Origin of the sequence: Pseudomonas kielensis (genome assembly GCF_030505375.1) — a bacterium.
GTDB lineage: Bacteria > Pseudomonadota > Gammaproteobacteria > Pseudomonadales > Pseudomonadaceae > Aquipseudomonas > Aquipseudomonas kielensis.
This window is the reverse complement of sequence record NZ_CP130043.1, coordinates 5686921-5744591: the sequence shown is the minus strand read 5'-3', so window position 1 is coordinate 5744591 and position 57671 is coordinate 5686921. Positions and strand designations below refer to the sequence as shown.

Sequence of the window (57671 nt, the reverse complement as noted above, 5' to 3'; positions counted from 1 at the left end):
ATGACGCGGTGTGGTATTGGCGCGGATCACGTGGCGAATCTGTTGCTCCAGGGCCTCGTCCAGCACTGCGCCGTCGGCCAGGCGCACGAACAGCACCACGCGCACGTCGTCCTGCCACTGTTGGCCGATGGCGACGCAATCCTGTACCTGGGCAACCTTTTCCACCTGGCGATAGATTTCCGCCGTGCCAATGCGCACGCCGCCCGGGTTGAGCACGGCGTCGGAGCGGCCATGGATCATCCAGCTGCCATGCGTCAGTTCTTCGGCGTAGTCGCCCTGGGCCCAGACGCCGGGGAACTGGCTGAAGTAGGAGTCGTGGAGTTTTTCCTGCTGGGGGTCGTTCCACAGGCCGATGAGCATGGCCGGGAAGTGGCGGGTGCAGACCAGTTCGCCTTTCTCGCCAATCACCCGCTGGCCCGCGTCGTTCCACACTTCGATGGACATGCCCAGGCCTTTGCCTTGCATCTCGCTGCGACGCACGGGCAGCAACGGGTTGCCGGCGACAAAGCAGGAGATGATGTCGGTACCGCCGGACATCGAGGCCAGGCACAGGTCGGGCTTGATCTGCCGGTAAACGTAGTCGTAGCTGTGGGGCGACAGCGCCGAGCCGGTCGAGAGCAGGGTCTTTAGGCTGCTCAGGTCATGGCTCAGGCGCGGTTGCAGGCCGTTGCTTTCCAGGGTGGCCAGGTACTTGGGGCTGGTGCCGAAGACGGTGATGCGTTCGTGCTCGATCAAGTCGAGCAGGCGTTGCGGCCCCGGGTGGAAGGGCGAGCCGTCGTACAACACGATGCTGCTGCCCACGGCCAGTGCCGAGACCAGCCAGTTCCACATCATCCAGCCGCAGGTGGTGTAGTAGAACAATCGGTCGGCGGGCCCGAGGTCGACGTGTAGGCCGTGTTCCTTGACGTGTTGCAGGAGCACGCCACCGGTGCTGTGGATGATGCATTTGGGCACGCCGGTGGTGCCGCTGGAATAGAGGATGTACAGCGGGTGGGCAAAGGGCACGGCGACAAATTCAGGCTCGCCGCCGGCCTGATAAAAGTCCTGCCACAGGCTGATGCGGGCCTGGCTGGCGTAGTCCTCGGTACGTGCCTGGGGACGGGCGTACGGCACGATGATCAAGTGTTCCAGGGATGGCAGGCGCTGGAGGATTTCGTTGAGCTTGAGGGTTTGGTCGATGGCCTTGCCAGCATAGTGATAGCCGGCACAGGTTATCAGCACTTTGGGTTCGATCTGGCCGAACCGGTCAATCACGCCCTGGGTGCCGAAGTCCGGCGAAGAACAGGACCAGACCGCCCCCAGGCTGGTGGTGGCGAGCATGCCGACCAGGGTTTGCCAGGTGTTGGGCATGCACGCCGCGACCCGGTCGCCAAGGCCGACGCCGGCTGCTTGCAGGCTCTTTTGCAGGCCGGCTACGTGGCTGGCCAGTTCGGCAAAACTCAGTTGTTCGCGCTGGCCATCCTCGCCGATGGCGATCACCGCCACCGCGTCATCGCGCCGGCGCAACAGGTGTTCGGCAAAATTCAGGGTGGCCCCGGGAAACCACTGGGCGCTGGGCATCTGCCGGCCTTCACGCAGCACCGTCTCGGGGGGCTGGTGGAAGGTGATGCCGAAGTAGTCGACGATGGCCTGCCAGAAGTCTTCGCGCTGGTCGATGCTCCACTGGTGCAGGGCCGGGTAGTCGGTGATTGCCAGGGCGTGGCGCTGGTTGCACAGGTGCCGGAAGGCTTCCATGCGGGTCTGGGCGATGCGTTCGGGGCTGGGTTGCCAGAGAATTTCGGACATGACTTGCCTCTTGTTTTTAGGTTGGGGCAGGTGGTGCTGGGTGTAATTTTTATTGTTTGGGGGGTGGGTGTGGGGCGAGCCCACAATCCCACCGACCCACCCACCAAGGCAGTGCGTTACTGCGCCAGCCACCCGCCATCGATATTCCAGGCCGCGCCACGTACCTGGCTGCCCGCATCGCTGCACAGGAACAGCACCAGTTCGCCCAGTTGCGGCGGGGTGACGAATTCCAGCGACGGTTGTTTCTCGGCCAGCAGGTCATGCTGGGCCTGCTGCGGCTCGACGCCAGCGGCGGCGCGGTCATCGATCTGCTTCTGCACCAGCGGCGTCAGCACCCAGCCGGGGCAAATGGCGTTGCAGGTGACGTTGCTGGTGGCGGTTTCCAGGCCGACCACCTTGGTCAGGCCGATCACCCCATGCTTGGCGGCGACGTACGCGGCCTTGCCCACCGAACCGACCTGGCCGTGCACCGAGGCGATGTTGATGATCCGCCCCCAGCCCTTGGTGCGCATGCCCGGCAGGCTCAGGCGGGTGCTGTGGAACACCGACGACAGGTTGATCGCGATGATTGCGTCCCAGCGTTCCACCGGGAAGTCTTCCACGGCCGATACGTGCTGGATCCCGGCGTTGTTGACCAGGATGTCGACGCCACCGAACTCGCGCTCGGCGTAGGCCAGCATCTCGGCGATTTGCGCCGGGTCGCTGACGTCGGCCGGGTGATGGCCGACCTTGCCGCCCAATTGCGCGACGTCGGCGATGACCTGCGAGGCGTCGCCAAACCCATTGAGGATCAGGTTGGCGCCGGCCTTGGCCAGGCTCAGGGCGATGCCCAGGCCGATGCCGCTGGTGGAACCGGTGACCAGTGCGGTCTTGCCCGAAAGAGATGTCATGAATGCCTCACACAATGCCGGTGGCGTAGAAGGTAGCGATGACGACGAAGACCGCCAGGGTCTTGATCAGCGTAATACAGAAAATGTCTTTGTAGGCTTCGCGGTGGGTCAGGCCCGTGACCGCCAGCAGGGTAATCACCGCGCCGTTGTGGGGCAGGGTGTCCATGCCGCCACTGGCCATGGCCGCCACCCGGTGCAGCACTTCCAGGGGGATGTTGGCGGCGTGGGCGGCGGCGATGAAGTCGTTGGCCATGGCCGCCAGCGCGATGCTCATGCCGCCCGAGGCGGAACCGGTGATACCGGCCAGCAGGGTCACGGTGATCGCTTCATTGACCAGCGGATTGGGGATGGTTTTGAGCCAGTCGGCCAGCACCAGGAAACCCGGCAGGGAGGCGATGACCGCACCGAAGCCGTATTCCGAGGCCGTGTTCATGGCCGCCAGCAGGGCGCCGCTGACCGCACTTTTGCTGCCTTCGGCAAGCTTGCTGCGAATGGCCTGGAAGCCGAATACCAGCACCATCAGGATGCCCACCAGCAAGGCTGCCTGCACGGCCCAGATGGCGGTGAGCTTGGCGATTTCGGTGGTCACCGGCGCGGTCATGCCGGGCAGGCTGAGGCTGTGGGTCTTGCCGTACCACTGGGGAATCCAGTGGGTGAACAGCAGGTTCATGATGCCCACCGCCAGCAGCGGCGACAGGGCCAGCCAGGGGTTGGGCAGCTTGAGGTCCTCGGCGGTTTCCGGCTCGTTGCGCAGCTCGCTGCCATAACCTTCACCGCTGCGCTGGGCCTTGTTGCGCTGGCGCTGGAGAAACAGCATGCCGGCGCAGAACACGAATATCGTGCCGATCACCCCCAGCCACGGCGCAGCCCAGGCGGTGGTGTTGAAGAAGGTGCTGGGGATGATGTTCTGGATTTGCGGGGTACCTGGCAGGGCATCCATGGTGAACGAGAACGCGCCAAGGGCGATGGTGGCCGGGATCAGTCGCTTGGGAATGTTGCTTTGCTTGAACATCTCGGCCGCAAAGGGGTACACGGCGAACACCACCACGAACAGCGAGACGCCGCCGTAGGTGAGCAGGGCGCAGACCAGCACGATCACCAGCATTGCCTGGCGAGTGCCCAGCAGGCGGATCGCGGCGGCCACGATCGAGCGCGAGAAACCCGACAGCTCGATCAGCTTGCCGAACACCGCACCGAGCAGGAAGACCGGGAAATACAGTTTGATGAAGCCGACCATTTTCTCCATGAACACCCCGGTAAAGGCGGGAGCAACGGCGGAGGGGTCGGTCAGCAGGACGGCGCCAAGGGCGGCAATCGGGGCAAAGAGGATAACGCTATAGCCACGGTAGGCTGCGAGCATCAGCAGCGCGAGGGCTGCCAAGGCAATGATCACACTCATGGTGTGTCTCCTTCGATTGTTATTTTTTTAGGGGTGAAGCGGGTGTGAGAGGGGCTATAGCGGGTTTTGTGCCAGGTTTGTAAGTGGTTGATATAAAACAATAAATTCTATTATTGGTAATATTTTTTAATGTTTTGTCTCGGTTTTGAGAGCTGTGATGATGGAAAGGGCGCGTTCGCTGGCAAGCCAATTCCTACAAGGGATGGGTATTTCCCTGTAGGCGCTGACTTGTCAGCGACCCATGGCGACCCTGTCTCTCTATAAAGACCGATGTCTCAATAAGGAGACTCGGCAATCCCCAGCGCCGCCATTTTCTTGTATAAGGTCGAGCGGCCCAACCCCAGCCTGACCGCGGCTTCCGGCACTTTGCCGGCGCACTGGGCCAGGGTGCTCTGGATCAACTGCCGGTCGAAACGCTCACGGGCGGCGCTGAAGGTTTCGTTCGCCAGCGGCTCTGTCGGCACTGCTGCCGCGCGTTGCACGGGCACCAGGCTGCCGATGGCTGCGCGAATTTCGCCGGCGTCGAGGATCAGGTCGTCGCTGAGCAAGGCGGCCCGCTCCAGCACGTTGCGCAGTTCGCGGATGTTGCCCGGCCAGGCGTGCTGGCCCAGCAGTTCCAGGGCTGGCGGGTCGAGTTCGTGCTGGCTGCGCAGTTCTTCGAGAATCGCTTCGCTCAAGGCGGGCAGGTCGTCGAGGCGCTCGCGCAGGGGTGGCACCTGGATCGGCAGGACGTTGAGGCGGTAATACAGGTCGGCGCGAAACTCGCCGCGCTTGATCGCCGCCTCAAGGTCGGTGGAGGTCGCGGCGATGACGCGCACGTCACTCTGGATCATTTCATTGGAGCCCACTGGCTCGAATTCCTTTTCCTGCAGGACCCGCAGTAACTTGCTTTGCAGCGGCAGGGGCATGTCGCCGATCTCATCGAGAAACAGGGTGCCGCCCTGGGCGATTTGCAGCTTGCCGGCGCGCCCCTTGCGATCGGCACCGGTGAAGGCGCCGGGGGCGGTGCCGAAGAACTCGGCTTCCAGCAGCGCTTCGGGGATCGCCGCGCTGTTGATGCTGACAAAGGCTTTGTGTGCCCGGGGCGAGGCGCTGTGAATGGCCTGGGCCAACAGTTCCTTGCCGGTACCGGTTTCCCCCAGCAGCAACACCGGCGAGTCGGTGCTGGCGCTGCGTCGGGCACGGCGTTTGACCTCCAGGCTGGCGGTGCTGGTGCCGATGAAGTGAGCAAAGGTGTACTTGGCCTGGCGGGCCCGCAGCAAGGAGCGGGTGGAGGCCAGTTCCTCCTGCATGCTCAGGTAGCGCTTGAGCATCGGCGACAGGCTGCGCAGTTCATCGAACAGGGCAAAGCCGATGGCGCCGATCACGGCCCCGGCATCGTCGTGGATCGGCAGGCGCATCACCACCAGCGGTTCCTTGGAGGTGTCCTGCATGTCCAGCAGGATCGGCCGGCCGCTGCGCACCACCTCGCGCAACAGGCTGCCGGGGATCACGCTTTCGCAGGCCTTGCCGATGGCCACGGCGGCCGACTCCAGGCCAAAGCGCCGGGCATAACGCTCGTTCATCCAGACGATATTGGCATCGCGGTCGACAATCACCGTGCCTTCGCTCGATTGCTCGATGATCTCGAACAAGGAGCGGATCGCCAGCGTGCGTACGCGTTGGTAGTCCTTGAGGTTTTCGCCGGTGTTCATCGGTTCATTTCCGAAGGGTGGGTGATGGGGGCAATACGGTCCGGCGGCAGGCGCGCAATCATGCCCACCCCGGATGGGCGGCGGCCAACAGTTCTCTGGTGTAGGGATGTTGCGGTGCGTCGAACACATCATGGCTGGCGCCGCGTTCGACCACCTTGCCGTCCTTGATCACGATCATGTCGTGGGCCAGGGCGCGGACCACCGACAGGTCGTGGCTGATGAACAGGTAGGTCAGGCCGTGTTTTTCCTGGAGCTGGCGGAGCAGGGCGACCACCTGTTTTTGCACGGTGCGGTCCAGCGCCGAGGTCGGTTCGTCGAGCAGGATCAGCGCCGGCTTGAGCACCAGGGCGCGGGCGATGGCGATGCGTTGGCGCTGGCCACCGGAAAACTCGTGGGGGTAACGATGGCGGCTCTGTGGGTCCAGGCCGACTTCCTTGAGCACCTGGATCACCTGGGCTTCGCACTCCTGGGCGGTGCACTGGCTGTGGACCTCCAGGCCCTCGCTGATGATTTGCGCCACGGACATCCGCGGACTCAGGCTGCCAAAGGGGTCCTGGAACACCACCTGCATCTGTTTGCGCCAGGGCCGCAGTTGCTTCTGGTTGAGACCGTCCAGCGCCTCGCCCTGGAAGCGGATGCTGCCCGCGGAGTCCAGCAGGCGCAGGATCGCCTGGCCGAGGGTCGACTTGCCCGAGCCGGACTCACCGACGATGCCCAGGGTCTTGCCCCGTTGAATGCTCAGGCTGATGCCGTCCACGGCGTGCAGCCAGGTCTTGCGCTGGAACAACCCACCGCCGAGGGGGAAACGCACGCTCAGGTCGGTGACTTCCAGCACGGCTTCGCGTTCATCCCGGGGCAGGGCTTCACCTTCCGGCTCGGCGTTGAGCAGCTCGCAGCTATAAGGGTGCTGCGGTGCGGTGAACAGGGTTTCACAGGCGGCCTGTTCGACGATCTCGCCGCCGCGCATCACGCAGACGCGCTGGGCGATGCTGCGCACCAGGTTGAGGTCGTGGCTGATCAGCAGCAGCGACATGCCCAGGCGTTGTTGCAGTGACTTGAGCAGCAGCAGGATCTTGCGTTGCACCGTCACGTCCAGGGCGGTGGTGGGTTCGTCGGCGATCAGCAGTTCCGGCTCGCAGGCCAGTGCCATGGCAATCATCACCCGTTGCCGCTGGCCGCCGGAGAGTTGGTGCGGGTAGGCCTTGAGACGCTCCCTGGGGTTGGCAATGCCCACCAGTTCGAGCAGTTCCAGTATCCGCAGTTGCGCGGCCTTGCCGCCCAGGCCTTTGTGCACCAGCAGGGTTTCGCCGATCTGTTTTTCGATGCTGTGCAGGGGGTTGAGGGAGGTCATCGGCTCCTGGAAGATCATCGCGATGCGGTTGCCGCGCAGGGCGCGCAAGGTGCTGGCCTCGGCACCGAGCAACTGCTGGCCACGGTAGCGAATGCTGCCCGAGGACTGAGTGCCACACTCGGGCAGCAGTTGCAGGATCGAGTGGGCGGTCACTGACTTGCCCGAGCCGGATTCACCGACCAGCGCCAGGCACTCGCCGGCACGGATGTCCAGGCACAGGTCGCGCACCGCCACCTGGCCGTTGAAGGCCACGTTGAGGTTACGGATTTCGATCAGGTTGTCGCTCATGGCAATAGTGCCCTCAAGACCTTGGATCAAGATCGCGGATCAAGATCGTGGATCAAGATCGTGGATCAAGATCGTGGATCAAACGCGTCGCGCAAGGCTTCGCCGATAAATACCAGCAGCGACAGAATCAGTGCCAGGGTGAAAAACGCCGTCAGCCCGAGCCACGGCGCTTGCAGGTTCTGTTTGCCCTGGCCGATCAGTTCGCCCAGCGACGCACTACCGGCCGGCATGCCAAAACCGAGGAAGTCCAGGGCGGTCAGGGTCGAGATGGCGCCGGTGAGAATGAACGGCAGGTAGCTCAGGGTTGCGTTCATGGCGTTGGGCAGGATGTGCCGCACGATCACCTTGCGGTCGTTCAGGCCCAGGGCCCGGGCGGCCTTGACGTATTCCAGGTTGCGTCCGCGCAGGAATTCGGCGCGCACCACGTCCACCAGGGCCAGCCAGGAAAACAGCGCCATGATCCCCAGCAGCCACCAGAAATTCGGTTCGACGAAGCCAGACAGGATGATCAGCAGGTACAGCACCGGCAACCCCGACCAGACTTCCAGCAAGCGCTGGCCCAGCAGGTCGACCCAGCCACCGTAGTAACCCTGCAGGGCGCCGGCGGCGATGCCGATCAACGCGCTGATGACGGTCAGCGCCAGGGCGAACAGGATCGACACCCGGGCGCCGAAGATCACCCGTGCCAGCACATCCCGGGCCTGGTCGTCGGTGCCCAACCAGTTGACCTTCGAGGGTGGGCTCGGTGCGGGTTGGTTGAGGTCGTAGTTGGGCGTGTCATCGCTGAACGGAATCGGCGGGAACAGCATCCAGCCGCCGTCCTTGTGGATCAGCTTCTGCACATAGTCGCTGCGGTAGTCGGCCTGGAATGGCAGTTGACCGCCGAATTCCTGCTCGGTGTACCGCTTGAACGCCGGGAAATACAGGCTGTTCTGGTAGCTGAGGACCAGCGGTTTGTCGTTGGCGATCAGCTCACCGCCCAGGGTCAGCAGGAACAGACCGATGAACAGCCACAGTGACCACCAGCCACGGCGGTTTTTCTTGAAGCGCTCGAAGCGTCGGCGCGCGAGGGGCGACAGATTGAGCATCAGGCGTTCCTCGCGGCAAAGTCGATGCGCGGGTCGACCAGGGTGTAGCACAGGTCGCCAATCAGTTTTATCAGCAGGCCGAACAGGGTGAAGATGAACAACGAGCCGAACACCACCGGATAGTCCCGGGACACCGCGGCTTCATAGCTCATGCGCCCCAGGCCATCGAGGGAGAAGATCACCTCGATCAGCAGTGAGCCGGCGAAGAACACGCTGATGAACGCCTGGGGAATCCCCGACACCACCAGCAGCATGGCGTTGCGGAACACGTGGCCGTACAGCACCCGGCGCTCGCTCAAGCCCTTGGCACGGGCGGTGACCACGTACTGGCGGGTGATTTCGTTGAGGAAGGAGTTTTTGGTGAGGATGGTCAGGGTCGCGAAACCGCCGACCACCAGCGCTGTCACCGGCAGCACCAGGTGCCAGAAGTAGTCGGCGATTTTACCCAGGGTCGACAACTGTTCGAAGTTTTCCGAGACCAGGCCGCGCACCGGAAACCAGTTGAGCGAGGTGCCGCCGGCGAAGATCACGATCAGGAACATGGCGAACAGAAAGGCCGGCATGGCGTAGCCGATGATGATCGCGGTGCTGCTCCAGATGTCGAACTGGCTGCCGTGGTGCACAGCCTTGCGGATGCCCAGCGGGATCGATACCAGGTAGGTGATCAGGGTGGCCCAGAGCCCGAGGGAAATGGTCACCGGCATTTTTTCCAGGATCAGCTCGGTGACCGTGGCCCCGCGAAAGAAGCTCTTGCCGAAATCCAGTTGGGCGTAGCTCTTGAGCATCAGCCACAGGCGCTCATGGGCCGGCTTGTCGAAACCGTACTGCTTTTCGATGTCCTTGATCAGCTGTGGATCGAGGCCGCGACTGGCGCGCGAGCCGTGGCTCAGGCCGTCGCCGGACGCGCCGAGGCTGCCACCCCCGCCAATCCCCTGCAAATGCGCGATGGCCTGTTCCACCGGGCCCCCGGGCGCGGCCTGGACGATCACGAAATTGACCAGCAGGATGATCACCAGGGTCGGGATGATCAGCAACAAGCGGCGCAAGACATAAGCCAGCATCAGCGCGGTCCTCCGGGCTGGCCACGCTTGATGCGTTCGGCGGCCATCTGTTCATTGGTCAGGGGCGTGGTGCTCACTTGCCACCAGCTCTCGATGGCTTCGTCATTGCTGGCCGGTACCGCCGGCATGCCAAAGCGGTTCCACCACACCGTGGAGCTGCCCGGCGGGTAGTAGTTGGGAATCCAGTAGTAGTTCCATTGCAGGACCCGGTCCAGGGCGTGGGCATGGCGCAGCATGTCGGCCTGGGTGGTGGCCTTGACCAGGCCGTCGAGCAGGCGGTCGACGGCGGGGTTCTGCAAGGCCATGTAGTTGTTGGCGCCGGGATCGTTGGCCGCGGCCGAGCCGAAATAGTTGAACAGCTCACCGCCCGGCGAGGTGCTGACCGGGTAGCCGGTGACGATCATGTCGTAGTCGCGGCTCATCAGCCGATTGACGTACTGCGAGGAGTCGATCAGGCGGATATTGAGGCGGATGCCGATCTGCGCCAGGGTGCGTTTATAGGGGAGTAACAGGCGATCCATGCCGTTCTGGCTGATCAGGAACGTGAACGCCAGCGGCTCCCCCTGGGCATTGACCAGTTGGTCGCCGTCGGGTTTCCAGCCGGCCTGTTCCAGCAGGTCCAGGGCTTGCAGTTGCTTGTCGCGAATCAAGCCGCTGCCATCGGTTTTCGGCGCTTCGAAGACCTGGGTGAAGACCTCGTCGGGAATCTGCCCGCGCAGGGGCTCGAGAATCGCCAGTTCAGCGGCATCCGGCAGTTGGCGCGCGGCCAGTTCGGTGTTGGAGAAGAAGCTCTGTTGGCGGATGTACAGGTCACGCATCATCTGCCGGTTGCTCCACTCGAAATCCCAGAGCATGGCCAGGGCCTGGCGCACGCGGCGGTCCTTGAAGATCGGGTTCTGCAGGTTGAACACAAACCCCTGGGACGGTTGTGGAGCCTGCTTGGCCAGATGGGCTTTCTGCAGGCGGCCGTCGTTCAGGGCCGGGCCGTCGTAGCCGATGGAAAAACCGGTGGCGGAGAACTCGCGGTTGTAGTCGTAGGCACCGCCACGCAGGACCTGGCGCGCCACGTCGGTGTCGCCAAAGTACTCGATGCTGAAGCGGTCGAAGTTGTACAGGCCGCGGCTGACGGGCAAGTCCTTGCCCCACCAGTCGGGGTTGCGCTCGAAGGTGATGCTGCGCCCGGAGTCGACCTTGCTGACCCGGTACGGCCCGCTGCCCAGGGGCGCCTCGTAGCCGCCACCGTTGGCGAAGTCGCGGGTTTTCCACCAGTGCTCGGGGAACACCGGCAAGGTCGCGATATCCAAGGCCAGGGTGCGATTCTGGTTGTGCTTGAAGTCGAAGCGAATGGTCCGGGGCGACTCGACCTCGACCCCTTTGACGTCGGCGAACTGGGTGCGATAGCGCAGGCTGCCCTGGGTCATCAGCAGGTCGAAGGTGTAGTGCACGTCCTCGGCGGTGATGGCGCTGCCGTCGGCAAAGCGGGCTTTGGGATTGAGGTAGAAGCGCAACCACAGACCGTCCTCGGCGCGCTCCATTTTTTCCGCCACCAGCCCGTAGACCGTGTAGGGCTCGTCCAGCGAGCGTTGGGCCAGGGGCGAATACACCATGCCATCGAGCTGGCTGACGCCAATGCCTTTGTCGATGTAGGGCGAGACGTGGTCAAAGCGCCCGATTTCAATGGCCGAACGACGCATGCTGCCGCCCTTGGGGGCTTGCGGGTTGGCATAGGCAAAGTGGCTGAAGCCGGCAGGGTACTTGGCCGGTTCGCCGTAGACGGTGAGGGCGTGCTGGGGGGCTGCGTTCACGGTGGTCGCGCTCAGCAGCAGGGCCAGGACCGTGGAGATCAATAAGGAGAAAGCCAGTCGCATTGTCAGCCTTAAGAGCCGGGTGATCGATGGTTCGATTTGTACGCTAGCGGCGCAGGCCTGGCCAGCCAAAAACGTTCGGCACAAACACAACGGCCCACCAGAAGGCGGGCCGTTGTTCAGGCAATTGGCGGTGGATCAGTCCTGACGGCTGGTCACTTCCAGCAGGTGGTAGCCGAACTGGGTCTTGACCGGGCCTTGTACGGTGTTGACTGGCGCGCTGAAGACCACGGTGTCGAATTCCTTGACCATCTGACCAGGACCGAACGAACCCAGGTCGCCGCCTTGACGGCTGGACGGGCAGGTGGAGTTGGCTTTGGCAACTTCGGCGAAATCAGCGCCGCCTTCGATCTGGGCTTTCAGTTCGTTGCACTTGGCTTCGCTGGCAACCAGGATGTGACGGGCAGTGGCTTTGGCCATGGGAAGAATCTCCATTCAATGTTCAATAAAGTGCTGAGCCTACCGGATTCAGAGGGCTATTTCTCGTCATTCTGCTGCCTGGTCCTGCGTCAAAGCGCCGTCGGTCGAAAATTCGGCACCGCCCCACGATTCAGATGCCGGCCTGCTTCAGGCGCTCGGCGTGCTCCAGGTACAGGGCCACAGGATCGATGCCCGGGCGTACCAGGCCCGTGGTCTGGTTGATGCTGTCCATGTGATCCAGCGGATAGTCGGAGCGCAGGACCGTGCCCAGGTGCGAACTGAAGCGCCCGACCATGCCATCGTTCTGCTTGGCCTCACGGATGAAAAAGCGCGAGAAGTTGCGGCAGAACAGGTGCAGTGGATCGAGGGCATTAGGGCCCTCGTCCAGCAGTCGACCTTGCAGGATGCCACTCCAGGAGTAGTAACGAACGCCGTTGACCTGTTCTTCGCCGTTGCCGCCCCAGGTGTCGGGCAAGCCTTGCGGGTATTTGTGATTGAAGGCGGCGACGCCCTCGGTGGTCAGGGCATTGAGGGCGGCGATGGCGTTCTGGGGGATTTTTGGACTGCCGCTGATGAACCTGAGGAACTCGACAAACAGCGTCGAGACCGCCGCCGCGACCTGTTCCGGCAGGTGCCCGGGAGTCAGGGCCTGGCGCAGGCAGTCAGCCAGCTCGGAGCCATGGTTCGGCCCGCTGACCGAGCTCACCGAGGCCACATGCTGGGGGGCCACTGCCGCGGCATAACGCGCCGCCAGGGCGCCTTGGCTATGGCCGATCAGGTTGACCTTGGCGGCGCCGGTTCCCGCCCGGACCAGTTCGACCTGAGCCAGCAATTGCTGGCCACGCAGTTCGTTGCTGTGGGTGGCGGAGAGGTAGGGGATGAACACGTGGGCGCCGGCGTTGCGCAGGGCCTGCTTGACGCCGTGGAAGAGATCGAGATTGCCGATACTGTCGAAACCGAAGAGGCCGTGGACCAGCATGATCGGGTATTGGGTGCTTGCATTCCTTTGCATAAGCGTGCCTGTATTCCGTGAGGTCGGGAATTGTGTCGCGTTCTCACTCTAATGCAGGCCACGCCGGGGCGATGTGCGAAAAAGACGCTGTCCGTTGTTGAAGGCGGAATAGAAGTGGCAGGAGGAATCGGTGGTGAACCTGGCCGTTGCGCGCCAGACCGGCGCAACGGCGTATTCAGTCAAACGCCAGGGGGCTTCAGGTGTTGCGCAGTTTGCGGCTGGCCTGGCGCAGCAGTTGTTCGGTTGCCTCCCAGCCCAGGCAACCGTCAGTCACCGACACCCCGTAGCGCAGGGTCGGCCCCAGCGCCTGGCACCCTTCGAACAGGTGGCTCTCAAGCATCATGCCGATCAGCGCGCGATTGCCATTCAGGCGTTGTTCCAGCACGTCGTTGAACACCGCCGGCTGGCGCAATGGGTCCTTGCCGCTGTTGGCATGGCTGCAATCGACCATGATCCGCGACGCGATGTTCAGCCGCTGCAGGTCGTCCTCGATCCGGGCCACGTGGTGCTGGTCGTAGTTGGGGCCGCGATGGCCGCCGCGCAACACCAGGTGGGTGTCCGGGTTGCCCGGGGTCTGGATGATCGCCGGATGGCCCTGGCTGTCGACGCCAAAGTGGCGGTGCGGGTGGGCGGCCGAGCGCATGGCGTCGGTGGCCACGCCCACGCCGCCGTCGGTGCCGTTCTTGAAACCGACCGGCATGCCCAGGCCGCTGGCCATTTCCCGGTGGATCTGCGATTCGGTGGTACGTGCACCGATGGCCACCCAACTGAGCAGGTCGTCGAAGTAGCTGGCGGCCATGGGTTGCAGCAACTCGGTGGCAACCGGCAGGCCGAGGCGCAGCATCTCGCGCATCAAGTCCCGGGACAGGTTCAGACCGCCGACCATGTCGTCGCTGCCGTCCAGGTGCGGGTCGTAGGCCAGGCCTTTCCAGCCCACTGTGGTGCGCGGTTTTTCGACGTAGGCACGCATCACCAGGAGCATCTTGTCGCTGACTTCGTGGGCCAGTCGGGCGAGTTTGCCGGCGTACTCGAGAGCCGATTGCGGGTCGTGGATCGAGCAGGGGCCGACGACGACCAGCAGGCGCGAGTCTTCACCTTCGAGGATGGCGCGGATGGCTTGGCGATGGGCGGCGACCTGTTGGCTCAGGGCGAGGCTCAGGGGCAGTTGTTGCTTGAGCTGCAATGAGCTGGGCAGACGCTGGGTCAGTGCTTCATTGGCGGAGGTGTGGGTAGACAGCGGCAGAGCGGATACGCGGGAGTTCATATTCAGGCTTCCTTGGGCTGGCGGCGGGTTCGTGCCCGCGCGCTCGGCCCTACTGGGGTGTTCGACAGTTGGCCGTGTTGGCTGAGTGTGTGCGCTTGCCACCTGTGGGTGACCGATCGGAGGCGGCAGGCTGTCCCGAGCGGAGGCTGGTAAATCGCCAGGCGGTAAAACTGTCGTGACGGTAATAAGTGGCGTAGTTCATGTCGTAATTCCTTGAAGTCAGTGATGTGGCTAAAAAGTGTGGGGCCTGAAAAAACAAAACCCCCGGTCGGGGAGCCGACCGGGGGTTGAGAATTCTCTGGCAGGCGACCCCTTGAGTAGTGGCCGCCGTGCAGGTATCAGGCGCGCCAGTGGCTAAACCAATACCCAAAATAAAAGTTTGCCGGAGCACAGGTGTCGTTCGCCCGCGCAGCCGCGACCGAGCGCAGGGCGCTAGGGGTGCAAGGCTGGGAAGGGGTAGGCAACATGCTGTTCTGTCTCCGATGAATGCGCCGAGCTTACTAGAGGCCGGGACGCAGTTTCAATCAGAAAATGCTATCGGGGTGAAGGTTGCTCGCTATGGCTTAAGTCGTGACGCGCTTTATGCCAGACTCGGCGATTGCGTCCGCACCCTCATCAAGGAAAGCCGGGATGACCACACTGACTGTTGCAGCGGCTCAATCGATCTCTATTGCCGGCGATGTGCACGCCAATATCGCCCGTCACCAGCGTTTCATCATGGCTGCGGCGGAGCAGGGCGTGCAGGTGCTGGTGTTTCCCGAGCTATCCCTGAGCGGTTATGAGCGTGGCCTGGCGGCGCAACTGGCGATTGCCCCGGATGCCGCGCTGTTGCAGCCATTGCGGGACCTGACGCGGGAAGTCGGCGTGACGGCTGTCGTTGGTATGCCAATTCGCCTGTCGGACGATTCCCCGGTGTTGATCGGCGCGCTGGTACTGGCGGCCGATGGATCACTGGCCGTATACAGCAAGCAGCACCTGCACCCCGGCGAAGAAGTGGCGTTCGCTCCTGGGGCAGGGGGCGCTCCCTTGACCCTGGGTGACGACACCCTCGCGCTGGCGGTCTGTGCCGATTTTTGCCACGCCAGCCATGCCGCTGCGGCGGCTGAAGTGGGGGCGGGTATCTATGCTGCCGGGGTGTTGATCACCGAAGGCGGCTATGCCGCCGACAGCGCCTTGCTGCAAGGTTACGCGCGCGAACACGGGATGCTGGTGCTGATGGCCAACCATGGTGGCGCGACCGGCGGCTGGGAGTCGGCGGGACGCAGTGCGATCTGGGCGGCGGACGGCAGGCTGCTCGCCGCCGCCCCCGGGGTGGGCGATGCGCTGGTGATCGCCCGTCGCCAGGCGGCGCACTGGCGCGGTGACGTGGTGCCGGTGAAGCATGTCTGAGCCCGGATTGGCACTGCGCCTGGCCACCGCGCAGGATTTGCCGTTCGCCCGGACACTGACCCGACGCGGCATGCTCACCTATTACCTGCGCCACGACTTGTTATGGCTCGACGAGGCATTCGATGTGGCCTGGGCCGGGCGGGAAAACTGGTTGATTTGCCGGGACGCGGCGGTACTCGGCTTCATCAGCCTGAGTCGCGACGCCAATGCCCTGTACATTCGCGAACTGCACGTGAGCGAGGCCGCACGGGGGCAGGGCATCGGCAGTTGGACGATCGATCAGGTTTTTGCCCTGGCCTGCCAGGAGCGGCGTCCGGCCCTGCGCCTGACGGTGTTCACCGACAACCCGGCGCAAGCCCTGTACCTGCGCATGGGATTGCAGATTGTCGGGCAGGATGATTGCTTCTTGCGAATGCAGCGCCCGTGTCCGCGCTGAAAGGTCTGTAAGGCGCGTAGTACAAGCGCTGCAAGATGTATTGAAACCATTTTAAATCTTGGGTTCTGCTAGGTCTGCCGGATGCTTTTTGCTAAGGTGGCGGGCAACCAACAAGACCATATCGCGGGGTGTCTGCTTGATTAGGGTGCTAGTAGTCGATGACCATGATCTCGTTCGTACAGGTATTACACGAATGCTGGCTGACATCGATGGCCTGCAAGTGGTCGGCCAGGCCGAGTCGGGAGAGGAATCCCTGCTCAAGGCGCGCGAACTGAAACCCGATGTGGTGCTGATGGACGTCAAGATGCCCGGCATCGGCGGCCTGGAAGCCACGCGCAAGTTGTTGCGCAGCCATCCGGACATCAAGGTCGTAGCCGTCACCGTGTGCGAGGAAGACCCATTCCCGACGCGGCTGCTCCAAGCGGGCGCGGCGGGCTACCTGACCAAGGGCGCCGGCCTCAACGAAATGGTCCAGGCGATTCGCCTGGTGTTTGCCGGCCAGCGCTACATCAGCCCGCAAATTGCCCAGCAACTGGCAATCAAGTCGTTCCAGCCGAGCAACGATTCGCCGTTCGATGCCCTTTCGGAGCGCGAGATCCAGATCGCCCTGATGATTGTCGGCTGCCAGAAGGTGCAGATCATTTCCGACAAGCTCTGCCTGTCACCCAAGACCGTGAACACCTATCGCTATCGGATTTTCGAGAAGCTTTCGATCAGCAGTGACGTCGAGTTGACCCTGTTGGCGGTGCGTCACGGCATGGTCGATGCCAGCCTCTGACAATGACTCAAGCCTTTGATCCAAGTGCCTTTCTCGCCACCTGCAGTGGGCGCCCCGGTGTGTATCGGATGTTCGACAGCGATGCGCGCCTGCTCTACGTGGGCAAAGCCAAGAACCTGAAAAAACGCCTGGCCAGTTACTTTCGCAAGACCGGCCTGGCGCCCAAGACGGCGGCGCTGGTGGGCCGTATCGCCCAGGTCGAGACCACTATCACCGCCAACGAGACCGAGGCGCTGCTGCTGGAGCAGACGCTGATCAAGGAGTGGCGCCCGCCCTACAACATCCTGCTGCGCGACGATAAGTCCTACCCCTACGTGTTTCTTTCCGACGGCCAGTTTCCGCGCCTGAGCATTCATCGCGGGGCAAAAAAGGCCAAGGGCAAGTATTTTGGTCCTTATCCCAGCGCCGGGGCGATTCGCGAAAGCCTCAGCCTGCTGCAAAAGACCTTTTTCGTTCGCCAGTGTGAAGACAGTTACTACAAGAACCGCACCCGGCCGTGCCTGCAATACCAGATCAAGCGCTGCAAGGCACCCTGTGTCGGCCTGGTGGAGCCTGAGGTGTACGCCGAGGATGTGCGGCACTCGGTGATGTTCCTCGAGGGGCGCAGCAATGCCCTGACCGACGAGCTGTCGGCGGGCATGGAGCAGGCCGCCAGCACCCTCGATTTCGAACGCGCCGCCGAACTGCGCGATCAGATATCCCTGCTGCGCCGGGTCCAGGACCAGCAGAGCATGGAGGGCGGTACGGGCGACGTCGATGTGGTCGCGGCGTTCATCAACCCGGGTGGTGCCTGTGTGCACTTGATCAGTGTGCGTGGCGGGCGAGTGCTGGGCAGCAAGAACTTTTTCCCGCAGGTGGGTATTGAAGAGGACGTTGCCGAGGTCATGGCGGCGTTTCTCGGACAGTATTTCATCAGCAGTCCTGAGCGCGACTTGCCGAGCGAGCTGATCGTCAATGTGGTCCACGAGGACTTCCCCGCGCTTATCGAAGCCATTCATGAGCTGCGCGGTCGCGAGCTGACCATCAGTCACAGGGTCCGTGGCACCCGCGCGCGCTGGCAACAATTGGCGGTGACTAACGCCGAGCAGGCGCTGGGCGCGCGCCTGGTCAACCGTCAGCACGTTGCCGCGCGTTTTGACGCCCTGGCTGAAGTCCTGAATCTGGATGAACCGCCCCAGCGCCTGGAGTGCTATGACATCAGTCACTCCAGCGGCGAAGCGACCGTGGCGTCCTGCGTGGTGTTTGGCCCGGAAGGGCCGTTGAAATCCGACTACCGGCGCTACAACATCGAAGGGGTCACCCCCGGCGATGACTACGCGGCGATGCACCAGGCGCTGACCCGGCGCTTCAGCAAACTCAAGGACGGCGAGGGCAAACTGCCGGACATCCTGCTGGTGGACGGCGGCAAGGGTCAGTTGTCGATGGCCCGTGACGTGCTCAATGAACTGGCGGTGCCCGACCTGATTCTGCTGGGCGTGGCCAAGGGCGCGACCCGCAAGGCGGGCTTCGAAACCCTTTACCTGAATGATGCAGCCCATGAGTTCACCCTGCGCGGCGACTCCCCGGCGTTGCACCTGATCCAGCAGATCCGTGACGAGGCCCACCGTTTTGCGATTACCGGGCACCGTGCGCGACGTGGTAAAACCCGCCGCACCTCAACCCTGGAAGGGGTTGCCGGGGTAGGGCCGACCCGGCGTCGGGACCTGTTGAAACATTTTGGTGGATTGCAGGAGCTGTCTCGTGCAAGCATCGAAGAGATCGCCAAAGCACCGGGGATCAGTAAAAAGCTCGCAGAGTTGATTTATGCAAACCTGCACAGCGAGTAGAATGCCCCCTCACCTCGTAGCCAGTTGTGCCGATGAATATCCCTAATCTGATCACCGTACTACGCGTTCTGCTTATCCCGATCTTTATTCTGCTGTTCTACATGCCGTATCACTGGAGCTACATGGCTGCCAGTTCGGTCTTTGCGTTCGCTGCGGCGACGGACTGGCTGGACGGTTACCTGGCCCGCCGGCTGGAGCAGAGCACCCCGTTCGGGGCGTTTCTCGATCCGGTGGCAGACAAGCTGATGGTCGCTGTGGCCCTGGTGCTGCTGGTCCAGGAACACGCCAACCTGTGGCTGACCTTGCCGGCAGCCGTGATCATCGGCCGCGAGATTGTCATCTCTGCCCTCAGGGAGTGGATGGCCGAACTGGGCGCACGGGCTCAGGTAGCCGTGTCGAACCTGGGCAAATGGAAAACCGCCGCGCAAATGCTCGCGTTGGTGATCCTGCTGGCCAACCCGTCGGACTTCAGCTTCTGGGTGCTGGTGGGCTATGCCTTGCTGCTGGTCTCGGCGGGCCTGACCCTGTGGTCCATGGTGCAATACCTGCGCGCCGCCTGGCCGCACCTGAAAACCGACGTGCAGAAAAAATAAAACTTTTTGAATCAAAGGGTTGACGCGTAATCGAATTGCTATAGAATACGCCACACCAAGACGCGGGAATAGCTCAGTTGGTAGAGCACGACCTTGCCAAGGTCGGGGTCGCGAGTTCGAGTCTCGTTTCCCGCTCCAAATATTGCACTTCAGAGTTCTGTTTAATTCTGCAAGTGATTGAAATCAGGACCTTCGGGTCCTTTTTTCGTTCCTGCGGGAATCAATAAAATCCAGCACTATCCGGTGAGTTTAAGTCCAGGATTGAGTCCAGGATTCTGATGCGCACTGAATCGGTTTATTGCTGGAGCAGATTGTATAGCGAGATGAGGATATGGCCCTGACTCTGTTCAGGAGCTCGCCATGGCACTCTGAGAAATGGCAATTCGGCACGCCCGAATCACTGGTATTGACTACACGCTTGGTGACAGTGACGGCCTCACGCTCAATGTGACGGCCCGCGGTGGAAAGATCTGGCTATTCCGTTACTACTGGACGGGCAAGCAGAAGCGCATGTCCTTTGGTTGTTACCCGCCAATTAGCCTTAAAGAAGCGCATACCCGTCGTGATGAAGCGCGTGCCTTCGTTGCCCAAGGCATCAATCCCCATGAGCGTCGGAAACAGCAGTGCCGTGCTGTTCGTTTGGCGACGGAGCATACCTTCGAGGTCGTGTTCGATCAGTGGCTGGAGTTCCGCAGGTCTGCTGGATTTGTTAAGTAGAATCGAACAACGCAAGGCATTACTGACAGCTGAAAAGTGCGGACGTAGTTCAATCAATTGTTCCGCTATGCGCTGGTGAAGAGCGAGGGGTTGGAACAAAATCCGGCTTCAGATCTCGATGTTGTCGCACTCCCTGCGTTAATGACAGCTCTGCGAAACTATGGTGGAGCGAACCAAACACGCCTTGGCATTCGATTGCTGCTGACCGGGGTCAGCACGGGTGAGCTACGCTTGGCGACCCACGACCCGTTGGATCTGCAGCAGCGGTTATGGATCATGCCAGCGCAGGTCGTGAAGCACTCCAATTAGCTATGCGGAAGCCAGGTACGCAGATCGTAAATATAGCGCCCAACATCGTGCCGCTCTCGGTCCAGGCGCTTGAAATAGTGCGTCCAATCCTTACTATCTCACGAGTCTGAAAGGCGCAACCGCGCCGCTTGGTCATGGACGAGTTTGCCTTGTTTGAAGGTCATCGCTACGCCAGCGTCGTGCTGGACGCCGACAGCCGACGAGTGTTGTTGATCGGCGAAGGCCGCAGCAGGGCGGCTGTCAGGCCGTTCTTTAAAGAGCTGGGACCAGAAGGAGCGCTCAAATCAAAACGGTGGCGATGGATATGAACACCGTGTTTGATCTGGAAATCCACCACGGCTGCCCGAAAGCGCGCGTGGTCTACGACCTTTTCCAGGTGGTGACCAAATAGGGTCGAGCGGTGATTGATCGTGCTCATGTTGACGAAGCTAGCTGTCGGCCTTGGTCGCGAGTCCTATCCATTTTTCAAAACCATCCAGCAGGATCTCGATGCCCGCGTCGTAAGCCGTTGCGCTGTCAAGCGCGGAGAAGGGTGCTGCGAGATAAGCGGCACCTGGAAAGCTGTCCTGGTCGAACTTCTTGAAGTAACCACTGATGAAGTCGCGGTGAGTGTGTGGTGCCTGGCGGTTTTCTTTTTCAGCAGCAATGACCGTCACAAACAACAGCAAGAGATGATAAATCATTGCGCCAATGGGACCTGAATGGCCCGTTGCCTTGAGGATCCGGCCTATGTGGTCGAAATAAGCCAGGCCATAATCAACTTCCCCAGGCTGTATGCGCTGGAAGAGCCGGAACTTGTTTTCGGTGAGGATGTAGGTCGCCAGCCCCGGCCAGCGTTCCAGTGTGTCGAGGGAAGATTGCGCGAACTGTTCAAGGTCCGTGCGCCACCGGCCGGTGGGTGTGGGCAGCCGTTCCAGGCGCTCTTTGAAAGCCGCATTGATGACGGAGCTTATCAACTCGTCGCGGCTCCCCAGGTGGTAGTGGACCATGCCTGCGGCCACCCCCAGTTCCTTACCGATTCTGACCATGCTCACTTCGGCGAGGGATTCGGTGCGGGCAATATTGACTGCACACTCCACCATGGCGGCCCGAGATACGTCTTGGCTGCTCTTGGGGCGGCGACCGACTTTCTTTGTCGGCGCGGTCTTTTCTGCCACAGCCGGTTTGGTTTCATCTGACATCCGAACTTCCTTGCACGTAATTGATACCGCCTCAGAATATCACCTGCTGACGGTTTCTGAACCTCAAACGCGGCTATCAACGGCCTGTGAGTAGTCGTCCACGCCGCTTTCATTGCCCTAGGCCCGGACCTGGGGCGGTTGCGCTCCCTCACAGAGCGTCGGAAAGCAGGTCCGTTTTGACGAAGAAAAGAATTTTTCGTCAGCAATTGACATGGTCTCAAATTGTAATCTACCTTTGCCTTGAACTAATTGAGTGCCTCTCAAAAAGGCATCGCAATGCTTAGCCGTTATGCAAAGGTGGTGTGCGCAATGTTCTCACAACAAAAAGAATACACAGTGCAGAAGCTGGCCAGTGGCTTGTGCCACGGTAAAAGTACCCGCTGGCAGGCGGGTAAGTTGTACGTCTCTGACATGATCGGGGAGAAGGTCTACAGCATTGATGCGGCGGGTCACAAGACGGTCATTGCCCTGCAGCCGAACAAGCCCAACGGCTTGGGGTTCCTGCCCAACGGCGATCTTATTCTCAGTTCGATGCTCGAAAACAAGCTCTACCGCTACCGACCGCACGCGCCGGTGGGCGATAACCTTGAGTTGTACGCAGACCTTTGCGGCCTGTTTAGCGGTTACATCGGTGACATGCTGATCGATGACAACGGACGCATCTACGTCAACGACGTCGGCGCCCGAATCTTTGAAGGCGAGGGCCTGAAACCGGGTCGTATTGGGGTTGTTGAACCCGACGGTACCTGCAAGGTGGGGCTCGAAAACTGCCACTTCCCGAACGGCATCGCGATCACGCCGGACAAAAAACGACTGGTGTTTGCCGAGACCTTCCTTGAGCAACTCTCAACGGTGGACATCGTCGATGGCCAGTTGGTCAACCGTCGCATCTTCCTGGACATGACCACCGTCTTTGCCAGTGAAGAAGATCGTGCTTTCAAGCGGGGTTGCGTGGAAGGCCTGACGGTCGATGCCGAGGGCGGGCTTTGGTTGTGTGTCCTGCACGCCGAACAGTGCGTGCGTGTCGACACTGAAGGCAATGTCACTGACCGCGTTCATATTCCGGGCCACAAAGTGGTGGCCTGCACCCTGGGTGGGGAGGACGGTAAAACCCTGTTCATCTCCGCCAGCCAGATCAAGGGCACTCACAAGAACCTCTTCGAGGCCTTGGTTGCTCGGGACATCGAAGCCACGATTTTCACGACTCGCGTTGCAGTCGGGCGTGGCGACGCGCGTCCCTGAGTTTCTGTGGGGCCCGGCGGCAGTCTTGCGCATTGGTCGCATGGATACCGGCGTGCATCAGGTCGGACACCTGATGAGCGTCGGCTCGTTTCAGCGCACAACGTTGCGTGCATCAAATACGCCGTGTGCCTGCACGGTGAACCTGAAAACAATCTCTAACAACAAAGGTGGTATGCACAATGTCCTCACAACAAAAAGAATACGCATTACAAGAGTTGACCGGTGGTCTGTTCTACGGGGAAGGCACGCGCTGGCGCGCGGGTAAGTTGTACATCTCCGACATGATCGGGCAGAAGGTCTACAGCATCGATGCGGCGGGCAACAAGACGGTCATTGCCGAGCAGCCGCACAAGCCCAATGGCATGGGTTTCCTGCCCAACGGCGACCTCATTCTCAGCTCGATGCACGAGAACAAACTGTACCGCTATCTGCCCGACGCGCCCGTGGGCAATAACCTTGAGTTGTATGCAGACCTCTCTAGCCTGTTTACCGGTTACATCGGTGACATGGTGGTCGATGACAACGGTCGCATCTATGTCGACGACGTTGGCGCCAGGGTCTTTGAAGGCGAGGCGCTGAAACCCGGCCGTATCGTGATCGTCGAGCCCGATCGCTCCATCTCGGTAGGGCTTGAGGACTGTCACTTCCCGAACGGCATCGTGATTACGCCGGACAAGAAGCGACTGGTGTTTGCCGAGACCTTCCTTGAGCAACTCTCGACGGTAGACATTGTCGATGGCCAGTTGGTGAACCGGCGTGTCCTCCTGGACATGACCAAAATCTTTGCCAGCGAACAGGACCGTGCTCACAAAAACGGTTGCCTGGACGGCATTGCCATCGACGCAGAAGGGGGGATTTGGCTGAGTGTCCTGTACGCCGGGCAGTTCGTGCGTATCGACAGTGAAGGGAATGTCACTGACCGCATTCATGTGCCGGGCTACGACAAAATGGTGGCCTGTACCCTGGGAGGAGAGGACGGTAAAACCCTGTTCATGTCCGTCAGCCGGATCAAGGGCGATCACACGCACATCTTCGATGCCTTGGTTTCTCGGAACATCGAAACCACGATCTTCACCGCACGCGTTGCTGTGGGGAGTGGTCAGCCTTAAATCGCGGGGTTGACCTGGGGCAGCCCTGCGGGCTGCCCCATTCGAAAAAAACAGCCAGGCCCACCCCTGGCACCGGGTGCAGGAAGGTCTCTGGCGACCTCCCGTGATGCGCCACCTTCTTCGCTCCACGTCAACATGGAGCGCCTTGTCCGGGGCGCAGCTTTCCATCCTTTTGCGGCTTATCGTTGTGTTGTGACCTGCACAAATGTTGAGCGCGTGAAACCGTGCCCGATCGGCAGATCAGCGTCCTTGGGACAGCGTCAACAGGCGTATCCGTAGGCTGCGAGGTGGGCACGTTCAACGGGACAAATATTTTTTTCTTATCAATTGACATGGTCTCAATTGATGGTCTAGTCTGATTTTGAGATTAATTGAGCGTGTCTCAATTGATGTGTCGAAACGACTCTTTGGAGTCTGGCAGGAGGGCCCCACGTGGCTAATCCCAACAACAAGAAAGTAGCGGTCACTGCAGGGTTGCGTGGCGCATCCTGGCGTGCGGAACGCATGGTTACACCGTTCAGTTCGACCCCGTTTCCATTGCCTACCGAAGATGGCCAGGGTGCCATGGGCGTGCTTTTCTCTCGCGCACGTGAGCGTAAGGTCGTCTTCATCATGCATCCCCGGGAATTGGTGGTGACCCATTATCTGGTGCCGGATGTACTGGATGCAGGTTGGGCCTGCTGGGTCCAGGGCGCTCGCTCCGTTGGCAACGACTTGCGTCTGGAGCATGAGTTTGCGCTGTACGACGTCGCCGCCGGGATGCGCCATTTACGGGCCATGGGTTTTGAGACCATCGTGCTGCTCGGCAACTCGGGCGGGGCAGGGTTGTTTGCCTTCTATAACCAGCAATCCCTGTGCGCGCCGGAAAAACGCATCGCCAAGACTCCCGCAGGTCGAGCCACCCGATTTGCCACGGCGCAGCTTCCGCCGGCCGACGGTATGGCCTTTGTCTCGCCGCACCCGGGGCAAGGCATCTTGTTGATGAATGCGCTGGATCCATCGCTCAGCGACGAATCCGACCCGTTCTCGGTCGACCCTGCACTGGATCCATTCAGCGAGGCCAATGGCTTTCGCATGCCTCCGGACTCGTCCAGCTATTGCCCCGACTTCATCGAGCGCTACCGCGCGGCGCAGCGCCAACGGGTCGCCCGCATCGACGCAATTGCCCGGCAACGGGTCGAACAGCGTCAGAGCGCGCGTGAACGCGTCAAATCCGGCGGCTCGCGCGCCGACAAGGCCCTGGCCAGCCATGGTCCGATTTTCCAGGTCTGGCGTACCGATGCTGATCTGCGTTGCTGGGACACCTCGCTTGATCCCTCGGACCGTTTTGTCGGCTCCCTCTGGGGGAGCGACCCCTTTGTGTCCAACCTGGGCAGCGTCGGTTTTGGGCGGACAGTCACCCCGGAGTCGTGGCTATCGACATGGTCGGGCCTTTCCTCGAATGCCTCGTTGGCCAAGTGCGCAGATGCCATTGAGCAACCCACGCTGCTCATCGAATACACCGGTGACAACTGTGTATTCCCCAGTGACGTCAACGCGATCTACAGCGCCATCCCGGCCAGCAGCAAAGAGCGCCATCGAGTACGCGGCAACCATCACGGACAGGCCCTGGATGAGGGCGAGGTCAGCGGGCAGACCATTGCGGGGGCACAGCTGGGACGCTGGCTCCAAGACAACTTCTAAACGAAACAAGAGCGTGCAGTCATGACAACTATAAAAACTCCAGCATCTTCCACCTCTCCTTCTTTCAGTGCTGGCGCACTGCGTCACGTCACGTCGCCCATTCCTGGCGTGGTGTATCCCAAACAAAGTGAACTGGATCGGTACTTGTCCGAGGGCGCATTGGGATATGAAACGCTACCGGACGGTTTGCGCTCGGTTGTCGAGCAGTACCCCGACAACGTGGCTCTGCTCGGCCCGAACCTGCGCATCACCTATCGTGAGCTGGACGAGCTCTCCACCCGCCTGGCCGGCGCTTTCCTTCAGCAGGGGCTGCAACCGCTGGACCCGGTGGTGTTCCAGTTGCGCGACAGCGAGCAACTGATTATTGCCTTCTTTGCTTGCCTGAAAGCCGGGCTCATTCCGATCTGCACCCTGGCGGCTCACCGCGAGCGCGAAATCGGTTACCTGGCCAACCTGGCTGAGGCCAAGTTGCACATCGTCCAGGGCGATGACCCCAAGTTCGACAGCATCGGGTTCGCCCGCAAGATGCAAGAGGCCGCTCCGTCCCTGAAGTTCATCATGCAGGTGCGCGGCGCCTCGCAGGAGGGTGTCCTGCATCAAGACGCGCTGATCGACGGCATCAGCCTGCAGCAGGCCCAGGCGCAGTTGCAACGCGTGCAACTGGATCCGTTCCAGGTCGCGGTCTATCAGCTCTCTGGCGGGACCACAGGGGTGCCGAAGATCATTCCGCGCTTTCACAACGAGTACCTCTACAACATGCGGGCCGTTGCCCAGTGGCTGGGCTATAAGCCCGACGACGTGCTGTTCATGCCCCAGCCTATGGTTCACAACCTCAACATGGGTTGCTGCTTTGGGCCGTTCTTGATGACCGGTGGCACCGTCACCGTGACGCCTGATTTGCAACCGGAAACCCTGATTTCGCTGATTGCTTCGACCAACCCGACATGGCTGATGCTTGGCGGCCCGATCATCGCTCGACTCGAGTCCGCCATTCAAAGCGGCCGAATCGATCTGGCGGGGGCCCGGGGTGTGCTGGTCGCCAACAGTGCCGCCAAACTGCAGATGCTGCTGGGTGTTCGCACGTACAACGTTTTCGGTATCACCGAGGGCGTGATTATGTTCGGTCACAAGGAGGATGTAGCCGAGGCCCATGACACCACCAACGGCCGGCCCGTATCCGCATGGGACCGCGTTCGCATCCTGGTGCCGGGTACCGAGCAGGATGCCAAGCCAGGAGAGATCGGTGAGCCGGCATTCAAAGGGCCGTACACCATCCACGGGTACTTCCGGGCCGAGGAACGTAATCGTGAAACGTTCACCAGCAACGGCTACTACCGCTCGGGCGACCTCATGTACACCAAGGTCATCGATGGCAAGACTTACTACGTCTTCTGTGGCCGCCTGAAGGATCTGGTCAGCCGCGGCGGTGAAAAAATCAACTGCGAAGAAGTCGAGCTCGCGGTGGCGGGTCACCCAGCCGTGGCCGCCGTGGCCGCTGTCGGTTATCCCTGCGCGGTGTTTGACGAACGGCTGTGTGCCGCACTCGTGCTGCGTGATGGCTTTGCCGCGCCCAGCGTGGCTGAACTGGGGGCCTATCTGGAGGATTACGGACTGGCCAAGTTCAAGTGGCCAGAGCGTATCGAAGTGCTTGATGTGTTCCCCCTGACCGCTTCCGGCAAGCTCAGCAAGGAAAAGCTGCGCGAGCTGGTCAAGACGAACGTCGAGCAAGAGCTGGCAAAACAAACGAATTAATCGGCAGTTAAAAGGAGTACGTCAGATGGTAAACAATCAACCCGTTCTCAAGGGTGTCCATCACAGCGCCCGACCTACGTGGAAACTGCGCGAAACTGTGGCGTTCTATCGCGACAAACTGGGGCTGCCGCTAGTTCATGCAATCTCGGCGCGGGGCTGGGGACCGTCCAACCACCCGGACTTTCTGCACTTTTTCTTCGACAGTGGGAATCACAGCACCATTGCCTTCTTCTACTACATCAACACCGAGCAGCCGGATTACACACGGCCGGTAGCGGACTATCGCTACGAGGCCAACCATACGGCCTGGCGTGTCGATACCCGTGAAGAACTGCTGCAGTGGCGTGATCGTCTCGAAAGCCAAGGCATCCCGTTGATCTTCCAGATCCGCCACGAGCTGATCGAGTCGATCTACTTCAACGACCCCAATGGCTACTACCTGGAAATCACCATCCAGGAGCGGCCGATGAATGCACTGGATGCCGAGGATGCGACCCGCACACTTGAAGCCGCCATGGCCCTCGAGGACGGTTTGGGCGCCGGGAGCACCGCATTCACCAGTATCGATCAGGTCTGGAAAGCCAAGGCCAAGGGCATCGACCCGGATGCCTTGGATGAGCCTGTGCTGTATGTCCTCGACGCCCCGGAGTTCATGCCGCTGGTCGAGGCTGCCAGACAGGAACCCGGCGTTGAACTTGAAGACCTGGGCAACGGCTACTGGAAAATCACCGCCGAAGCAGCATTGGTGTTCGAGCGCAAACGACTGGGCTTTGTCCCGGCCTTGTGGAATGCCGCATTGACCGGTGGTTTCGCCGGAGAGGTCAGCGAGTTCGATCGCTATCGGCTGCAAATCAGCCGAGGAGAAAAATAATGAAAGTCGCAATCCTCGGCGGTGGCCCGTCGGGTCTGTATCTGGGTTTGCTGCTAAAGCGCGGCGCGCCGGATTGGCAGGTGGAAATCATCGAGCAGAACGCGGCGGACGCGACCTTCGGTTTTGGTGTTGTTCTGGCTGACACCGGTCTGCTGCAGTTGCGCGATGCGGACCCGCAATCGTACGAAGCACTCTGCGCGGCGACCACGCAGCATGAGCACCAGGTCATCGTGCAGGCAGAAACCGCGATCAATATCCGCCTTCCGGTAAAAGGCGGGGCGATTCCCCGGCTCACCCTGTTGCAGATACTGGAGCAGCAAGCCGAAGCGGCCGGTGTCGTGGTGCATTACAAGCAACGGATCGAAAGCCTGGACGATCTGGCCAGGCTAGGTCTGCACGACGCTGACGTGGTGGTGGGGGCCGATGGTATCAACTCGTTGGTTCGCCGCAGCTTCGAGGCCGACTTCGGCACCACCACCAACACCTTGGGCAATCATTTTGCCTGGTATGGCACGCCCAAGGTTTTCGAAGCCTCGGCGCTGGTGTTCCGCAAGTACGCAGGTGGGCATTTCGTTGCTCATTACTACGCATACAGTGAAGAGATGAGCACCTTTGTCGCCGAGTGCGACGATGCCACCTGGCAGCGTCTGAAACTGGGCGACATGAGCAATGCGCAACGCCAGGCTCTGATGGAGAAGATCTTCGCCCCGGAACTGGAGGGTGCGCCGTTGATGGACGGTAACGCCCGTGTTGTCTGGCGCCAGTTTCCGGCCATTCACAATGCCCATTGGACCCATGGCCGCTACGTCCTGGTGGGCGATGCCCTGGCGAGTGCGCACTTTTCCATCGGCTCCGGCACGCGTATCGCGATGAATGACTCCATTGCCCTGGCCAAAGCCTTGCTCGGTTGCGAGGGCGACGCACTGCGTGGACTGGCTGCTTACGAGCGCAATCACAAGCCCAGCAAACTGAAGCTCATTCGTGCCTCCGAACGCTCCTACCTGTGGTACGAGCAGATGGCGCAGTGGATGGACACTTACAGCGCCGAGGAGTTTGTCTATCAGTTCATGACTCGCACCGGTCGAGTCGATGACGACCGCCTGCGCCGTGAGTATCCGGAACTGATGGGCCGTCTGGGGAATGTCGGGAGCCCGGTATGAACCAGAGTTCCGAGTACGTCGTCGCGCACCTGCCGTTTACGGTACGTCGCACGGTGCGCTGGATGGATTGCGACCCCGCCGGGGTCGCGTTCACCGGCCGGTTCACCGAGTACCTGATCAGCGCCGTGATGCATTTTTATCGGCACATCGGATGGGGCCCCGGTGCCGACAGCGAGGTCAAGGTCGGGCTGCCTTGCAAGCACATAGCGCTGACATTCCACGTCAGCTTGCCGCCAGACACCGCCGTCGACATCACCCTGCGGGTCGGTGCCCTGCGCGAGCGCAGCTTCGACCTGGTTGCCCACGCGTACTTGCCGGATGGGCAATTGGCATTCGAAGGGGTCTTCTCACCGATTTGCATCGAGCCGCTGGAGCGCAAGAGTGTGCCGATTCCGCACGCACTCAAGCAGGCTTTGCAACCACACCATGTTTGCGATTAAGGGGAGCGCTGATGACCGCTATCTATCGAATTGGCCAGATTGTGCCCAGCTCCAATACCACGATGGAGACAGAGATCCCATTGATGCTCAATGCGCGCCTGCAACTGCGTCCCGAGCGCTTCACGTTCCACTCCAGCCGGATGCGCATGCACAAGGTCACCCGCGAAGAGCTGCTGGCGATGAATCGCGAAGCCCTGCGTTGCGCCGCCGAACTGGCAGACGCCCGAGTGGATGTGATGAGTACCGCGTGCCTGGTGGCGATTATGGCTATGGGCAATGGCTACCATCGTCAGGTCCAGGAGGAGCTGACAGCAATTGCTCGCGCCAACCAGTGCGACGCGCCGGTCATGACGTCGGCAGGTGCCTTGATCGAGGGTTTGAAAATCATGGGGGCACGGCGAATTTCCCTGCTTGCCCCGTACATGCGGCCTTTGTGTGACCGCGTGGTTGAGTACATCGAAAGCGAAGGGATTGAGGTGGTCGATTCGATTGCCTTCGAGATCCCTGACAACCTTGATGTGGGCCGACGCGATCCGGCCCTGCTGCTTGAGGATGTGAAAAAGCTCAACACCACGGGGGTCGATGTCGTGGTGCTCTCGGCTTGCGTACAAATGCAGTCGTTGCCCTCGATCCAGGCGGCCGAGCAGGCATTGGGTATCCCGGTGACGTCGACGGCGGTGTGTACGGTGCGCCGAATGCTCGATCACCTGGGATTGGACCCGGTGGTGCCGGGGGCCGGCGCGTTGCTGTCCGGACGATACCCTGCACAGCGGGAGAACGGTTATGCGTGAGGCGCTGATTGTTTCAACCGCGCGTACCCCAATCGCCAAAGCGGCGCGTGGCGCCCTGAACAACATCAAATCGCCAAGTCTGATGGGGCACGCATTGCGCCATGCGGTCGAGCGCTCTGGTGTGGAGCATGGGCGCATTGAAGACGTGGTCATTGGCACGGTGCTGACGGCCGGTACGGCCGGCTCTAACCTGGCCCGCAATGCCGTGTTTGCCGCCGGGCTACCGCTCTCGGTCAGTGCCCAGACACTGGACCGCCAGTGCTCATCCGGGCTGATGGCGATTGCCACGGCGGCCAAGCAAATCATGGTCGATGGCATGGATGTGGTTGCCGCCGGCGGCCAGGAGAACATTTCCGGCATACAGCAGGCGTACTTCCAATGGGTCGCGCAAGAGCAGGATAGCGCGGTGATCCAAGCGGTTCCCAGTGCCTATATGCCGATGTTGGAGACGGCCGAGTTTGTTGCACGCAAGTTCGGGATTTCCCGCGAGGACCAGGATGAGTTCGCGTTTGCTTCGCAGATGCGCACCGCACGTGCCCAGGCGCTGGGCCGCTTCAATGACGAGATCGTGCCGATTACGGCCGAGCAACGCATTGTCGACAAGGACTCGGGCGTCTCGCGCATGCAGATCGTGACCCTGGCACAGGACGAAGGTAACCGACCGGATACCACCCTGGCCGGTCTCTCGCGGCTCAAGCCAGTCATTGAAGGCGGCAGTGTAACCGCCGGGAATGCGAGCCAAATGTCCGATGGCGCCAGCGCCTGTGTGCTGGTCGATCGACAGTTTGCCGAACAGCAAAACCTGACGCCCTTGGGTCTGTACCGCGGGATGGCGGTGGCAGGACTGGCGCCAGAGGAAATGGGGGTGGGGCCGATATTGGCCATCCCCAAGCTGCTCAAGTTGCACGGACTGCGCGTGCAGGACATCGACCTTTGGGAACTCAATGAGGCGTTTGCCTGCCAGGCCCTGTACTGCCAGCGTCACCTGGGCATTGATCCTGAACGGTGCAATGTCAATGGCGGCGCCATTTCGATCGGCCATCCCTATGGAATGACCGGGGCGCGCCAGGTTGGCCACGTGTTACTGGAGGGCAAGCGCCGCAAAGCCCGCTATGTGGTGGTGTCTATGTGCGTCGGCGGTGGCATGGGCGCCGCCGGGCTGTTCGAGGTGACTTGAGTGTAAGAACCCTCACGCCCGCACACGTTGGCGTGAGGGTTGGTTTGATCCCCACAACACAATCCAGGGTGGTATCCAACATGTCGATAAAACAAGAACAATACGAATTGAATGTACTGACCAGCGGCCTGTTCTTTGGTGAAGGCCCGCGTTGGCGCGATGGCAAGCTTTACATCTCGGACATGCTCGGCAAGAAGGTGTACACGATAGACGCCAGCGGGACCAAGACGGTCATCGCCCAGATGCCCCACAAGCCCAACGGCATGGGATTCCTGCCCAATGGCGACCTGATCCTCAAGCTCAATGCACGAGACCCGCCTGTATCGCTACACCCCGAGCGGTCTGGAGTTGTACGCAGACCTCTGCGACGTTTATACCGGCTACGTCGGTGACATGGTGATCGACCACAACGGCAGGATCTATGTCGATGATGTCGGCGCACGGGTGTTCGAAGGGGAGGGGTTGAAGCCTGGCCGTATCGTGATTGTCGAACCCAATGGCGAGGTGTCGGTCGGTGTCGAGGACTGCAACTTCCCTAACGGTATTGTCATCACCCCGGATCAGAAGACCCTGGTGTTCGTCGAGACGTTTGCCGAACGCCTCAGTGCCGTTGATATCGTCGACGGCAAGCTTGAAAACCGCCGGGTTCTGCTGGATCTGACGCAGGTTTTCCCCTCACCCGAAGATCGTGCCCGCAAGCGTGGCTGCATTGATGGTATCTGCATTGACGCCGAGGGCGGTATCTGGTTGAGCATGCTACGTGCAGAACAGTTCATGCGCATCAATGCCCAAGGCCAGATCACAGACCGCATCCCCATGCCCGGCTATGAGTGTGTGGCCTGCACCCTCGGTGGTGAGGATGGAAAGACGCTGTTCATGGTCTCGACCAAGGTCGATGGCGACAACATCTTCGAAGCCATGGTCAACCTGCGCACCGAAACGACGATCTTCACCACCCGTGTCGAGATTGGCAGGGGCCTGGGTCGGCCTTAGTTCAACTGTTGAACGGGCGTGGTGTCCTCACCGCGTCCTTGAGCTGACTTGCGTGCTTTTAATGAGAGTGTCTGTCGAGCGCAGCGCCATAAAAAATTGACCTGACTACAACAAATACAAGGGATCAGGGCCATGAAAAGATGTGTTTGCTTCACGCTTGCGTGTCTGGGACTGCTGGCAGCCAAGGCTGAGGCCTCCAACGGGCCGCAGTATGCCGGTTACGGCACCCAGGCGATGGGAATGGGTGGGGCGTCTATCGCCAACCCCACCGATGCGCTCGCCGCGGTCAACAACCCGGCGGGCATGGGCGCTGTCGGCACGCGGATCGATGGCAGTCTGACCGCCACCGCCGGTCAGCTTCGTTCCAATGTGCAGGGCAGCGAGAGTAGTGACGATGTGCTGCTCTTCGTACCGGGATTCGGCGCCAACTATCAGTATCAACCCGATGTAACCCTCGGTGTTGCGGTGTCTGGGTACGGTGCCGGCATCGACTATGGCAAGCCGATTCCGGCATTCGGAACATCCAATGTGAAATCCGAACTGGTGCAAATGCTGATCGCCCCTACGGCTACCTACCAGTTTCAACCCGGTCACTACCTTGGGCTGTCGGTCAAGCTCGGTTATGAGAGCCTGATGCTGCACGGGTTAGAGAACTTTGGTGCGACCAACGACAAGGATCATGCATTGGGTGCCGGCTTGGGCATCGGCTATCTGGGCACCCTCGCACCGGGACTGCGACTGGGGGTCACCTACTCGACACCGGTGCGCTTCCAGAAACTGGATGCCCACGAAGACATCATCCCCAAAGGACGTATAAACATGCCGCAGCAGGCAGGCTTGGGGTTGGCCTATGACACGGGCCCCTGGACGGTTGCCTTCGATTACCTCTGGATTGATTGGAGCCGTGAAAAGGCTCTGGCCAACTCCCTGACCCAAGGCGGAGCGCCTGGCGCCGGGAATGGACCGGGCTTTGGCTGGCGGGACCAGCATGTGTTTCGCTTTGGCGTGAACTATCAATACAGCGACAAACTGCAATTGCGCACAGGGGTGTCCCTTGCCAACCACCAGGTTCCGGACCGAGAGGCCACCCTGATCGCCATTGCCCCGTGCAATCAACCGAAAAGCGCGCACCTGGGGTTCACCTACAACGTCTCCGAGCAAATGGAAGTCACAGGCGCCTACATGTATGACTTGCGGCACATCACCAAAGGGAAGGGCGCAAGTGCGGGCTCAGAGGCCGGAGGCGAACTGCATATGTTGACGGTGGGATTGGGATACAAGTTTTAGCGCTTTACACGTCGCTTGAATCTCACGTCGTCGTGAGCGTGTGAGCGCAGGCGTTCCGCTGCAAGGAAGCGGGAGCAGTGATGAGTCTCATCAGGGCGCATCCCTTGACCCTTGCCATGGAGGCAAGGCACCGCCCGGTGCCCACGATCACCGGGCGGTGTGCTTTTACACTCCACACAGATCAGCCATTGGCCTGTGTTTTAGGCAACGCTGACGCCAGCGTAAGCCCATCCCTCTTTTACACCGCCTGCAAAAATCGCTGATTAGGGCGGACTTCTTATTCGGTGAGGTTAATTTACCGGCTCTACAGGTTCTGGTGAGCAGTGGAGGGGTGTGCATGCAGATAGCACGTTACTGAGCAGGTACATGTCCGGCATCCCGCTATAGAGACTTTCCCAGGCAACGAATGAGACTGAGCGCGCATGGCTGCGATATCTCACGACGCAAGCGGGCGGCTGCCACGGTTGATCGGCAGGGAAGTTGTTTGCGCAACTACACCAGTGCAGGCCTTCTTCTATAACTAATAGGCTGACGGGGCAGGTTGTGACCCGTGTCAGTTTCAGCGCTTCTTCAGCAGAAGACGCTACCGCGATGCGAAAGTAACTGTCGTGGGGCATAGGCATCATCCTCCAGCCGGTGTGGTATCGAACGTGTTTTCATCGATTGAGGCAATAGACCTTGATAGTCCAAAAGCGGATGCATCACCTCGGCTCCCGGTCTCCCGACAGCCACTCAAGTCCTGCGAACCGCCCCGCACGCTGCTGCGTGATTCCCTGGGGCAGCAGGTGCGGCAGCGCTAGGTCAGAGCTTCGGCAATTGCCCGATGCGCCCCATCATTTCCGTGACGATCTGCAGGTCCAGCATGAACTGTTCGACGGTCTTGAACTCGTTGTCGTTGTGCCCGGTGTACTTGACGTCGGGCATGGCCAGGCCGAATTGCACGCCGTTGGGCAGTTCATGCACCGAGGTGGCGCCGGCGGAGGTGCCGAACTGGTGTTTCATGCCCAGGTTTTCGCTGGCCACGGCCAGCAGGGCCTTGACCCATTCACCTTCGGGGTTGCGGTACATCGGGTCGGCGATTGAGTAGTCGAAAGCTGGCGCGATCCCGGACTTGCTGCTCCAGGCACTGAGTTTGTCGGCAATTTCGCTCTTGAGTACCTCGGGAGACTTGCCCTTCGGCACCCGCAGGTTGACGGCCAGCTTGAAGGTTTTGTCGTCCATGCCGACGTAGGTCAGGGAGGCGGTCAGCGGTCCCATGAAGGCATCGGCAAAGCCAACCCCCAGCTTGCTGCCCAGGTAGTCCAGGCCCCAGTTGTCGGCGGCGTAGCGGGCGGCGTCGGTGATCTGGTTGTGCTTGAGCGCGACCTTGCCGTCGAGGCCGTTGATGAAATCAAGCATCCGGGCCACCGGGTTGACCCCGGACTCAGGCTCGGAGGAGTGGGCGGAGACGCCGGTGACGGTCAGTTGCACGTCCTTGCCGACCACCTTGGCGGTCACCGTGAAATTGCCGCCGTTGCGCTTGGCGTAGTCGGCGCCGGCTTGTTGCAGGCGGGCAGCCAGTTCGGCGGGTTGCTCGGTGAGCAGGGTGGCGACCGACGTCGACGGAATCTGGTTGGTCGCCAGCCCACCGGTCATGGCGCTGATTTCGGCGCCTTTACCCTCGGCGGCGCGTCGGGGAAAACTGGCCATGACCGTGCCGTAGCCTTTCTCGGCGATCACCACCGGGTAGCCGCCATCCAGGGCCAGGTTGTAGTTGGGGGTCGGATTGCGCTCGAAGTAATAAGGAATGGCGTCGCCACTGGTTTCCTCGGTGGTGTCCACCAACAACTTGAAATTGCGTGCCAGTGGCAGCTTCTCGTCCTTGATGATCTTCATCGCATAGAGGGTCACCACGATGCCGTTCTTGTCATCCTCAGTGCCGCGGCCATACAGGCGGTCGCCGATCAGGGTGACCTTGAACGGGTCCAGTCGGGTGCCGTCTTCCAGCACCCAGTTCTCCGGCGTCACGGGCACCACATCGGCGTGGGCGTGGATGCCAACGACTTCATCGCCAGCGCCGTCCAGGGTGATTTCATAGACCCGGTTGTCGATGTTGCGAAATTTCAGATTGAAGGCCTCGGCCAGGCCCTTGATCTTGTCGGCAATCTTGAGGAACTGCGGGTTCTCGTGCTGCGGCACGCCTTCGACCTCGAAGGTGGGGATCGCCACCAGTTCGCGCAGGGTCTCGGTGGCAGCGCTGCCATATTTGACGCGCGCGTAGAGACCCAGCAGGCGATGGATTTCATTTTGCTGCTCGGCGCTCAGGCTCTGGTTGGCGAGGAAGGCATTGATGGCCGGCGCGAGGTCGTCGTTCTTGGCCAGCTCGCTTTTGCTCAGGCGCGTGAGGAACTGCCGGAAGTCCGTGACTGAGCTGTCGTTGAAGGTCTTGAGGATCGCCGCGCTCTGTTGCGGGGTGATATTGGCGTGGGCTGGCGAGCATCAGGGTGGTTGCGGCCAGGTGCTTGAGGGAAAAATCCATGATGGTGGGCATTCCTTTGCAGGTGGGTAGGGGAGATGAAACAAATCATTTCCAAATTAACACCACAACCGTACGAAAGGGCAGCCCCTGAAGTGGGAACTGTCCCACAGAAATGTCAGCGCGCCGAGATGGAACTAACCTTTCGGTCAGCCTCTAAATATCAACGGCCGTCAAAAACTCAAGGATCGCCCCATGTCCAAATCTCGTGCGTCAGTTGCAGTTGTTACCTCCCTGACGCTGGTTTGCGGTTCGGCGCTGGCATGGGCCGATCCAGGTAACGGCAAGGGGCAGGGGAACGGCAAGGGAAACCCACCCAGTAGCCAGATGCATGGCAATCAGGGTGGCCATGGCAACCCGGGTAAAAACCCCGCAGGCGGCGATTGGAGTAACGGTCCGAGCGTCAATCGCACCAGTGTGCTGGGGGTTGTCGGTGGCTACCGGGACTACTGGAGCCCCGGACCGGCCTTGCCCTCCCGGGATCCAGAAGAACCTCGCACGGGGCAAGCCGCTGCCGCCCGGCATTGCCAAGAAGCTCGATGGTCGATTGCTTGGCCACTTGCCTCATTATGATGGCTATGAATGGCAGCAGGCCGGTACCGATCTGATTCTGGTGGCCTTGGCCACCGGGCTGATTTATGAGGTGCTCACGGGAGCTTTTGATTAACGCACCCGGCCGTAGCCCCCCATGGGGTATCAACCTTCATCGAAAGCACCTCATGCTTTTAAAGAGCAAGAGTCTGCTTGCTGTGATGTCCGGGTGGCCAGGGACGGTCATGCTGGGCAAAGGTCGCCGGTTAGCCGTGGCAACGCTCAATCACCGGTAATCTTGTGCGCTGACCGGCTACCTGGCACCCGACGAACGCTGTGTCGGCCGAATGGCTCGGAGGTGCTGAGAATCGACAGTTCAATGCGTTCGCAATGCGGGCACAAGGCTTTGATCTTGGCCTTGGCCGCGCTGTCGGTGTCGGCCATTACTTCGCCGTAGACCGCGTGCTGGGCGTGGTCTTTTGGATAAGCGGTGTAATCGTAGAGCCGCATGGTTCAAACCTTGGGGTGGAGCGTCTGCCGCCGAACTCAAAGGTATAGGTCGCCAACACCGGTTCGTCCAGTGTCAGGTTTGAAAGGTGACTGGCGGTTCACCGTGCGGCACCGGCTTACGCTGAGTCACACCGACGGCCCCGGCTGCGAGCGCTTGAACTGGGCAAGCTCCAGGGTGATTTCCTTGGCCACCTGATTGATTTCCCCGCGCAGCCATTTGTGCGCGGGCGCTGCGTGCAGGCGTTCGTGCCAGACCTGGGAGACGGTGAAACCCTCCACCTCTACGGGCGGCTCGAACAGTTGCAGGGGGACTTCCTTGGCGATGCGCAAGGCCGTCAGCTCGGCGATCATGCCGATCATGTCGGTTTGCGAAATCAGGATGTGCGCCAGCAGAAAGTGCGGCACCGTCAGGGAGGTCTTGCAGCGGATGTCGTGTTGTTCGTAGAGGCTGTCGATGGCCTCCTTGACCGCCCCATGGTTACTGCTGATGCGCAGGTGCTTGCCGTTGCGAAACTGCTCCAGGGAGAGGCTGCCGTTGATCTCGGGATGGCCGACACGCACCACTGACTTGAGCCGGTCGGAAAACAGTTTGCGCTCATGGAAAGTGGCCGGGGCGCTTTTTTCATTCCAGATGATCAGGTCCAGCTTGCCGTCCTTGAGCAGCGGCAGATCCTCTTTGGGGCGCAGCGGCTGGATGTTCAGCTCGACCCCGGGCGCGACGTCGGCCAGGCGCACCATCAGGCGCGGCAGGAGGATAAACCCGATGTAGTCGCTGGTGGCGATTTCAAAGCTGCCCTGGAATTGACCGGGGTCGAAGGCCTTGACCGGTTCAATCAGCTTGTTCAGCGCGGCCAGGCTCTGCTGCAAGGGCTCCACCAACTCCAGGGCGCGGCTGGTCGGCAACATGCCACGGCCCATGGAGACAAACAGCGGATCGTTGAACAGCAGGCGCAGGCGAGCCAGGGTATGGCTCACCGCCGACTGGGTCATGTTCAGTTGCTCGGCGGTGCGAGTGACATTGCACTCGTTGAGCAGGCAAAAGAACACGTGCAAGGATTTCATATCGACGTTTTGCATGTGCCGGGCGCTGGCCTCGCGGTGAAGGATGGACAATACCGGCCGCCACTTTACCGAGGTTTGCCCACGAAAGCTGGTCAAGGCTTCAGACCATCGGCACCAGCGTATGGGCAAAGTCCTTGCGCCGCTCCATCAGTTGCAGGGTCTGGGCCTGCGCGCCCTGGAGCAAGGCGGTCTCGTCGACCAGGGTACTGCGGCCGTTTTCCAGGATCACCTTGCCGTCCACCAGCACGGTTTTCACATTCGAGCCGCGCGCCGAGTACACCAGGTTCCACAGCACGTTGGTCTGGGTCCCTTCCCAGACGATCGGGCACATGTTCGGCTGAGCCAGGTCGAGCAACAGCAGGTCGGCGCGCTTGCCGACTTCGATCGAACCGATCTCCCGGTCCATGCCCAGTACCCGGGCACCCTCGATGGTCGCCATGCGCAAGGCGACATTCGCCGGCAGGGCGGCGGCATCCAGGCGATGGGCCTTCTGCAGCAGTGAGGCAAATTTCATTTCTTCGAACAGATCGAGGCTGTTGTTGCACACGTTGCCGTCGGTGCCCAGGCCGACGCGGATGCCGGCGGCGAGCATTTCCGGGACCCGGGCGATCCCACTGGCCAGCTTGGCGTTGCTGCTGGGGCAGTGGGCGACTGCGGTGCCGGTGTCGGCCAGGCGCTTGATCTCTTCATCGTTGAGCCACACGCAGTGGGCGATCAGGGTCTTTTCGCCAAGGATGCCCATCTGGTCCAGCATCGGGATCGAGCGTTTGCCGAAGTGCTGGAGCACTGCCTGTTCTTCTTCCTTCTGCTCGCACGCGTGGGTGTGGATGCCGATCCCGTAGTCGCGCGCGCAGTCGCGGGCATGGGCGTAGGCCTTGGGTGAGCAATAGAACAGGTGTTCCAGGCCCATCCACACCCGCACGCGACCGTCGTGGGCCATGTGGTGGGTTTCGATCAGTTGGCGATTGGCGTGCGGGCTCTCAAAGAAGTCTTTGCCGGGCAGGTCGGCGGCATAGGGCGCCAGGTGCACACGAATGCCGATTTCACCGGCGGCGTCGGCGCAGCGATGCATGAAGCGGTACATGTCCATGACGCAGGTGGTGCCGCTCTTCAGGGCCTCCAGGTAACACAGGCGCGCGGCGTGGTAGGCGTCCTCGGCGTTCATGGCCCGGTGTTCGAGCTGGTAGTAGGGCAGCCATTGCATCAGCGGCAGGTTTTCGGTGATGCCGCGCATCAGGCTGGAGTGCGAGTGGGCATCGACCAGGCCTGGTAACAGGGCCATCTGGCCTTGACAGTCGATGACTTTGGCGTCGGCGGGCAAGGGCATGTGATCGCCCTGACCGATGGCTTCGATGATGCCGTCGCGGATGACCACATGGCCGTTGGCGAGGACCTGGTCCTGGGGATTGACGGTGAAGATGATTGCGTTGCGGATCACGGTGTAGCTCATGGCTGGGTCCTTGTTTTTTTTGTGGTTGGGGGGGCAGATCCGTTGCTGCGGTGATGGCGGCTTAGGGTTCCGCCCTTACGGCGGGTCACTTTTTTTACAAACGCCTAAAAAAAGTAACCAAAAAAACGCTTGCCCCGGCGTTCGGCCCCTCGCTAAGGCTCGGGGTTCCTTCGCTACGGTATCCATCCGGGGGCATCGCCTACGGTTTGCTTCGCTGCACCTCCTCTCGATGTATGCGGCTTCGCCGCACGGCGCTACGCGCCTTCCCCCTGATGGACACCTTCGCTCAGCCTGCCGAAGGGGCAGGTGGATCAAGATCAAAGGCCAGAGCACGGCGACCTGACAGTCGGCCTGCTTGTACTGGTGTTCGAATCTCCCCCGTAGCAGCTGTCGAGCCCGCGAGGCTGCGTTCGAGGACGCAGTCCTCGCCGCCCCTCAATACCTCGTACATCACCTAATACTGCACCCGCATCACCAAGAACACCGACAGCGCCGCCACCCACCACATGATGGGCTTGACCGTGTGTGCCTTGCCGATCAGCAGTTTGAGCAGGACGAAGACGATGAAGCCCAGGGCGATGCCCAGGGTGATGGAGTAGGTCAGGGGAATCAGCAGGATCACCAGGAATGCCGGAATCGCTTCTTCATAGGACTTCCAGTCGATTTTGCTGATGGTGTCCATCATGAACACGCCGATCATGATCAGCACCGGTGCCGTGGCGATTGCCGGAACCAGGGACAGCAGGGGGGAGAGGAACAGGAATGGCAGGAACAGCACGGCGGCGACCAGGGCGACCATGCCGGTGCGCCCGCCCTGGGAAATGCCGGCGGCCGATTCGATGTAGGCCGTCGCCGGGCTGGTGCCCAGGGGCGCCGAGGCCAGGGCGGCGAGGGCGTCGACATGCATTGACTGCTTGATGTTGCGCGGGTTGCCGTCGGCGTCCTTGAGGTCGCCCGCTTCGGAGATGCCGAGAAAGGTCGACAGCGACTCGAAGAAGTTGGTGAACACCAGCACGAAGATGTACGGCAGGTATTCGATGTGCAGCGAGCCCAGCAAGTCGACCTGGCCGAGGAAGCTGAAGTCCGGCGCGGCGAACAGCCCGCTCCAGTTGACCAGCGTGACCGTGCTGGCGCCTTCGGGCCAATAGGCCGTGGCATCGCCCCACAGGCGACCGATCGGGATCGCCAGCAAGGTGGTGCAGATGATCCCCAGGATCAGCGCCCCCGGCACCTTGCGCGCCACCAGGGCAATGGTGATCACCAGGCCGGCGAGGAAGGTCAGGATGATCGGATTGAACGGTGCCGCGTGCACCACGGTGAACGGGTCGGCGCTGATGAACTTGGCGTTCACCAGGCCAATCAGCGCGATGAACAGGCCCATGCCACAGGAAATCGCATTGCGCAGGCTTGCCGGGATGCCGTCGATCACCGCCTGGCGCACGTTGAAGAAGGCCAGCACGGTGAAGATCACACTGGCCCAGAGTACGCAGCCCAGGGCGATCTGCAGCGGGATCTTGGCGCCCACCACCATGGTGTAGGCGAACAGGATGTTGATCCCCATGCCGGGGGCGATGAGGATCGGGTTGCGCGCGTAGAGGGCCATCGCCAGGGTGCCGAGAAAGCTCACCAGCACAGTGGCGGTGACCCCGGCGGAGAAGGGGATGCCGGCCGCCGCGTTGATGTCCGGGTTGACCACAATCACGTAGGCCGCCGCGAGGAAGGTGGTAGCCCCGGCGATGATCTCGCGCCTCAGGGTCGAACCTTCACGGTGGATGCCGAAGTAGTTTTCCAGCCATAACCTGAGCCTTGCGATAAGCCCGATGGGCGCACCACGCAAACTGACCGGTTGGTTCATGTTGATCTCCTCAAAGCGGCAAGGCTCGGTTGTTTGTTGTTGTTATATTTTTTGGGTTTGATTCGAGTCGAACATGGGTCAGGCGGATGACGTGGCGAAAATGCCCGACATCACGGTGAAACCGGGCAAGCGTTTGATCCGGTCGGTCCAGCGCCTTATCGCGGGGTAGTCGATCAGGCTGATACCGGCCTCGTCGGACAACATCACATAGGGAAAACAGGCGATGTCGGCCACGGTCGGCAAAGGTCCGCTGCAGACCCATCCCTGGTGTTGCCGCTCGCTGAACCACAGGTGTTCGTCGAGGATGCGGAACAGGGCATGGGCGCCGCTTCGGGCTTTTTCGGCGTCAAGATCATAGTTGAAAACATCCGCCAGGCGCGCGGCCGAGGCTGTGGAGGTGATGCCGTCGGCAAACGCCAGCCACATGTTGACCTCACCCAGGCGGCGCGGGTCCTGCACCGGGTACCAGGTGCCGCTGGCATCGTAGCGGGCGGCCAGGTAGGTGAGGATCGCCTGGGCGTCGCGCAGGACGTAACCGTCGTCGTCGAGCACCGGCAACTGGCCGAGGGGGTTGATGGCCAGGAAGGCCTCGCCCTTGTGCTCCTTGCCTGGGTAAAACTCCAGATCCACCGTGCTGAAATCCACGCCCAGCAGGTTCATGAACAGGCGCAGCTTGTAGCAGTTCCCGGACAGCTCGTAGTTGTAGAGTGTGATCACCTGCCTGCTCCCCTTAAAGATCGAGCACCAACAGCTCGGATTTGCTGCGCGATACACAAGGCATCAGGCAGCGGTTGCCTTGCCGCTCTTCGCGGGTCAGGTAGACGTCTCGGTGCTCCGGCTCGCCGTCCACCACCGCGGTGCGACAGGTCCCGCACACGCCTTGTTCGCACGAAGTGTCGAGCGTGATCCCGCGGGCCTTGAGGCTGTCCGCCAGGCTGACGCCGGCCGGCACGGTAAATTCCTCGCCGCTGTGTTGCAGGCGTACCCGGAAGGGTTGGTCCTGGTCATGGCTGACCGTGTTGGCGAAGAGTTCGAAGTGCACCTGGCTGTCGCTCCAGCCGGCTTCGCTGGCCAGGGTGCTGACCAGGTCGATCAGGGCCTTGGGGCCACAGACATACAGGTGGGTGCCGGCGTTCGCCTGTTGCAGCACGATACGCAGGCGTTCGCGGGTCTGCTGCGGGTCCAGGCCGGTGTGGATGCAGTTGTGCCGCAGCTGATGCAGGCGTTCGGGGAACGCCACGTGGGACTCGCTGCGCACAAAATAATGCAACTCGTAGGGCCGATCGGCAGCCTGCAAGGCAGCGCCCATGGCCAGCAGCGGGGTGATGCCGATCCCGCCGGCAATCAGAATCCCGGCGGTGCCCGGGACCAGACGGAAATTATTCTTCGGCGCCGAGATGCGCAGACGCTCACCGGCCTTCAGGTCGTGGTGCAGCGAGCGGGAACCACCACGCGACTGCGCCTCCAGCTTGACTCCGATCACCAGGTGCTCGCGCTCGTCGGGGGCGTTGACCAGCGAGTACTGGCGCACCAGCCCGCCGGGTGTGTGCACATCGATATGAGCACCCGCCTCGAAGCTGAAGCCGCCATCGGCGGGCAGGGCCAGCTTAAGGGCGACGATCTCGCTGGCGGTGGTCCAGTGCTGCAGCACCTCGACCTCCAGGGTCTGCGCCGGACGGCGTGCCGTTGTGGCAGGCGCGATGCGCAAGCTGTCGGGAGGTCGGCGGGTGGCGATCAGTCCGGCCTGGTTTTCCAGGCGCTGGCGCAGCACGTTGAGGATCCGGTTATGCCAGCGCAGTGGGTCGATGCCGGGGTGCCCAGCGAGGGTGCTGCTGTGCACGATGGTGCGCTCGGCACTCGCCGGTTGCAGCCAGAATTGCACCTGGCAGGGCTGCTCGCCGCTGCGCCAGGACAGTTGCAGTTGGTTGTCGGTCTGTTGCAGGTGTACCGAGTCGAGCTGGCAGTCCGGGTCCAGCTGGGCATAGCCGGCCAGGGCCTGGCGCACGTCGTCGAGGGCGGCCCGGAAGGGCAGGCTGCGCAGGTGCAAAGCCAGGGGTGGAAGGGCCGGTGCCGGCAGTGCTTGAGCCTGTTGTGGCTGCAGGTTGATCCAAATCATCCCGTGCGTTTCGCTCACCGCAAAGGTCCGCGCGCACACGCTGGCCGGTGGCGTGCTTTGCGAGGATGCCGGAATCAGCGTGCAGCGGCCATCGCCGCCCTGGTACTGCCAGCCGTGGTATTGGCAGCGCAGCCGGGAGCCGAGGTTGACGCCCAGGGTGAAACGCACGCTGCGGTGCGGGCAGCGGTTTTCCCAGGCGTTGACCTGTTGCGCGTCATCGCGCCAGAGCGCCAGCTCCACGCCGAGCAACTGACCGTGAAACACATGGCGCAGGGCAAGGTCGCTGCTCTGGGCCACCGGGTACCAACGATTGTCGGGCTGCGTCATGGCTGGCCTCCCGCGGCCTGTACCGGCTGGTAAGTGCCGTAGCGAATGCCCTTGTCGCGCAACCAGCGGCGATAGGCACTGGACATCGCGTCGGCCCGGGTCGGGATCTCGAATTTCGGGTCCAGGGGCAGGGTCCGGGGCAGGTGATTGGAGAGGATCATCAGGTCCTGGCTGAAAATGGTCTGCTGGAACAGGCGCAGATCGCGGTCGCTGCTGGTGGCGTCGACATAAGCCAGGACCACATGGGCGATGCACCACTCTTCATCCAGCGGCTGGACAAACAGGCAGATGGCGTCGCGTCGCTCTGGTTGCTCGGGGCTGGTCTTGTACAGAATGGCGACGAAGGGGCGGGTCACGCGGTAGACGTAGTGCGCCTCGATGGCCTGTTTCGACCCGGCGGCTGCCATGGGTTGGAATATGCGGCAGTCGGTGGCCAGGATCTCGTCCCGCTCCTGGTCGACCTCCACCCTATAAGTGCTGATGTCGGTGTAGGGTTCGGCCCCGAGAAAGCCGGCATGGACGTAGGGGAAGTGCGCCATGTCGAGAAAGTTTTCCACCACGCGCAGGCCCGAGGCATGCACCTTCATCGAGCCGGCTCCCAGCACCCGGCGATCGGGTTCATCGAATTCCGCTATCTGGAAAAATCCCGCGTCGGGTTCGCCCAGGCAGACCCAATGGGTGTGATACAGGGTGGTGGTGCGGCAAGGCGAGCCGCCGTCGTCGTCGCGTGTGGCGCTGAAGTGACCCTCGGCATCACGGCCAAAGCGGATCTCGTGCCCCAACAGCGAGGTACGGTAGATCCTGCCGTCGACCAGGTCTTCCACGACGGCCAGTGGATACCACTGGTTCCAGATGCTCGATTCGATACTCATAGGTTCCTCACCGGCGGATTTTTCTTTTTTCGCGACAGTAGAGAAATCCAGGGCATGAAACTAACGAGTAATGCTAATGGCTGGTATGAACAAAAATACTACCTGGAAAAAAGACCGGCCAGGCACCGCCAACATCGCCGATACCTGACCCACCGCCCTCGCGAGCAAGCCGCAAGCGGGCGCCCGGTCCCACAGGTTTGGTAGGTGTACGCAACACTTGCGAACCCCCAAAACCCACGGTAGGAGCGAGCTTGCTCGCGATGAGAGCGGTCCAGTCTTCCCCTCAGTGAGAGTGTCGTGGCTCGCCGCTGCGGGCGATGATGCGCAGGTGCAGGGTGGCCGGTTCCAGGCAGCCGCCGGTGGACAGCTGCCCGACCAGTTGCCGGTAAAGTTCCTGCCACGGGGTTTGCGAGGCCGGAATGTTCGGCTCCCAGGCTGCCCGGCGTCGGGCCATTTCGGCTTCGTCCACCAGCAGGTTGACCGTCCGCGCATTGAGGTCGACGCTCAGCCGGTCATTGGTCTTGAGCAGGGCCAGGCCACCGCCCACGGCGGCTTCCGGGGACATGTTGAGGATCGACGGGCTCGCCGAAGTGCCGCTCTGGCGGCCGTCGCCCAGGCAGGGCAGGGAGTCGATGCCTTGCTTGATCAGCGCCGCGGGCGGGGCCATGTTCACCACCTCGGCGCTGCCCGGGTAGCCCACGGTGCCGACGCCACGGATCACCAGGATGCAGCGCTCGTCGATCTCCAGCGCCGGGTCGTTGATCCGCGCGTGGTAGTCCTCCGGCCCCTCGAACACAATGGCCCGCGCTTCGAAGCTGTTCTCCGCGCCGGGCTCGGACAGGTAAGTCTTGCGGAACGCTTCGCCGACCACCGACATCTTCATGATCGCGCTGTCGAAGAAGTTGCCGCTGAGCACGATGAAGCCGGCGCGGTGCTTGAGCGGAGTGTCGAAGGGGTGGATCACATCGGTGTTGCTGGTCAGGGTGCTGCGCACGATCTCGCCGATGGTCTGGCCGCTGACCGAGGCACAGTCCTCGTGCAGGCGCCCGGCCTTTTGCAGTTCGTGCATCACCGCCGGTACGCCGCCAGCGCGGTGGAAACCTTCGCCCAGGTACTTGCCGGCCGGCATGCAGTTGACCAGCAGCGGCACGTCTTCGCCAATCCGTTGCCAATCATCCAGGCTCAACTCGACACCCATGTGCCGGGCGATGGCGATCAGGTGCGGCGGGCAATTGCTCGAGGCGCCCAGGGCCGAGGCCACGGCAATGGCGTTCTCGAAGGCTTCGCGGGTCATGATCTGCGACGGTCGCACGTCCTGGCGCACCAGTTCGCAGATGCGCTTGCCGGTGGCATAGGCCATCTGGCCGCGCTCGCGATAGGGCGCCGGGATGCTCGCGCAGCCGGGCAGGGACATGCCCAGCGCTTCGGCCAGGGCGTTCATCGACAAGGCGGTGCCCATGGTGTTGCAGTGACCCACCGAAGGCGAGGCTGCGGTGGTCATTTCCATGAAGCCTTCGTAATCGATATCGCCGGCGGCGAGCAGGTTGCGCGCATGCCAGAGCACGGTGCCGGAGCCGATCAGTTCACCCTTGTGGTGACCGTCGAGCATCGGTCCGCCCGACAGCACAATCGCCGGCAGGTCGGTGGTTGCGGCTGCCATCAGGCAGGCTGGCGTGGTCTTGTCGCACCCGGTGGTGAGCACCACGCCATCGAGTGGATAGCCGTGCAGGATTTCCACCAACCCCAGGTAGGCCAGGTTGCGGTCCAGCGCGGCGGTGGGACGGCGAGTCTGCTCGGCAATCGGGTGCACCGGGAATTCCATGGGAATGCCGCCGGCATCGCGGATCCCGGCCTTGACCCGTTGCGCCAGCTCCAGGTGGTGCCGGTTGCAGGGCGTCAGGTCGCTGCCGGTCTGGGCGATGCCGATGATCGGGCGGCCCGATTGCAGCTCTTCGCGGGTCATGCCGTAGTTCATGTAGCGCTCGACATACAGCGCCGTCATGTCGGCGTGGGCCGGGTCGTTGAACCATTGCTCGCTACGCAGCGGGCGCTTCGGGGTGTCAGTCATGATTCATGGCTCTCTTATAATTGGATGATTCGACAACCGCCGTCGGGCTCACAGGGCGGGCAGGCCTCGGGACGCCAGGTTGCGCAACAAGGCGCCGACGCCAAAGGTCCATGGCGTGGCGACTGAACTGTGGGTGACCTGGTTGTGCAGGCTGCCGAGCAACGGGCTGCTGATACGCACCTGGTCACCGAGTTTATGGGTGAAGCCGCTGCCGACGTGATCACGGTCCTCGGTCGGGGCGAACAGGGTACCGAGAAACAGCAGGAAACCGTCGGGATATTGGTGATTGGCGTTGAGGGTCTGTCGGGCCAGGTCCTCGGGGTCGCGGCTGATCTGGCTCATGGAACTGGAGCCGTGCATCCGGTAGCCGTCCGTGCCCTCGACCTGCAGGTCGACCACGCAGGCGCGTACATCCTCCAGGCTGAACTGCTCGTCGAACAGGCGAATGAACGGGCCGATGGCACAGGACGCGTTATTGTCCTTGGCCTTGCTCAGCAACAGCGCGCTGCGCCCCTCGAAATCTCGCAGGTTGACGTCGTTGCCCAGGGTCGCGCCATGGATCTGCCCACGGCTGTTGACCGCCAGCACCACTTCCGGCTCCGGATTGTTCCAGATCGAGCCGGGATGAATGCCGATCTGGCTGCCGCTGCCGACGGCGGAAAGGACCGGCGCCTTGGTGAAGATTTCCGCGTCCGGGCCGATGCCCACTTCCAGGTACTGCGACCACATGCCCTGTTCGATCAACAGTGCCTTCAACTGCGTCGCCTGTGCGGAGCCGGGGACGATCGAGCGCAGGTTGTCGCCAATCACCCCATGGACGATCGCCCGCACCTGCTCGGCCTTGCCGGCATCGCCACCGGCCTGCTCTTCGATGACGCGCTCGATCATGCTCGCGGCGAAGGTCACGCCAGCGGCCTTGATCACTTGCAGGTCCAGCGGTGGCAGCAGGTAGGGTTGGCTCGGGTCGGCGTCAGGGCCGGTATTGGCCAGCAGGTTGTCGACGCTGGTCAGGAAGGTGCCGGGGGTTTGGCGCACATCGGCCAGGGGGCTGTCCGACTCCAGCAAATCACTCAGGGTCGCGAAGCGCTGCGACAGGTCGAACACGCCATCGGCCCGCAAGACAATCAGCGAAGGGCCGGCAATCGGCCCTGGAACCCAGGCGCGGCCAATCAAGGTGCCGGCCACGCCATCGACCGGCAGGGTGTTCTCGGGAGTAAGCAGTAACGACATGGCAAATCTTCCTGGTCCGTAAAGGCTTCACGCTATGACCAGCACTCGATAAACTCCAATGAGATATTTTCAGTAATCGATAACTCCTGGTTATTGTTTGACGAGGCGCACCCATGTCCGAACTGTCATTCTCCAGCTTCTGTGGCTGGCTCAAATTCCGCCACCTGCTGCTGATCGACACCCTGGGCCGCACCCGCAACATGCACCTGGCGGCGCAGCAGATGAACCTCAGCCAGCCGGCCATCAGCAAGATGCTCAAGGAAATCGAAAGCCTGCTCGGCTTTGCCCTGTTCGAACGCCAGCCGCGCAGCATGCCGCCCACGGCGCTGGGCGAGCATGTCTTGCGGTACGCGCAGATCGCCCTGAATGACGCGCGTTCGTTCGTCGAGCAGATCGGCAGCCTGCGCGAGGGGGGCCATGGTCATCTCAAGGTCGGCGGGATCTTTGCCGCCACCGCCATCGCCCTGCCCGAGGCCATCTTGCAGATCAAACAGCGCTGGCCGCTGTTGTCGATCGAGGTGGTGGAGCAGACCAGCAACCACCTGATGGAGATGCTCGAAGAGAAAAAACTCGACCTGGCGGTAGCCCGCTTCACCGAGCACAGCCAGGCACAACGCTACGACTTCCAGCCCTTGGCCCCGGAACCGTTCTGCATCGTGGTCAACAGCCGCCACCCGCTGGCCGACGCCGGGCCGATCTCCTTGCAACAGTTGGTCGACCTGCCGTGGATTCTGTACCCAGTGGGCACGCCGATTCGTGCGCGCATGGAACTGGCGTTCGCCGACGCCGGGGTAGCGCTGCCGCGCAATACCGTGGACACCATCTCCATGCAGACCTTCCTCCAGGTCCTGCAGCGCGGGCCGATGATCGGCATGCTGCCGGATGCCATGGTCCATCCGCTGCTGGAAAGCGGCCAGTTGAAAGCCCTCGACACCCCCCTGCACCTGGCGCCTCAGGACTACGGCATCCTCACCCGCAAGGGCGAGCAACTGGTGGGAGCGGCCCTGGAGTTCGCGCAAATCCTCACTGAAAACGCGCGCCTGGCCAGGGATCAGGGGGCAGCAAACGGGGCAGGCGAAGGGCAAATTCGATAACGCTTGGTTATCGGTTAATCCAAAAATGCCATTGGGAAAGAATCGATTCGCGGCAGTAGAGTACCGACCAGATTTCCCTCTGGGTCAGGAGACTGTCATGCCCGAACTGTCCGGTCACAACTTCATCGCCGGTGGCCGTAGCGCCGCCGGCTCCGTGGTCCTGCACAGCGTTGATGCGACTACCGGGCAGCCGCTGCCCAACGCCTTCATCCAGGCCACGGCCGAGGAAGTGCATGCCGCTGCCACCGCGGCCCATCAAGCCAGCGCGATCTACGGCAACTTGCCGGCCGAGCGCCGGGCCGAATTCCTCGACGCCATCGCCAGCGAGTTGGACGCCCTGGACGAGCAGTTCGTGGCCCTGGTCTGCCGCGAAACCGCGTTGCCAGCGGCACGCATCCAGGGCGAACGGGCCCGTACCAGCGGGCAGATGCGCCTGTTCGCCCAGACCCTGCGCCGGGGTGACTTCCTCGGCGCGCGGATCGATTTGCCGCTGCCTCAGCGCCAGCCCCTGCCTCGGGTGGATCTGCGCCAGTGCCGCCTGGGCGTCGGCCCGGTCGCGGTGTTTGGGGCCAGCAACTTTCCCCTGGCCTTTTCCACCGCCGGTGGCGACACCGCCGCGGCCCTGGCCGCTGGCTGCCCGGTGGTATTCAAGGCCCACAGCGGGCACATGGCGACGGCCGAACAGGTGGCCTTGGCTATCATTCGCGCCGCCGAGAAAACCGGCATGCCGGCCGGGGTGTTCAACATGATCTTCGGTGCCGGCGTCGGTGAGGCGCTGGTCAAGCATCCGCTGATCCAGGCAGTCGGCTTCACCGGTTCGCTCAAGGGTGGCCGGGCGCTGTGCGACATGGCCGCTGCCCGGGCGCAGCCGATCCCGGTGTTCGCCGAGATGAGCAGCATCAATCCGGTACTGGTGTTGCCGCAGGCACTAGAGGTGCGCGGCGAGCAGATCGCCCGCGAACTGGCCGCCTCGGTGGTGATGGGCGCGGGGCAGTTCTGTACCAATCCGGGCCTGGTGATCGGCATTCGTTCACCGCAGTTCAGCGCTTTGCTGCAGTCCCTCAGCGCGCTGATCGCCGAACAGCCCGGGCAGACCATGCTCAACGCCGGCGGCCTGCGCAGTTATGTCGAAGGCTGCGCCACCTTGCGCGCCCATCCCCAGGTCACACACCTGGCCGGGCAGGCGCAGGCGGGCAATCAAGCCCGGGCGCAACTGTTCCTGGCCGACGTCCAGTTGCTGCTTGGCGGTGACGAACTGCTGCAGGAGGAAATCTTCGGGCCGGCCACGGTGGTGGTCGAAGTGGCTGATCGCACTGAATTGCTGGCGGCCTTGCAGGGGCTGCGCGGACAACTGACCGCCACCCTGCTGGGTGAGCCGGCCGAGCTTGCACACGCTGCCGACCTGGTGGCGGTGCTGGCGCAAAAAGTCGGCCGGGTGCTGGTCAACGGTTACCCGACCGGTGTCGAGGTGTGTGACGCCATGGTCCACGGCGGCCCCTGGCCGGCGACGTCCGATGCCCGTGGTACCTCGGTGGGCACCCTGGCCATCGACCGCTTCCTGCGTCCGGTGTGCTACCAGAACTTCCCGGATGCCTTGCTTCCCGAAGCGCTGCGCAACAGCAATCCATTGGGGCTGACGCGCCTGGTCAACGGAGAAAAAACCACCCAGGCACTCTAGTCCAAGCAGCAACGCCGGGTGAATTGCTCGCCCGGCATGACCCATTCGATAAAAACAATCAGGCATGTCCACATGCCCAGGGGTTACCTCCATGCAAACGATATCCGAGCATCTGCCTGCGCAGGCGCAAGCCAGCGAACTCGACTTTGAAGACCGCACCTACCGCAAAGTGATCTGGCGCATCCTGCCGGTGCTGCTGCTGTGCTACATGGCCGCCTACCTGGACCGGGTCAACATCGGCTTCGCCAAGCTCGACATGCTCAACGAGCTGCAATTCAGCAACACCGTCTACGCCCTTGGCGCCAGCATGTTCTTCTGGGGCTACTTCCTCTTCGAGGTGCCCAGCAACCTGTTGCTGCATCGCTTCGGCGCGCGCTTCTGGATCGCCCGGATCATGCTCAGTTGGGCGGTGATCTCCATGGCCGTGGCCTACACGGTGCCGCTGGCGGGGATCTTCGGGATTGAGTCGAGCACCATGTTCTATGTGCTGCGGTTCCTGCTGGGGATCTGTGAAGCGGGCTTCTTTCCCGGGGTGATCCTGTACCTCAACTACTGGTTCCCGACCCATCGCCAGAGCCGGGTGATGTCCGGGTTCCTGATGGCCATGCCGATCAGCCTGACCCTGGGCGGTATCCTCTCCGGCTGGCTGATGAACAGCATGCAAGGGGTGCATGGCCTTTCGGGCTGGCAGTGGATGCTGATCATCGAGGGTATTCCGTCGATCATCATGGCCTTCGTGGTCATCGCTTGCCTGGCCGACAACATCGACAAGGCCAAGTGGCTGTCAGCCGCCGAAAAAGCCATGCTCAAGGCCAATCTGCAGACCGACAACCAGGGCAAGGTATCGCGCCTGGGCGAGGTGTTCTTCAACCCGCGTGTGTGGTTGCTGGTGCTGATCCTGCTGACCTTCAACACCGGTTTCTATGGCCTGGCGTTCTGGATGCCGTCGATCATCAAGAGCACCGGCATCACCAACAGCCTGCACATTGGCCTGCTGACAGCGATTCCCTATGCGGTGGCCACGGTGGCGATGCTGCTCAATGCACGCCACTCCAACCGTACCGGCGAGCGTCGGCTGCATGCGGCGATTCCGGCCTTCATCGGCGGCGCCGGGCTGATCCTCAGTGCTTTTTTTGCCGACAACCTGGTGCTGTCCGTGCTGTTCCTCAGCGTCGCCGCTTCGGGGATCCTCAGCCTGATGCCGATTTTCTGGACCTTGCCGGGCACCGTGCTGTCGGGGGTGGCGGCTGCGGCCGGGATCGGCATGATCAACGCCATCGGCAACCTGTCCGGCTTCACCGGCTCGATGATCACCGCCGTGGCCGAGAACCTCACGGGCAACATCAACAACGGTACTTACGTGCTGGCGGTGTGTCTGTTCATCAGCGGCGCGTTGATCCTGGCGATCCCTGCGGCGATGCTCGGGCGGACGGCGAAAACCGCGGCCGGCAGCGCTAACCTGGAGCGAGTATGAAGATGCAGAACAAGCGGGTGCTGGTGACGGCGGCCGGGCAGGGCATCGGGTTGGCCAGTGCGATTGCCTTTGCCGAGGCGGGTGCGCAGGTGTTCGCCAGCGATATCGATGTGCGTGGGCTGCAAGGGATCCCGGGCATCGAAGCCCTGACCCTGGACGTCACCTCGGCCAGCGCCATCAGCGAGGCGTGCCAGCGAATCGGTGCCCTGGATGTGCTGTTCAATTGCGCCGGGTATGTGCACAGCGGCAACATCCTGGAGTGCGATGAAGCGGCCTGGGCCCGGTCCATGGACGTCAACGTGACCGCCATGTACCGGATGATCCGCGCGGTGCTGCCGGGCATGCTCGAGCGTGGCGGTGGTTCGATCATCAACATGTCCTCGGTGGTCTCCAGTGTCAAAGGCGTGCCCAATCGTTTTGCCTACGCTGCGAGCAAGGCGGCGGTGGTGGGCCTGACCAAGGCGGTCGCCGCCGACTTCATCGGCCAGGGCATTCGCTGCAACGCGATTTGCCCGGGCACCGTGGAATCGCCGTCGCTGCGCCAGCGGATCGCCGAACAGGCGGCGCAGCAGGGCGTGGCCGAGGCGCAGGTGTACCAACAGTTCCTCGACCGCCAGCCCATGGGCCGCATCGGCAGCGCCACGGAGATCGCCCAGTTGGCCTTGTACCTGGGCAGCGACGCCTCGGCCTACACCACCGGTGGCGTGCATGTCATCGATGGCGGCATGAGTAACTGAGCGCCACCGGGCACCCCTTTAAGTAGCAGGAGCGAGATATGAAATTAGTGCGTTATGGCGACAAGGGTTCGGAAAAGCCGGGCCTGCTGGATGCCAACCAACAGCTTCGCGACCTCTCTGGCCACGTTGTGGACATTGCCGGGCAGACCCTGACCCCACAAGGCCTGGCGGCCCTGGCGGCGATCGACCCCGCGAGCCTGCCACCGGTGCTCGGTCAGCCACGGATCGGCGCCTGCGTCGGCCAGGTGGGCAAGTTCATCTGCATTGGCCTGAACTACGCCGACCATGCCGCCGAGTCGAACATGGAAGTGCCGAAGGAGCCGATCATCTTCAGCAAATGGACCAGCGCCATCTGCGGCCCCAACGACAACATCGAGATCCCCCGTGGCTCGCTCAAGACCGATTGGGAAGTCGAACTGGGCGTGGTCATCGGCAAGGGCGGGCGCTACATCGATGAGGCCAATGCCATGGATCACGTGGCAGGTTACTGCGTGATCAACGATGTCTCCGAGCGCGCCTGGCAACTGGAACGCGGCGGTACCTGGGACAAGGGCAAGGGCTTCGACACCTTTGGCCCGATCGGCCCGTGGCTGGTCACCCGCGATGAAGTCGCCGACCCCCATGCGCTGGACCTGTGGCTGGAAGTCGACGGCCACCGCTACCAGAATGGCAACACCCGTACGCTGATCTTCACGGTGCCGCAACTGATCGCTTACCTGAGCCGTTGCATGAGCCTGCAACCCGGCGACATCATCTCCACCGGCACCCCACCGGGCGTCGGCCTGGGCATCAAGCCCGACCCCGTCTACCTGCGCCCCGGCCAGACCATGCGCCTGGGCATCGCCGGGTTGGGAGAGCAGCTGCAGGTGACGGTGCAGGCGGATTGAGCCTCACCCCTCACCGCTGGCGGGTCATGAGGTCAGGCGCGCTCAGGATATGACGTTATGACCCAAGGCCCCGCCAGCAATGGACGGGGCTTTTTTTGCGCTGTCCGAAGCTGGCCAATGGAGAACTTCATGGTGAAGCAGTTGGGGTGAACCCGGCCGTCAATCCTTGCCGGGATACCGCGTTTGCGCCGGGCGGTCAGCCAGACGCCGAGGAGGTTGAGAATGACAGCGATGATTTCAAGATCGGACATTACGACTTCCTCGTGCGTGACCTTGGCGGGCCAGGATCAGAAGTTGACCGAAGCACTCAAGCGGGCGGTCAGCGGTGCTCCCTGGAACAGATACTTGTCGCCCATGTACTCACCGACATCGCGCCAGTAGCGCTTGTCGAACAGGTTGTCGACGGTCAGGCGGAACACCGTGTCGTAGCCGTCAATGCGCGTGCTGTAGCGGCTGCCGATGTTGAACACGGCGTACGCGCTGGCCTCGACCTGGCCTTGCTGGCTGGCGTATTTGCTGGCGCTGTATTGCACCCCGCCGAGCAGCGCCAGGCCGTCGACCCAGGGCAGGGCATAGTCGCCATAGAGACTGGCGCGCAGGTTCGGTACGTTGATGGTCTGGTGACCTTCGTAGGCCGGGGTGTCGCTGCCCGAGACCCGCGAGCGGATCGCCGCGACACTGGCGGAAATCTGCAGGCGCTGGCTGGCCCAGCCATTGGCCGAGAGTTCCAGGCCGGTGTTTTTCTGCTCCCCCTGCTCGGTGAAGGTGAAGCTGCCATCGGCATTGGGCCTGGAATACTGATAGCCCTGGCGGATCTGGAACAGCGCTGCGCCGAGGCTCAGGCGTTGCCAGTCGTACTTGATCCCGGCTTCGATCTGCCGCGACACGGTCGGTGCGAGGACCTCGAAGGCATTGCTGGCGAACCACGGCGCCTCGCCACCCAGGGACAGGCCCTTGCTGTAGCGGCTGTATAACGCCAGGTTCGGCAGCGGTTTGTAGATCAGCGCGGCCTGGGGCAGGAACTCGTAGCGCTGGGTGTGGCGGGTGGTGTCGCCCTCGCTGTCGAAGGTCTCTTCATCCAGGCGCACCTCGCGACCGCCGAGCACGGTCTGCCACTGTTCGTTGAAGCTGATCCGGTCGTTGAAGAACAGCCCGTACTGGCGACTGTCCAGGTGTCGATACGAATCATTGAGCGGCCCCGCGTAGCGCGGGAAATCGGCCGGCTCACTGGCGATGTTGGCGCTGCCGATCCACTCGTTGACCGGTTCGCGCTTGTCGACGATACGCCGAAACGCGCTGCTGCCGACGGTCAGCTCGTGGCCCAGGCCCGCCGTGTCGAAGGTGCCGCTGAGGGTGGCCTGGGCTTCGTCGTTGCGCCGGGTGTCGTCGGGGCTGCGGAAGTCGTAGATGTCGTAGTCACCCTCGGGACTGAAGTAGTTGGGCACCGCCGCGCCGGCACAACTGGCGGCGCCGTAGCAGCCCCAGGCGAACGAGCTGTAGTCATCGATCACCACCCGGCTGCGCGAAGCGCTGAGGTTGCCTTTCCAGGTGTCGCTGAAGCGGTATTCGAAGTTGCCGTTGAGGTTCAGCGCATCGGTGGTCACCGGTTTCGAGCCGCTCTGGTGCGCCAACAACTGCTTGGGCGAGGCGTGGTGCGGCAGCTCGGTGCCGCCGAGCAACTGGTAGCCCGGTGCCGAACGCTGTTGTTTGGTCTGGTACTCGACATCCAGTTGCAGCAGCGCGGCGTCGCTCAGGGTCCAGTCCAGCGCCAGGGAGGCGAAATCGCGCTGGCCATTGGTGTGCTCGACGTAGGAGTGCAGGTCTTCGTGGGCCAGGTTGGCGCGCAGGCCGAACTGTTGTTCGCTGCCGAAAAAGCCGCCGACGTCGGTGGCCAGGTAACCGCTGCCGCGATCGTCGGTGGACACCGTGACCGAGCGTACATCGGTCGGACGCTTGGTCACATAATTGATCAGGCCGCCGGGCTCGCTGACCCCGCTCTGCAGGCCCGCCAGGCCCTTGAGCAGTTCCACCTGCTGTTTGTTCTCCAGGCCGACGTTCTGCTCGCCGGTGATGGTACGGCCGTTGATCTTGTAGCTGCTGGCAGCGTTCAGGGAGAAGCCGCGCACCACGAAGTTTTCGTAGTAGCCGACCGGCGCGTAGCTTTCACCCACCGAAGCGTCGTTTTTCAACACCTCACTGAGCAGGCGTGCCTGCTGGTCCTTGATCAGCGCTTCGTTGACGACCGCAATCGAGGCCGGTGTATCGAGCAAGGGCGTGGGGTCGAATCCACCGACGGTGGCCTCGGACACCTGATAACCGGAGTGGTCCTCGGCACTCACGGTCACGGCCGGCAGCAGGGTCTCGGCTGCGTGGGCCGAGGGCAGGGCGCTGGCCAGCAGCAGGCCGAGGGTCAGTTGATTAAGGGCAAAGCGCGGGGCGCAGCCGTCCTGGGGGGACGTCCGGTAAAGCCTATCCATGTGAAACTCCTTGATGACTGCAATCCCGGGGCAGGCGAACACCGGGCAAAGGGGCCCAGGTGCGCTCCAGGAAAGCGCTGTGCGGTAAAGCAGGAAATCAGGTTGAGTACGTGCCCTTGGGGGCATCAGTCCGGAGTTGCTCCGGTGGTCATCGGCAAGTTCGAATCCGCGGCCCATTCTTGAAGCGAGCCATCATACAAGAGCACGTCGTCGCGGCCGACCAGGGTTAACGCCAGGGCCAGGGCGGCTGCGCAAATTGCGCCGCCACAATACAGCACCAAGGGCCCGGGCGCATTGGGCAGGGGGCAGTGAGTGGCTGCGGCCATGCACTGTTATAAAGCCCGCGCGACCTTTCGTGCACTAAGCCAAGTCACGCCGCGAGGGGGAGCTCCCGATCGGGTGCCACCGCACATGGGCTGCAAGCGCCCGGAATAGGGGCTGTGGGGGGCTGGCTGCGGTTCTGGCACAAAGGCTGCAATACATCCCGCAGGCCTGGCGCGCAGCAACACCGTCGTCCAGGCAGCCCCCTCGGTCAACGACGATCGATTGGCCGCACAGGTCGTGGGCAGCAGCGTTGAACCGGGCACAGCAGTCGGGTTTGCACAACGCAAATGAACAGGCAAAGACGCCTGGAACCGTAAGGTTTCAGGCGTTTTTTTTTGCTTTTAGAACAGTGATCGGGTGCTACTTATGAACTCCAATGTTGCCGCGTTGAACACCTTGCAAACCCTGGTCGTGATCGGAAACGGCATGGTCGGCCATCATTGTGTGGAACAGTTGATCGAGCGCGGCGCCCTTGGGCGCTATCAGCTGCATGTCTTCAGCGAGGAGCCGGTACGGGCCTATGACCGGGTACACCTGTCCGAGTACTTCACGGGACGTGATGCCGAGTCACTGGCGTTGTCCGACGCGGCGCTGTACCAGACGCCGGGTGTCA

47 protein-coding genes, 1 tRNA gene and 4 pseudogenes (2 of these 52 only partly in view) are annotated in these 57671 nt (G+C 62.0%); 27 read left to right on the top strand and 25 right to left on the bottom strand.

Features of this window, described 5'->3' with window-relative positions:
• The 11 genes from Q1W70_RS26620 to Q1W70_RS26570 form a co-directional block, all read right to left on the bottom strand.
• Positions 1–1785 carry the 5' portion of an acetoacetate--CoA ligase gene (locus tag Q1W70_RS26620; protein WP_302098418.1) on the bottom strand. 171 nt of this gene lie to the left of the window's left edge, so only the first 1785 of its 1956 coding nucleotides appear in the window; it begins with the start codon at positions 1783–1785; the stop codon falls past the left edge of the window.
• Between the two features lie 116 nt (positions 1786–1901).
• Positions 1902–2675: a 3-hydroxybutyrate dehydrogenase gene (locus tag Q1W70_RS26615; RefSeq protein WP_302098417.1), complete on the bottom strand. Its 774-nt coding sequence runs from the start codon at positions 2673–2675 to the stop codon at positions 1902–1904.
• Positions 2676–2682: 7 nt separating this feature from the next.
• A complete protein-coding gene (locus Q1W70_RS26610) occupies positions 2683–4074 on the bottom strand; it encodes a GntP family permease (RefSeq protein WP_166589504.1) in 1392 nt (463 codons plus the stop codon).
• 275 nt (positions 4075–4349) lie between these two features.
• The gene (locus tag Q1W70_RS26605) at positions 4350–5768 is read right to left on the bottom strand and encodes a sigma-54 interaction domain-containing protein (protein WP_166589503.1); all 1419 of its coding nucleotides are present in this window, start codon (positions 5766–5768) and stop codon (positions 4350–4352) included.
• A gap of 58 nt (positions 5769–5826) precedes the next feature.
• Entirely contained in the window at positions 5827–7407 is a 1581-nt protein-coding gene (locus Q1W70_RS26600) for an ABC transporter ATP-binding protein (protein WP_166589502.1), read from the bottom strand.
• 65 nt (positions 7408–7472) lie between these two features.
• Positions 7473–8495: an ABC transporter permease gene (locus tag Q1W70_RS26595; RefSeq protein ID WP_166589501.1), complete on the bottom strand. Its 1023-nt coding sequence runs from the start codon at positions 8493–8495 to the stop codon at positions 7473–7475.
• Complete coding sequence (locus Q1W70_RS26590) at positions 8495–9556, bottom strand: microcin C ABC transporter permease YejB (RefSeq protein ID WP_182344318.1); 1062 nt, start codon at positions 9554–9556, stop codon at positions 8495–8497. The genes Q1W70_RS26595 and Q1W70_RS26590 overlap by 1 nt, the downstream gene beginning before the upstream one ends.
• Positions 9556–11424 (bottom strand): extracellular solute-binding protein, encoded by a 1869-nt coding sequence (locus Q1W70_RS26585; RefSeq protein ID WP_302098416.1) that lies wholly within the window; start codon positions 11422–11424, stop codon positions 9556–9558. The genes Q1W70_RS26590 and Q1W70_RS26585 overlap by 1 nt, the downstream gene beginning before the upstream one ends.
• Positions 11425–11559: 135 nt before the next feature.
• Entirely contained in the window at positions 11560–11841 is a 282-nt protein-coding gene (locus tag Q1W70_RS26580) for a peptidylprolyl isomerase (RefSeq protein ID WP_008369704.1), read from the bottom strand.
• A gap of 130 nt (positions 11842–11971) precedes the next feature.
• Positions 11972–12853, bottom strand: coding sequence for an esterase/lipase family protein (locus Q1W70_RS26575; RefSeq protein ID WP_302098415.1), 882 nt, complete (start codon positions 12851–12853; stop codon positions 11972–11974).
• A 196-nt stretch (positions 12854–13049) separates the two neighbouring features.
• The gene (locus Q1W70_RS26570) at positions 13050–14117 is read right to left on the bottom strand and encodes a 3-deoxy-7-phosphoheptulonate synthase (RefSeq protein ID WP_182344322.1); all 1068 of its coding nucleotides are present in this window, start codon (positions 14115–14117) and stop codon (positions 13050–13052) included.
• A gap of 630 nt (positions 14118–14747) precedes the next feature.
• On the opposite strand from Q1W70_RS26570, the gene Q1W70_RS26565 reads away from it, so the two are divergent.
• The 8 genes and pseudogenes from Q1W70_RS26565 to Q1W70_RS26530 all read left to right on the top strand — a co-directional run.
• Entirely contained in the window at positions 14748–15506 is a 759-nt protein-coding gene (locus Q1W70_RS26565; protein WP_302098413.1) for a carbon-nitrogen hydrolase family protein, read from the top strand.
• Positions 15499–15942: a GNAT family N-acetyltransferase gene (locus Q1W70_RS26560; RefSeq protein ID WP_185818671.1), complete on the top strand. Its 444-nt coding sequence runs from the start codon at positions 15499–15501 to the stop codon at positions 15940–15942. Before Q1W70_RS26565 ends, Q1W70_RS26560 begins: the two co-directional genes overlap by 8 nt.
• Positions 15943–16078: 136 nt before the next feature.
• Positions 16079–16720, top strand: coding sequence for a response regulator transcription factor GacA (gene gacA / locus Q1W70_RS26555; RefSeq protein WP_071555134.1), 642 nt, complete (start codon positions 16079–16081; stop codon positions 16718–16720).
• Positions 16721–16722: 2 nt separating this feature from the next.
• On the top strand, positions 16723–18546 hold the full coding sequence (uvrC, locus tag Q1W70_RS26550; RefSeq protein ID WP_302098409.1) for an excinuclease ABC subunit UvrC: 1824 nt from the start codon (positions 16723–16725) through the stop codon (positions 18544–18546).
• A 32-nt stretch (positions 18547–18578) separates the two neighbouring features.
• Positions 18579–19139 carry a CDP-diacylglycerol--glycerol-3-phosphate 3-phosphatidyltransferase gene (gene pgsA / locus Q1W70_RS26545; protein WP_095170389.1) on the top strand — a complete coding sequence of 187 codons (561 nt, stop codon included), beginning with the start codon at positions 18579–18581 and terminating at the stop codon, positions 19137–19139.
• 62 nt (positions 19140–19201) lie between these two features.
• A tRNA-Gly gene (locus Q1W70_RS26540) sits at positions 19202–19277 on the top strand.
• Positions 19278–19514: 237 nt separating this feature from the next.
• A pseudogene (locus Q1W70_RS26535) lies at positions 19515–20257 on the top strand (tyrosine-type recombinase/integrase); the annotation flags it as partial.
• A gap of 30 nt (positions 20258–20287) precedes the next feature.
• Positions 20288–20553, top strand: a pseudogene (locus Q1W70_RS26530) (transposase); the annotation flags it as partial.
• A gap of 40 nt (positions 20554–20593) precedes the next feature.
• On the opposite strand, the gene Q1W70_RS26525 reads toward Q1W70_RS26530, so the two are convergent.
• Complete coding sequence (locus Q1W70_RS26525; protein ID WP_166589494.1) at positions 20594–21346, bottom strand: TetR/AcrR family transcriptional regulator; 753 nt, start codon at positions 21344–21346, stop codon at positions 20594–20596.
• 309 nt (positions 21347–21655) lie between these two features.
• Here Q1W70_RS26525 and Q1W70_RS26520 point away from each other — a divergent pair, with 309 nt between their 5' ends.
• From Q1W70_RS26520 to Q1W70_RS26465, 12 genes are all read left to right on the top strand, one after another.
• Positions 21656–22588 carry an SMP-30/gluconolactonase/LRE family protein gene (locus Q1W70_RS26520; RefSeq protein WP_166589493.1) on the top strand — a complete coding sequence of 311 codons (933 nt, stop codon included), beginning with the start codon at positions 21656–21658 and terminating at the stop codon, positions 22586–22588.
• Between the two features lie 179 nt (positions 22589–22767).
• Positions 22768–23697 (top strand): SMP-30/gluconolactonase/LRE family protein, encoded by a 930-nt coding sequence (locus Q1W70_RS26515; protein WP_182344328.1) that lies wholly within the window; start codon positions 22768–22770, stop codon positions 23695–23697.
• 432 nt (positions 23698–24129) lie between these two features.
• Positions 24130–25380, top strand: coding sequence for an alpha/beta hydrolase (locus Q1W70_RS26510; RefSeq protein ID WP_198422813.1), 1251 nt, complete (start codon positions 24130–24132; stop codon positions 25378–25380).
• A gap of 21 nt (positions 25381–25401) precedes the next feature.
• Positions 25402–27132 (top strand): AMP-binding protein, encoded by a 1731-nt coding sequence (locus tag Q1W70_RS26505; RefSeq protein WP_302098408.1) that lies wholly within the window; start codon positions 25402–25404, stop codon positions 27130–27132.
• Positions 27133–27157: 25 nt separating this feature from the next.
• Positions 27158–28003, top strand: coding sequence for a VOC family protein (locus tag Q1W70_RS26500; protein WP_166589490.1), 846 nt, complete (start codon positions 27158–27160; stop codon positions 28001–28003).
• The gene (locus Q1W70_RS26495; RefSeq protein ID WP_302098406.1) at positions 28003–29163 is read left to right on the top strand and encodes an FAD-dependent monooxygenase; all 1161 of its coding nucleotides are present in this window, start codon (positions 28003–28005) and stop codon (positions 29161–29163) included. Before Q1W70_RS26500 ends, Q1W70_RS26495 begins: the two co-directional genes overlap by 1 nt.
• Positions 29160–29603: an acyl-CoA thioesterase gene (locus tag Q1W70_RS26490; RefSeq protein ID WP_166589488.1), complete on the top strand. Its 444-nt coding sequence runs from the start codon at positions 29160–29162 to the stop codon at positions 29601–29603. Before Q1W70_RS26495 ends, Q1W70_RS26490 begins: the two co-directional genes overlap by 4 nt.
• Before the next feature lie 11 nt (positions 29604–29614).
• A complete protein-coding gene (locus tag Q1W70_RS26485; protein WP_302098404.1) occupies positions 29615–30394 on the top strand; it encodes a maleate cis-trans isomerase family protein in 780 nt (259 codons plus the stop codon).
• Positions 30387–31571, top strand: coding sequence for an acetyl-CoA C-acyltransferase (locus tag Q1W70_RS26480; RefSeq protein WP_166589486.1), 1185 nt, complete (start codon positions 30387–30389; stop codon positions 31569–31571). The genes Q1W70_RS26485 and Q1W70_RS26480 overlap by 8 nt, the downstream gene beginning before the upstream one ends.
• A gap of 80 nt (positions 31572–31651) precedes the next feature.
• Positions 31652–31963, top strand: a complete 312-nt coding sequence (locus Q1W70_RS26475) for an SMP-30/gluconolactonase/LRE family protein (RefSeq protein WP_302098403.1) — start codon at positions 31652–31654, stop codon at positions 31961–31963.
• Positions 31875–32564: an SMP-30/gluconolactonase/LRE family protein gene (locus Q1W70_RS26470; RefSeq protein ID WP_302098402.1), complete on the top strand. Its 690-nt coding sequence runs from the start codon at positions 31875–31877 to the stop codon at positions 32562–32564. The genes Q1W70_RS26475 and Q1W70_RS26470 overlap by 89 nt, the downstream gene beginning before the upstream one ends.
• A 132-nt stretch (positions 32565–32696) precedes the next feature.
• Positions 32697–33851 (top strand): OmpP1/FadL family transporter, encoded by a 1155-nt coding sequence (locus Q1W70_RS26465; RefSeq protein ID WP_166589484.1) that lies wholly within the window; start codon positions 32697–32699, stop codon positions 33849–33851.
• 801 nt (positions 33852–34652) lie between these two features.
• On the opposite strand, the pseudogene Q1W70_RS26460 reads toward Q1W70_RS26465, so the two are convergent.
• Positions 34653–36369 (bottom strand): annotated as a pseudogene (locus Q1W70_RS26460) (dipeptidase).
• A gap of 192 nt (positions 36370–36561) precedes the next feature.
• On the opposite strand from Q1W70_RS26460, the pseudogene Q1W70_RS26455 reads away from it, so the two are divergent.
• Positions 36562–37033, top strand: a pseudogene (locus Q1W70_RS26455) (anti-virulence regulator CigR family protein).
• A 146-nt stretch (positions 37034–37179) separates the two neighbouring features.
• Here the strand turns inward: Q1W70_RS26455 and Q1W70_RS26450 are convergent.
• The 9 genes from Q1W70_RS26450 to Q1W70_RS26410 form a co-directional block, all read right to left on the bottom strand.
• Positions 37180–37407 carry a hypothetical protein gene (locus Q1W70_RS26450; RefSeq protein WP_166589469.1) on the bottom strand — a complete coding sequence of 76 codons (228 nt, stop codon included), beginning with the start codon at positions 37405–37407 and terminating at the stop codon, positions 37180–37182.
• Between the two features lie 126 nt (positions 37408–37533).
• Positions 37534–38520, bottom strand: coding sequence for a LysR family transcriptional regulator (locus tag Q1W70_RS26445; protein ID WP_302098401.1), 987 nt, complete (start codon positions 38518–38520; stop codon positions 37534–37536).
• A gap of 49 nt (positions 38521–38569) precedes the next feature.
• The gene (locus Q1W70_RS26440) at positions 38570–39919 is read right to left on the bottom strand and encodes an amidohydrolase family protein (protein ID WP_302098400.1); all 1350 of its coding nucleotides are present in this window, start codon (positions 39917–39919) and stop codon (positions 38570–38572) included.
• 454 nt (positions 39920–40373) lie between these two features.
• Complete coding sequence (locus Q1W70_RS26435; RefSeq protein ID WP_166589466.1) at positions 40374–41774, bottom strand: NCS2 family permease; 1401 nt, start codon at positions 41772–41774, stop codon at positions 40374–40376.
• 78 nt (positions 41775–41852) lie between these two features.
• A complete protein-coding gene (locus tag Q1W70_RS26430) occupies positions 41853–42491 on the bottom strand; it encodes a glutathione S-transferase family protein (protein WP_166589465.1) in 639 nt (212 codons plus the stop codon).
• A gap of 13 nt (positions 42492–42504) precedes the next feature.
• Positions 42505–44217: a Rieske 2Fe-2S domain-containing protein gene (locus Q1W70_RS26425; RefSeq protein ID WP_182344359.1), complete on the bottom strand. Its 1713-nt coding sequence runs from the start codon at positions 44215–44217 to the stop codon at positions 42505–42507.
• The gene (locus Q1W70_RS26420; RefSeq protein WP_166589463.1) at positions 44214–45089 is read right to left on the bottom strand and encodes an aromatic ring-hydroxylating dioxygenase subunit alpha; all 876 of its coding nucleotides are present in this window, start codon (positions 45087–45089) and stop codon (positions 44214–44216) included. The genes Q1W70_RS26425 and Q1W70_RS26420 overlap by 4 nt, the downstream gene beginning before the upstream one ends.
• 283 nt (positions 45090–45372) lie before the next feature.
• The gene (locus Q1W70_RS26415; protein ID WP_166589462.1) at positions 45373–47157 is read right to left on the bottom strand and encodes an IlvD/Edd family dehydratase; all 1785 of its coding nucleotides are present in this window, start codon (positions 47155–47157) and stop codon (positions 45373–45375) included.
• Between the two features lie 48 nt (positions 47158–47205).
• Positions 47206–48387, bottom strand: a complete 1182-nt coding sequence (locus Q1W70_RS26410; RefSeq protein WP_166589461.1) for a fumarylacetoacetate hydrolase family protein — start codon at positions 48385–48387, stop codon at positions 47206–47208.
• A gap of 113 nt (positions 48388–48500) precedes the next feature.
• Here Q1W70_RS26410 and Q1W70_RS26405 point away from each other — a divergent pair, with 113 nt between their 5' ends.
• The 5 genes from Q1W70_RS26405 (at position 48501) to Q1W70_RS26385 (ending at position 54257) form a co-directional block, all read left to right on the top strand.
• On the top strand, positions 48501–49481 hold the full coding sequence (locus Q1W70_RS26405) for a LysR family transcriptional regulator (RefSeq protein WP_166589460.1): 981 nt from the start codon (positions 48501–48503) through the stop codon (positions 49479–49481).
• A 97-nt stretch (positions 49482–49578) separates the two neighbouring features.
• Complete coding sequence (locus Q1W70_RS26400) at positions 49579–51159, top strand: aldehyde dehydrogenase (NADP(+)) (protein WP_166589459.1); 1581 nt, start codon at positions 49579–49581, stop codon at positions 51157–51159.
• A 91-nt stretch (positions 51160–51250) separates the two neighbouring features.
• On the top strand, positions 51251–52633 hold the full coding sequence (locus Q1W70_RS26395; protein WP_166589458.1) for an MFS transporter: 1383 nt from the start codon (positions 51251–51253) through the stop codon (positions 52631–52633).
• The gene (locus Q1W70_RS26390; protein ID WP_302098395.1) at positions 52630–53370 is read left to right on the top strand and encodes an SDR family oxidoreductase; all 741 of its coding nucleotides are present in this window, start codon (positions 52630–52632) and stop codon (positions 53368–53370) included. The genes Q1W70_RS26395 and Q1W70_RS26390 overlap by 4 nt, the downstream gene beginning before the upstream one ends.
• A 38-nt stretch (positions 53371–53408) precedes the next feature.
• On the top strand, positions 53409–54257 hold the full coding sequence (locus tag Q1W70_RS26385; RefSeq protein ID WP_302098393.1) for an ureidoglycolate lyase: 849 nt from the start codon (positions 53409–53411) through the stop codon (positions 54255–54257).
• Positions 54258–54289: 32 nt separating this feature from the next.
• On the opposite strand, the gene Q1W70_RS26380 is transcribed toward Q1W70_RS26385, so the two are convergent.
• The 3 genes from Q1W70_RS26380 to Q1W70_RS26370 all read right to left on the bottom strand — a co-directional run bounded on the left by Q1W70_RS26380 (position 54290) and on the right by Q1W70_RS26370 (position 57060).
• Positions 54290–54508, bottom strand: a complete 219-nt coding sequence (locus Q1W70_RS26380) for a hypothetical protein (RefSeq protein WP_232534604.1) — start codon at positions 54506–54508, stop codon at positions 54290–54292.
• Between the two features lie 36 nt (positions 54509–54544).
• Entirely contained in the window at positions 54545–56734 is a 2190-nt protein-coding gene (locus tag Q1W70_RS26375; RefSeq protein ID WP_302098391.1) for a TonB-dependent siderophore receptor, read from the bottom strand.
• 125 nt (positions 56735–56859) lie between these two features.
• The gene (locus Q1W70_RS26370; protein ID WP_182344371.1) at positions 56860–57060 is read right to left on the bottom strand and encodes a rhodanese-like domain-containing protein; all 201 of its coding nucleotides are present in this window, start codon (positions 57058–57060) and stop codon (positions 56860–56862) included.
• 364 nt (positions 57061–57424) lie between these two features.
• On the opposite strand from Q1W70_RS26370, the gene nirB reads away from it, so the two are divergent.
• Positions 57425–57671 carry the 5' portion of a nitrite reductase large subunit NirB gene (gene nirB / locus Q1W70_RS26365; RefSeq protein ID WP_302098389.1) on the top strand. It continues 2315 nt past the right edge of the window, so the window shows 247 of its 2562 coding nt (coding positions 1–247); the start codon lies at positions 57425–57427; the stop codon falls past the right edge of the window.

Bases quoted from the DNA above. Each gene is read 5' to 3' on its own strand.
- Q1W70_RS26525 (WP_166589494.1), bottom strand. From the start codon at position 21,346: ATGTCAGATGAAACCAAACCGGCTGTGGCAGAAAAGACCGCGCCGACA.
- Q1W70_RS26375 (WP_302098391.1), bottom strand. From the start codon at position 56,734: ATGGATAGGCTTTACCGGACGTCCCCCCAGGACGGCTGCGCCCCGCGC.
- Q1W70_RS26520 (WP_166589493.1), top strand. From the start codon at position 21,656: ATGTTCTCACAACAAAAAGAATACACAGTGCAGAAGCTGGCCAGTGGC.
- Q1W70_RS26505 (WP_302098408.1), top strand. From the start codon at position 25,402: ATGACAACTATAAAAACTCCAGCATCTTCCACCTCTCCTTCTTTCAGT.
- Q1W70_RS26425 (WP_182344359.1), bottom strand. From the start codon at position 44,217: ATGACGCAGCCCGACAATCGTTGGTACCCGGTGGCCCAGAGCAGCGAC.
- Q1W70_RS26450 (WP_166589469.1), bottom strand. From the start codon at position 37,407: ATGCGGCTCTACGATTACACCGCTTATCCAAAAGACCACGCCCAGCAC.
- Q1W70_RS26420 (WP_166589463.1), bottom strand. From the start codon at position 45,089: ATGAGTATCGAATCGAGCATCTGGAACCAGTGGTATCCACTGGCCGTC.
- uvrC (WP_302098409.1), top strand. From the start codon at position 16,723: ATGACTCAAGCCTTTGATCCAAGTGCCTTTCTCGCCACCTGCAGTGGG.
- Q1W70_RS26370 (WP_182344371.1), bottom strand. From the start codon at position 57,060: ATGGCCGCAGCCACTCACTGCCCCCTGCCCAATGCGCCCGGGCCCTTG.
- Q1W70_RS26615 (WP_302098417.1), bottom strand. From the start codon at position 2,675: ATGACATCTCTTTCGGGCAAGACCGCACTGGTCACCGGTTCCACCAGC.
- Q1W70_RS26515 (WP_182344328.1), top strand. From the start codon at position 22,768: ATGTCCTCACAACAAAAAGAATACGCATTACAAGAGTTGACCGGTGGT.
- Q1W70_RS26410 (WP_166589461.1), bottom strand. From the start codon at position 48,387: ATGTCGTTACTGCTTACTCCCGAGAACACCCTGCCGGTCGATGGCGTG.
- Q1W70_RS26485 (WP_302098404.1), top strand. From the start codon at position 29,615: ATGACCGCTATCTATCGAATTGGCCAGATTGTGCCCAGCTCCAATACC.
- Q1W70_RS26495 (WP_302098406.1), top strand. From the start codon at position 28,003: ATGAAAGTCGCAATCCTCGGCGGTGGCCCGTCGGGTCTGTATCTGGGT.
- Q1W70_RS26580 (WP_008369704.1), bottom strand. From the start codon at position 11,841: ATGGCCAAAGCCACTGCCCGTCACATCCTGGTTGCCAGCGAAGCCAAG.
- Q1W70_RS26590 (WP_182344318.1), bottom strand. From the start codon at position 9,556: ATGCTGGCTTATGTCTTGCGCCGCTTGTTGCTGATCATCCCGACCCTG.
- Q1W70_RS26575 (WP_302098415.1), bottom strand. From the start codon at position 12,853: ATGCAAAGGAATGCAAGCACCCAATACCCGATCATGCTGGTCCACGGC.
- Q1W70_RS26500 (WP_166589490.1), top strand. From the start codon at position 27,158: ATGGTAAACAATCAACCCGTTCTCAAGGGTGTCCATCACAGCGCCCGA.
- Q1W70_RS26570 (WP_182344322.1), bottom strand. From the start codon at position 14,117: ATGAACTCCCGCGTATCCGCTCTGCCGCTGTCTACCCACACCTCCGCC.
- Q1W70_RS26440 (WP_302098400.1), bottom strand. From the start codon at position 39,919: ATGAGCTACACCGTGATCCGCAACGCAATCATCTTCACCGTCAATCCC.
- Q1W70_RS26605 (WP_166589503.1), bottom strand. From the start codon at position 5,768: ATGAACACCGGCGAAAACCTCAAGGACTACCAACGCGTACGCACGCTG.
- Q1W70_RS26480 (WP_166589486.1), top strand. From the start codon at position 30,387: ATGCGTGAGGCGCTGATTGTTTCAACCGCGCGTACCCCAATCGCCAAA.
- Q1W70_RS26400 (WP_166589459.1), top strand. From the start codon at position 49,579: ATGCCCGAACTGTCCGGTCACAACTTCATCGCCGGTGGCCGTAGCGCC.
- Q1W70_RS26560 (WP_185818671.1), top strand. From the start codon at position 15,499: ATGTCTGAGCCCGGATTGGCACTGCGCCTGGCCACCGCGCAGGATTTG.
- pgsA (WP_095170389.1), top strand. From the start codon at position 18,579: ATGAATATCCCTAATCTGATCACCGTACTACGCGTTCTGCTTATCCCG.
- Q1W70_RS26435 (WP_166589466.1), bottom strand. From the start codon at position 41,774: ATGAACCAACCGGTCAGTTTGCGTGGTGCGCCCATCGGGCTTATCGCA.
- Q1W70_RS26475 (WP_302098403.1), top strand. From the start codon at position 31,652: ATGTCGATAAAACAAGAACAATACGAATTGAATGTACTGACCAGCGGC.
- Q1W70_RS26565 (WP_302098413.1), top strand. From the start codon at position 14,748: ATGACCACACTGACTGTTGCAGCGGCTCAATCGATCTCTATTGCCGGC.
- Q1W70_RS26385 (WP_302098393.1), top strand. From the start codon at position 53,409: ATGAAATTAGTGCGTTATGGCGACAAGGGTTCGGAAAAGCCGGGCCTG.
- Q1W70_RS26390 (WP_302098395.1), top strand. From the start codon at position 52,630: ATGAAGATGCAGAACAAGCGGGTGCTGGTGACGGCGGCCGGGCAGGGC.
- Q1W70_RS26415 (WP_166589462.1), bottom strand. From the start codon at position 47,157: ATGACTGACACCCCGAAGCGCCCGCTGCGTAGCGAGCAATGGTTCAAC.
- Q1W70_RS26585 (WP_302098416.1), bottom strand. From the start codon at position 11,424: ATGCGACTGGCTTTCTCCTTATTGATCTCCACGGTCCTGGCCCTGCTG.
- Q1W70_RS26405 (WP_166589460.1), top strand. From the start codon at position 48,501: ATGTCCGAACTGTCATTCTCCAGCTTCTGTGGCTGGCTCAAATTCCGC.
- Q1W70_RS26600 (WP_166589502.1), bottom strand. From the start codon at position 7,407: ATGAGCGACAACCTGATCGAAATCCGTAACCTCAACGTGGCCTTCAAC.
- Q1W70_RS26465 (WP_166589484.1), top strand. From the start codon at position 32,697: ATGAAAAGATGTGTTTGCTTCACGCTTGCGTGTCTGGGACTGCTGGCA.
- Q1W70_RS26380 (WP_232534604.1), bottom strand. From the start codon at position 54,508: ATGTCCGATCTTGAAATCATCGCTGTCATTCTCAACCTCCTCGGCGTC.
- Q1W70_RS26610 (WP_166589504.1), bottom strand. From the start codon at position 4,074: ATGAGTGTGATCATTGCCTTGGCAGCCCTCGCGCTGCTGATGCTCGCA.
- Q1W70_RS26470 (WP_302098402.1), top strand. From the start codon at position 31,875: ATGCACGAGACCCGCCTGTATCGCTACACCCCGAGCGGTCTGGAGTTG.
- Q1W70_RS26490 (WP_166589488.1), top strand. From the start codon at position 29,160: ATGAACCAGAGTTCCGAGTACGTCGTCGCGCACCTGCCGTTTACGGTA.
- Q1W70_RS26595 (WP_166589501.1), bottom strand. From the start codon at position 8,495: ATGCTCAATCTGTCGCCCCTCGCGCGCCGACGCTTCGAGCGCTTCAAG.
- Q1W70_RS26395 (WP_166589458.1), top strand. From the start codon at position 51,251: ATGCAAACGATATCCGAGCATCTGCCTGCGCAGGCGCAAGCCAGCGAA.